Below are 47,353 nucleotides of genomic sequence, written 5' to 3'. Positions count from 1 at the left end.
AGAGAGCGGAGCGTCTCGCTTGCTGCCGGGGCCGTCGATCCAGTGATCGAGAGGCCTCGCCAGCGCCCTGCGAGGAAGGCGTATTCTACTGAAGCGGCGGAGTTTGTCAACTCTCTTCGAGGCCGTCACCGAGGTGACCCTGACATCGAAGCCCAGCGTGGCTGGCTGCCGTAGCGCCCTCAGCGGACCTCCAGTGAGCGGGGCGCATTCTACCGAATCCGTCGTGGGCGTCAAGTGAGAATTTTGCGAAGCGAGTCGAAAAAACTCAAACCATGACAACCACTTACCACCCCAACCACCGCCTGCAACGTTGCCCGTCGCCGGCAGCGGATGCGTACTTTACGGCTTTCCCCTGAGCCCCGCAAGAGGCGGCGGTAAAAAAATTTCAGGGGGAGTGGCGAAAAGCTTATCCACAACCACTCGCGAGCGAGCGGCTGTGGGTAAATCAGGTCAGGTCGACCGATTCCTTGCGTTCACGACTGGCACGGTCGAGCAGAGACAGAATCGAACGATACGGGATGCCGCCATGCAGCGACAGGCCGATCTCGCAGGTACGCGAGTTTGAATACCCTGCATCGCATTCGCCCACCTGCTCGGCCAACCCCTTCAGGGCCGAGGCGTTGAGCTCCGGCGTGACCAGCCCTTTGTCGCCAGCGAAGCCGCAGCAGGTGATCTCGGCCGGCACCACGACTTCACGGGCGCAGGCCCGCGCCAGGGCCACCATGTGCTCTCCCAACCCCATGTGGGTACTCGAGCAGGTCACGTGCACGGCCACGCGCTCGTCAAGAGGAGTCACGTCGAGGCGCGGTAGCAGGTGATCGTGGGCAAAAGCCACCGGCTCCCGCACCGTTAACCGCTCGTCCAGTCGCCCCTGCATATGCAGCACGCAGGGACTGGTGTCACTGAGGATCGGGTAGCGGCCATTCTGGCTCGCTACCAGCAGCTCGCGGTTGAGCTCGCGCGCCTTGTGTGTCGCTTCCTCGAACTGGCCCTTGGATTGAAACGCCATGCCACAGCAAAGATGTCCCGGCATTTCGGGTACGATCACCTCGAAGCCAGCCTTCTCCAGCAGCGAAAAGGTAATCTCCATGATCGAGCGGCTCTCGCTGTCGCCATGCTCCGCGCCAAAGACGCGGGTGGCGCAGGAAGGAAAGTAGACCACCTTATCACGCACGCCATTAGCCGCAGGTTTCCGCTTGAGCACACGAATCGATGCTGCCTTGGGCAGGGTGGGAATCCACTGAGGCACCTTGCCGCCACTGGCCTGGGTGATGGCCCCACTCACCTTGGAAAGCCCTTTCTCGCCCAGAACGGCGCGTCCAACGCCGGCCAGGTTGAGCATGCCTCGCGCCAGCCGCGTGGTACCGGAGAAATGACGTCCCACCCGGCGCGCCATGTCGGCATGCGGCGCCAGTCGCTCGTGGCGCATCTCACGGATCAGCTCGCCGGTGTTGATCCCCACCGGACACTGGGTAGCGCACAGACCATCGACGGCGCAGGTTTCGTCGCCGGCGTAGCAGTAGTCCTCGCGCAGCCGCTCGAGACGTGCAACATCCTCGCTATCGAGGCTTTCTCCCAGCGCCTCGAGCCTGGCCATCTCGCGGGCGGCGACGATGCGCTGCCGCGGCGTCAGGGTGAGATCCCGCGAGGGGCAGACGTGCTCGCAGAAGCCGCACTCAATGCACTTGTCGACGATAGGGTCGGCGGCCGGCAACGGCTTGAGATTCTCCAAGTGTAGGGTCGGATTGCGGCTCAAGATGACGTCGGGATTCAGCAGGTTCTCGGGGTCGCACAGCGCCTTGATCTGCCACATCAGCGCGTAGGCCTCGGGGCCCCACTCCAGCTCGACGTAGGGCGCCATGTTACGTCCAGTGCCATGCTCGGCCTTGAGCGAGCCGCCATATTCGACGCCGACCAGCTGCGCCACCTCATCCATCAACGCCTGGTAACGCTCCACCTCGCCGGGCTTCTCGAAGCCTTGCGGGAAGACGAAGTGCAGATTGCCCTCCAGGGCGTGACCGAACAGGATCGCCTCGGAGTAGCCGTGGCGATGAAAGGCGTCGGTCAGCGCCAGCACGCCCTCGTCGAGGCGTTCAATGGGAAAGGCAACGTCCTCGATGATCACCGTGGTGCCGGTGTCGCGCACTGCTCCCACAGCGGGAAAGAGCCCCTTGCGGATCTTCCAGTAGAGCTCATAAAGACTCTTCTCGTGGGTGAAGGTGACCGGCTCTAGGGTATGAATACCCTCGAAGATGGCCTGCACTGCCTCGAGCCGTGCCTGAAGCTCCGCTTCATCGTTGCCGCGCACATCGATCAGCAGCGCCGCCGCCCCTTCGGGCAGGCGCTTGAGCCCTTCAGGCATGCCCGGCTTGTTTTCCACCGAGCGCAGTGCAGCGCGATCCATCAGCTCCACCGCCGAAACCGGCGCCGACTTGAGCGCGATGGTGGCGCGGCAGGTGGTGGCCATGTCGGGCAGGAAGACCAGCGCCGCTGCCTTGTGCGGCTCATCGATGACGGTGTCGTAGGTGATGGTGCTGATGAAGCCAAGCGTGCCCTCGGAGCCGATCATAAGATGCTTGAGGATCTCGATGCCATCGTCGAAGTCGACCAGGCTGTTGAGCGCGTAGCCGGTGGTGTTCTTGAGCCGATACTTGTGGCGGATCTTCTCTGCCAGCGCCTCATTGGCCCGGGTCTCGGCAGAGAGCCGCTCAAGCCCATCGACGAGTTCGGCATGGCTGCGCCGAAACGCCTCGCGACTGGCCGGGTCGGCGGTGTCCAGGCGCGTACCGTCGGCAAGGATCACGCGCATGTCGCGCACCGTGCGGTAGCTGTTTTGCGCCGTACCGCAACACATGCCCGAAGCGTTATTGGCGGCGATTCCACCCACCATGCAGCTGTTGATGGAGGCCGGGTCGGGACCGATCTTGCGCCCGAAGGGGGTCAGCAGTTGATTGGCCCGGGCGCCGATGACACCGGGCTGCAAGCGGATGGCCCGGCCATTGTCGAGAATCTCGTGCCCGCGCCAGCCCTCGCGCAGTTGGATCAGCACCGAATCGGTCACCGCCTGCCCCGACAGCGAAGTGCCGGCGGCACGGAAGGTGACCGGAAGTCCGCGCTTGCGGCAACCGGCCAGCACCGCCATTAGCTCATCCTCGTCGGCGGGGCGAACCACCAGCTTGGGGATGAGCCTGTAGAAGCTGGCATCGGTACCGTAGGCCAGGGTGCGCAGCGGATCGTCGATCAAACGCTCGGCGGGCATGATCGCGAGCAGCTCCTGCTTGAGTGCCTGCCGGGCATCGGCAATAGGCGCCTTTGTCGCGGGGGTCATGGGTACTCCTCGGCATGGCGCAGCAGCACCACCAGCTCGCGCGGGCCGTGAACGCCATAGGCCAGGGTCTGTTCGATATCGGCGGTCTTGCTCGGCCCGGAGATCAGCAGAGCGTTGGTGGGCATACCATTGGCCCAGCCATGGGACTCGACCACGTCGAAGAAGGTATCTTCGATGGTATCGGCATCGAGCACGGCAATGTGAATTGGCGGCACCAGGCTCAGCAGGCGCGGCTCGTCGGAGGTCGGCCACAGCCATAAGCTGCCGGTCTCGGCGATGGCGCCACGGGTGGAGGTCAGGCCGGCATCGGTGTCGTGGAATTGCTCGTGCCGCCAGGTCTCGATGTCACGGTCGGCGTCGATCAGGACGATGTCGCCTTCGGCCAGGGCAGCGCGCGCCTCCGCGGCCACGGGGTGCTCCCGCCCCAGTGCCAGACGGCGAATACCCTTGGCCTCAAGCACCTCGGCCAATGCAATGGTCCAGTCGTCACGGGGCGTGTGGACCACCTCACCATGGACCGAGGTAATCCAGCGCTCGAAGCGCGTCAGCCGCTCCTGCTGGCTCCAGCCGCGCCCGGTGACCACGGCGAAATTGCTCGGCGGCGCCGTCAGCGGACCGTCGGTGCGCTCACGCAGGCGTTTGAGAATGTTGTCGCGGGCACTCATGAACGCTCCTCCCCATCCTCATCGAACTTGCCTGCCTGATGGCGCTTGACCAGGGCATGCAATGAAACCTTGGCCGGCTTGGGTGCGGTGCGGTATTCCGTCCAGGGACCGAGCTTCGACGGCATCAGCGCCTGCAGCTTGCCAGCGATGGCCGTGCTGCTGCGCCAGCCCCTGGGGTGCGTGGCCAGCCATTGAAAGCCCTTCCACACCGCGACCTCTTTCTTGCTTCGCTTGACGCCGGCACCGGGAACGTTGCCGCGCCCCTCGCCCACCGACTCGCGGCGCAATCGTACCAGCAGGTCGGGAATCGGAATCTTGACAGGACACACCTCGCCGCAAGCACCACACAGGCTCGACGCGGTGGGCAGGTCCTTGGTCGCCTCCAGGCCCATCATGTGCGGCATCAGGATGCTGCCGATGGGGCCGGGATAGGTAGTGCCATAAGTATGCCCGCCGACCCGGGTATAGACCGGACAGTGGTTCATGCAGGCGCCGCAGCGGATGCAGCGCAGGGTATCGAGAAGCTCGTCGTCCTGATAGATGCTTGAGCGACCACTGTCGACCAGCACCAGATGGACCTCATTCGGTCCATCGTGCTCGCCGGGCTTGCGCGGCGAGCTGATCATGTTGAGGTAGGTGGTGACGTGCTGGCCGGTGGCCGAACGGGTCAGCAGCGCGTAGAGCGGCGGCACGTCGCTCAAATGCTCGACCACCTTTTCGATGCCGGTCACGGCGATGTGCACCGGCGGTACGGCAGTGGTCATGCGGCCGTTGCCCTCGTTCTCCACCAGGCACAGGGTGCCGGTCTCGGCCACGGCGAAGTTGACCCCAGAGACACCCACGTCAGCGGCCATGAAGCGCTCGCGCAACTGGGCCCGCGCGGCGGCGGTCATAGTGTCCACGTCACGGGTCCGCTCGGTACCGGTCCTGGTGTGCATGATGTCGGAGATCTCATCGGTATTGAGATGGATCGCCGGCATGATGATATGGGAGGGCGTCTGCTCGTTGAGCTGCACCAGGTATTCGCCGAGATCGGACTCCAGCGCCTCGATGCCCGCCGCTTCCAGATGGGCATTGAGGTGCATCTCCTCGGAGACCATCGACTTGCCCTTGATGACCGCCTTGGCGCCGTGGCGCTCGCAGATTCCACGAATGATGCGGCACGCCTCGTCGCCGTTCTCGGCCCAGTGAACCTGAATTCCATTGGCCTGACAGTTGGCCTCGAGCCTCTCGAGCAAGTCGGGCAACTTGGCCAGCGCGCGGAGGCGGATGTTGGCACCGAGCTCGCGTAGCGTCTCGAGGTCCCAATCGCTGAAGACGTCGCGGCGCTTGGCCATCAGGCCATCCATCGCCTTGCGAAAGTTGGCACGTATCTGGGGATTGCCCAGGGCATCGTGAGCCTGGCGATGGAACTCGCGGGGAGTGAACGTCTGTACCTCGGAAGCGCTCATGAGGTCCTCCGCCACAGGTAACTGGCGATGTGCTCGCCCTCGACCGCCTTACCCTGATGTTCGAAACGACCGGCGATGTTCATTAGACAACCACAGTCCGAGGTGACGAAGCGCTTCGCACCGGTGGCCTCGATGGCCTGGGTCTTGTCCTCGACCATGGCCGCGGAAACTTCTGGGTGGCGCACGGCAAAGGTGCCGCCGAAGCCGCAGCATTCGGCGGCACGGGCCTGCTCCACCAACTCGACCTGCCCCATGCGGGCGAGCAGCGCCGGACCGGTTTCGGCCAAGCCCATCTCGCGCCGGGCACTACATGAGGTATGCATGGCCACCTTTTCCGGCTGCCCGCGATCCTCGAGCCTGAGCTGACAGACGTGAAGCAGGAACTCGGTAAGTTCATAGATTCTGCCCGCCACCTCATTGGCACGCTCCTCGTGCTCGGTACCGGCAAAAAGCTGAGGATAGTGTGTGCGCATCATGCCGCCACAGGACCCCGAGGGCACGACGATTGGCCAGGATCCGGGGAAAAGATCAAGCTGTGCCGCCGCCACCGCCCGCGCCTCGTCGTGATGGCCGGAGGTGTAAGCCGGCTGGCCACAGCAAGTCTGAGCCTGGGGGTACACCACCTCGATCCCCTCGCGTTCCAGCAGACGGATGCCATCCAGGCCCGCTTCAGGGTAAAAGAGGTCGACCAGGCAGGTGCCGTAGAAGTAGATCTTCTCCGGCTTGGCTGGGTACAGCTTGACTGGGGTCATGAGGCTCCCTCACTGTCGGCCCGTGGGCAGTCGCGGTCTCGCTTATTGTCCCGGAAAAATTGGTAAAACCAATTTACCCGAAAAAATGTCGTTGAACCTTAGGGCTCCCTCCGAAAAGTGTCAAACACCGAGGCAGATTTTGACGCTTTTCCAGCATAGACTTTGGTCTATCCATCAAAATATTGGCTGTGTTTCTCTTCGGGAGATCTTCGTTTCTCGATTGCATTGGTTCGCATTTCGGGCCAATATTGGTAAGACCAATTAAGCCGCTTGCGTTTCAGGGAAGTTCTGCATGACCTACCAGAACGTGCGCCAGCCCCGCCTGGCCGATGTCATCACCGAGCGCCTCGAGGCAATGATACTCGAGGGGAGCCTCAAACCCGGACAGCGCCTGCCACCGGAGAGAGAGCTGGCCGAGCGTTTCGGCGTTTCGCGTCCCTCGCTGCGCGAGGCGATACAAAAGCTGGCGACCCGCGGCCTGCTCACCAGCCGTCAGGGCGGCGGTACCTTCGTGACCCGTGAACTCAACAGCGGCTACAGCGATCCGCTGCTGGACATGTTGGCAAGGCACCAGGAATTTCATCTCGACCTACTCGAGTTCCGCGATGCCATGGAGGGTATTTCGGCTTATTATGCCGCGCTTCGCTCCACACCGGCCGACCGGGCCATGCTGATCAAACGCTTCGAGGAGTTGGAGGCTTGTTTCGCCGGCCGCGACCCCGAACTGGAAGCCAAGGCGGATGCCGCTTTCCACCTGGCGATTGCCGAGGCCGCGCACAACGTCCTGTTGCTGCATACCATTCGCGGCATCTTCCACCTTTTGGAAAAGAGTATCGTCGAGAACCTGGCACACCTGTTCGAGAAACCTCAGTCGCGTCCCATATTGATGAAACAGCACCGAGCCCTGCTGGATGCCATTCTCGAGGGCCGCGCCGAAGATGCCCGCGCGCGCGCTCACGAACACCTGGTATTCGTCGAAGAGGGTCTATTGGAAATGGAACGTGCCGAAACTCGTGCCCAGCGTGCGCTGCGCCGCGCCCAAGCATTGCCGGAAATCCAGCTGTAAGGAATGCCCTCCGTGAAAGGCCCGCATCGCCCGCCTCGCCTGTCGCAGCCCCTGCGCTGGCTGCTGCTGCTACTGTTGCCGCTGGGGCTGGTGGCGATCATGTGGCAGGCCGCGCAAGTGGCGCGAGAGCAGGCGTTGCAGGCCCTGGTACGCGAGGCCGAGAACGAGCTGCGCCTTTCCGCCGCTGGCCTCGAGGGTCATCTGACACGCCACGACTACCTGCCGCAGTTGCTGGCCTCGCGCGAGATGGTTCAGCGCTTCCTGCTCAACCAGGGGCAGCAGGACCCGATGCCGCTCAACCTGCTGCTCGATCAGTTCCGCGCTACGGCCGACGTTTCCGACGTCTACTTGCTGGATGCCGACGCCAATACACTGGCGGCCAGCAACTGGCACCGGCCCAACACCTTCATTGGCCAGAATTACGCTTTTCGCAGCTACTACCAGGACGCCATCGAAGGAGGGCGCGGTCGCTTCTATGGCCTGGGAGTGCAGTCCCTTGAGCGCGGCTACTATTTTTCGGCCCCCGTGTGGCTCGATGACACCGCTCCCGATGCTCGCCCCAGCGGTGTCATGGTGATCAAGATTCTGCTGGACGCGGTCGAGGAGAGCTGGGCGGAGCAGGATGCCGCACTGCTGGTCACCGACAAGGACGACATCGTGTTCATGGCCAGTCATCCAGAGCTGCGCATGAGCGCACTGCACCCGCTCTCCGAGGAGGAGCGCCAGACACTGCTGGCCACCCGCCGCTATGCCGACGAACCGCTTTCCCCGTCGGGCATCGAAATCTACGAACAGCGCCCCGACGGCAGTCGCCTGGTCAGGTTCGACCAAGGTCCGCTGACCGAGGGTAATCACCTGGCGCTGAATCGCCATATGGACGCCTATGGCTGGGATATGCATATCCTCAAGCCGCTCGGCTCTGTCTACCAGGCGCAATGGCTGGCCGCCGCGCTGGCCGGTGGCCTGTATAGCGTGGTCGTGCTGGCCGGCGGCGTCGGTTGGCAGCGCCTGCGGCTGCGCCGGGAGCGGGAACTCTTCGCTGAACGTGAGCGCCAGACCCTCGCCAGCGCACGGGATGAACTGGAGCTTAACGTCCAACTGCGCACCCACGACCTGCTGGAGACCAACCGCCTTCTCTCCGATGAGATCGAGGAGCGACGGCGGGCCGAGGAGAACCTGCGCCAGACTCGCGACGAGCTGATCCAGGCGGCCAAGCTAGCCGTACTCGGCCAACTGGCCGCAGGCATCAACCACGAACTCAACCAGCCATTGGCCGCAATTCGCGCCTATGCCGAAAACGCTCGCGCCTTCCTGGAGCGCCAACGCATCGATGCCGTCGACGCCAACCTGACCCAGATAGTGGAACTGACCGAGCGCATGGCCGAGATCAGCGCCCAATTGCGCCAGTTCTCACGCAAGAGCGATAGCGCTTTGACAGCGGTATCAGTGCAGGCATGTTTCGACTACGCACTGCGGCTCTACCAGAATCGACTTCGCGACGTAGAGGTCGAACGTTGCTGGGAGGAAGCAGTGTGGGTGTATGCCGACCTGGTGCGGCTCGAGCAGGTGTTGGTCAACCTGATCGGCAACGCACTGCAGGCCATGGCGGAAACGCAGGCACCCAGACTCGTTCTACGTGTCGAGACCGAATCGGGGGAAGTGCGAATCAGCGTTGCCGATACCGGCCCAGGCATTCCGGAAACGCATCTGTCACGCATCTTCGAGCCCTTCTTCACGACCAAGTCGCCCGGCAGCGGGCTAGGGCTGGGGCTGTCGATCTCGGCACGCATCATCAATGATCTGGGCGGCAGCATCGAGGCCACCAACCTGGCTGGCGCTGGCGCCCGCTTCACCATTACCCTGCCCCAGGAAAAACGTCCTGACGGCTCTCAGCCTTCGCCAACCGAGGAGCAGCGCTCACATGCATGACCCGGCGGCCATCCCGGTACTAATCATCGACGACGAACCCCACCTGCGCATCACCGCCGGCCAGACCCTCGAGCTGGCCGGCTACCAGCCTCAGCCCCACGCCAGTGCCGAGAGCGCCTTGGCAAGCCTCACGCCCGACTTTCCCGGCGTAGTCGTCAGCGATATCCGCATGCCCGGCATGGATGGCATGGCGCTGCTGCGCGAGGTACGCCTGCGCGACCCGGACCTGCCGGTGATCCTGATCACCGGCCACGGCGATATCTCCACCGCGGTGGAAGCCATGCGCGAGGGCGCCTGGGACTTCCTAGAGAAACCCTTTGCCGGCGAGCGCCTGGTGGAAATGGTGCGTCGCGGCGTCGACAAGCGCCGATTGAGCCTGGAAAATCGCCAGCTCAAGGCCGAGCTGGAAGCACAGCAGGCTGCCCCCGGCCCGCGCCTGGTGGGCCGCACCCCGGCCATTCAGCGCCTGGCCTCGATGGTCCAGCGCATCGCCCAGGTGGAAACCGACGTGCTGCTGTTCGGCGAGACCGGTACCGGCAAGGACCTGGTGGCCCGTGCCATTCATGAGCGCAGCCCGCGCGGGGGGCACCCCTTCGTCGCAATCAACTGCGGCGCGGTGCCCGAGAGCATCATCGAATCGGAGCTGTTCGGCCACGAGAAGGGCGCTTTCACCGGCGCCGTGGAACGGCGTATCGGCAAGTTCGAACACGCCAACGGCGGTACCGTGTTCCTCGACGAGATCGAATCGATGCCTTTGGCGCTGCAGGTCAAGCTACTACGCGTTCTGCAGGAGCGCTGCGTCGAACGGCTCGGCGCCAACGAGGCGGTGCCGCTTGACATCCGCGTGATTGCCGCCACCAAGATCGACCTGAAGCTCGCCGCGGAAGCCGGTGAGTTCCGCGAGGACCTTTACTACCGGCTCAACGTCGTCACGCTACCGATCCCCGCCCTGCGCGAGCGGCGCGAGGACATCCCGCTGCTGTTCCAGCATTTCGCCGTGGTGGCTGCCAACCGTAGCGGACTGGAAGCCCCACCCCTGGCCACCGGGGGCATTTCCACACTGATGGCGCACGATTGGCCCGGCAACGTACGCGAGCTGCGCAATCTGGCCGAACGCTACGTGCTGCTGGGCTCGGCCTTCGACTACCGTATCGATGTATTGCTGAAAGGGGTCGAGGCGGGCAGCGCCGAGCTGGCCCTGCCGCAGCAGGTGGAACTGTTCGAGAAGAGCCTGATCAGCCAGTCGCTGGTCAGCCACCGAGGCCGGATCACGGAGGTGTGCGAGCACCTCGGCCTGCCGCGCAAGACACTCTACGACAAACTCAGGAAGTACGGCCTGAGGCCCGAGGACTATCGCCAGAAAATGACGCCCTGAGCCAGCAGGTGCATGAGCGTGTGCCAGGGCGGCATCTACCGAAGCATCGCGGCAACCAGCAGCAGCGCCACCGGAAGGGGAATGGAGCGAAACGTCACTCCGCCGACGCTACGCCCCATTCCGCCAGATACTGATCCTTGAGCTTGACGTAGTTGCCGGCCGTGTAGGGGAAAAAAGCTCGCTCCTTGTCCTTCAAGGGACGCAGCGCCTTGGCCGGATTGCCGGCATAGACGAAGCCGCTCTCGAGACGCTTGCCCGGAGTGACGACAGCCCCGGCAGCAATGATCACTTCATCCCCGACCACGGCGCCATCCATGACGATGGCCCCCATGCCCACCAGGATACGGTTGCCCAGCGTGCAGCCATGCAGGATCGCCTTGTGGCCGATGGTGACGTCATCGCCGATGGTCAGCGGAAAGCCATCGGGGTTGAAGTCGCTAGCGTGGGTGATGTGCAGCACGCTGCCATCCTGCACACTGGTGCGCGCACCGATGCGGATACGGTGCATGTCGCCACGGATCACCGCCATCGGCCATACCGAGCAGTCATCGCCCAGCACCACGTCGCCGAGCACCACACTGGCGGGGTCGACGTAGACTCGTGCCCCCAGGGCGGGGCGCGTGCCCTGCCAGCTACGAATGGGATCGTTCGAACTCATGAAGCCTCCAGGCCGGTCGTCTCAGGGGTTACAGCAAACCTGCAGCCAGTACCAGGGCCGCCAGGGGAATCGAGACCCAGCGTACCACCGCTTGCCATAGACGGAAGCCCGGCTCGCCGACCCCCATGGCCGCCTGAGCGACCTGGCGGGGCATGACCCAGGCGGCGAAGACGGCAATCAGCAGGCCGCCCACCGGCAGGAATATCTCGGTGGGAATAGTGGTGACCAGGTCGAAGGCATTCATGCCGAACAGCGGCCGCCACTCGGCCAGGGCGGAGAAGGAGAGCACCGATAGCAGGCCCACCAGCCACACGGCGATGCCGATCACTGCGGCGGCCTTGCCGCGGCCGAGCCCCATCCCCTGGAGCGTGGCCACCATGGGTTCGGCCAGGTTGATCGAGGAGGTCCAGGTGGCCAGCAACAGCAGCAGGAAGAACACGCTAAGCCACAGCGCCCCCCAGGGCAGCTCGGCAAAGGCGATAGGCAGGGTGACGAACATCAGCCCCGGCCCTTCACCGGGATCCATGCCCTGGGAGAACACCACCGAGAAGATGGCGATCCCGGCCAGCAGCGCCACGCTGACGTCGAGTACCGCCACGGCACCGGCGGCACGCGGCAGGCTTTGCCGCTCGGGCATATAGGCGCCATAGGCCATTAGCGCGCAGGCACCGACCGCCAGGGTGAAGAAGGCGTGCCCCATGGCATGCATGACGACCACGGGAGTGATCGCCGAAAAGTTGGGCCGGAACAGCCAAGTCAGCGCGGGACCGAAGCCATCGGTGGTCGTGGCGTAACCGGCGAGCAGGATCAGCAGCAGGTAAAGCAGCGGCATCAGCAGGTTGTTGAGCCGCTCCAGCCCCTTGGCCACGCCTGCCGCCACCACGGTCATGGTCATGAACAGGAACAGCGTGTGGTTGAAGGTCATGCGACGCGGATCGGCGAGGAAGCCCTCGAAGCCGGCAGCGACCTCGGCCGCACCGAGACCGCTGAAGCCGCCATTGACCGCAGTGACGAAGAACTCGATGGACCAGCCCGAGACCACGGAATAGAACGACAGGATGCAAAAAACGGTAAAGGCACCGAACAAGCCCAACAGCCGCCAATGACGGCTGGCTCCGGCCTGCCCGGCCAGGTATCCCAGGGACTGCATCGGCGAGCGACGACCGGCACGCCCGACCAGTATCTCCGCCATCATTACCGGCAGCCCGAGCAACAGTACGAAAGCGACGTAGAGCACCAGGAAAGCGGCGCCACCATTCTCGCCGGTGATGTAGGGAAAGCGCCAGATATTGCCAAGCCCCACCGCGGCGCCGGTTACCGCCAGGATAAAGGCTCGCCGCGTGCTCCAGCGCTCCAGGGTTGCATTCATGCCCTAACCTCGACTTTAGTGGAGGCGCAAGCCTATCAGGCCGGCCCTCCGCGACCAATCCCCTGGGACGGGATTGAAACCTGCCCATGCTGGCCGCATCTAACGCCTATTCGCTTCTCCCGCCGACTGCAAACCCGAGGTGTGCATGCCCCACAACCCGCTGCTCGAGCCGCATGAACTGCCACCCTTCGCCGAGATCCGTCCGGAGCATGTGGTTCCCGCCATCGATGAACTGCTCGCCGACAGTCGTGCGGGCGTCGAGGCGCTGGTCGAACGAGCACAGCGAGAGGCACCCACCTGGGAGAGTCTCGCCGCTCCGCTCGAAGCCCTCAACGACCGCCTCTCCCGCGCCTGGTCGCCGGTGTCGCACCTCAACGGCACCATGAATTCGCCCGCCCTGCGCGAAGCCTACCAGGCCTGCCTGGGCAAGCTCTCCGACTACAGCACCTGGCTGGGACAGCATGAGCCGTTGTTCCGTGCCTGGCAGGCGCTCAAGGAAGGGCCGGCCTGGGCCGAGCTGGACGAAGCCCAGCGGCGCAGCGTCGACAACACCCTGCGCGACTTCCGTCTCGCCGGCGTCGACCTGCCGGCCGAGAAGAAGCGCCGCTACGGCGAGATCAAGGCGCGCCTGTCGGAGCTCTCCAACACCTTCTCCAATCAGTTGCTCGATGCCACCCAGGCATGGCACAAGGACATCGACGATGCGGACAGGCTGGCTGGGCTGCCGGCAAGCGCACTGGCGACGCTTGCCGCCAACGCCGAGGCAAAAGGCGTGAAGGGTTATCGCATCACCCTGGATTTCCCCAGCTTCTACCCCGTGCTGACCTTCGCCGAGGATCGCGAGCTGCGCCGCGAAGTCTATACCGCCTTCGTCACTCGCGCTTCGGACCAAGGCCCCAACGTCGGCGAATACGACAACGCACCGATCATCGAGGAGACCCTACGCCTGCGTCGCGAGCTGGCCGAGCTGCTCGGCTTCGCCAACTATGCCGACCTGTCGCTTGCCACCAAGATGGCCGAATCCCCGCGCCAGGTCCTCGATTTCCTCGAGGACCTGGCACGCCGTGCAGTGCCCCAGGCACGTGAGGAGTTTGCCGAACTCGAAGCCTATGCCCGCGACAACCTCGACCTTCCCGAACTCGCCCCCTGGGACGTGGGCTATGCCAGCGAGAAGCTGCGCGAGGCTCGCCACGCCATCTCACAGGAACAACTACGTCCCTATTTCCCCGCGCCGCGAGTGGTCGATGGCCTGTTCCGGGTAGTAGAGCGCCTGTATGGCGTTACTTTCGAGGAAGACGGCCAGGCTCCCCGCTACCATTCCGAAGTGCGCTACTTCCGCATTCTCGAGCATGGCGAGCCGATTGCCGGCTTCTACCTCGACCTCTACGCACGCGAGGGCAAGCGTGGCGGCGCCTGGATGGACGAGTGCCGGGTACGCCGCTGCCGCGAGGATGGCGGACTACAGCTACCGGTGGCCTACCTGACCTGTAACTTCACCCGTCCGGTCGGTGATCGCCCGGCACTATTGACCCACGATGAGGTCACCACCCTGTTCCACGAGTTCGGCCATGGGCTGCATCACATGCTGACCCGGCAGACCGTTGCCGAGGTGTCCGGCATCAATGGTGTGGCCTGGGATGCCGTGGAGCTGCCCAGTCAGTTCATGGAGAACTACTGCTGGGAGCGCGAAGGGCTCGACCTGATTGCCGGTCATGTCGACAGCGGCGAGGCCTTGCCGGCCGAATTGCTCGAGCGTCTGCAGGCGGCCAAGAATTTCCAATCCGCCATGGGCCTGGTGCGCCAGTTGGAGTTCTCGCTATTTGACCTGCGCCTGCACCATGAGCTGGCCGCTCCCACGGCGAGCGAGGTGCAGGCGCTGCTCGACGAGGTTCGCCTGGCCGTATCCGTCGTACCGAAGGCCGACTTCAATCGCTTCCAGAACGGCTTCAGCCATATTTTTGCTGGCGGCTATGCTGCAGGCTACTACAGCTACAAGTGGGCCGAGGTGCTCTCCGCCGATGCCTGGAGCGCTTTCGAGGAAGCCGGTATCTTCGATCCCGAGACCGGCCGGCGCTTCCGCACCGAGATTCTCGAGCAAGGTGGCGCCCGTGATGCCGCGGAGCTGTTCCGTGCCTTCCGCGGCCGCGAGCCCAGCGTCGAGCCGCTGTTGCGCCACAGCGGCATTCGCGCCGCCTGACAACACCGGCACGGCGCGCTATCGTAGCCACACCGCCGCCGGAGCTCTCTCCGGCGGTATTCCTTATGGAGGCATCATGGCCATTCAGAAACGCTTCATTGCTGGCGCCGTTTGCCCCCGCTGTGCCGAGATGGACCGCATCCGCGCCTGGGAGCAGAACGGCGTGCGCTATCGCGACTGCGTCAACTGCAACTTCTTCGAACAAGCGCCGATCGAGGAGGAAGCGGCCACCGAGCTGGAGACACGCGTCAACCGCGAGCGCGAAGAGCAGCGTAGAAACACCATCCAGACCGTGAGAATCCTCGACCCCAAGAGCCGCTGAACGTGGCAGGCACGGCCCCCGGTAGTATCGGCCCAGCGCAGACGTCGCCACAGGCCTCAACCGGCTAGCCGAAGAGGGACAAGGTCTGGCGACCGTCGCTCCCATCAAGGAAGTCCACCGCCACTGGCAGCATGAACTGACCACGTGCCTGCACGCCGCGCACATCGCCTCGACCCATGACTTGCGTTGATGGACGACCGATATCAGGCCAGCCGACTAATTGTCATATTGGCTAAACCAGGACTAACGTATTCTTGAGAGGTGTGCGTCTTTCCACACATAAGACTGTAGTAAAGTGCGGAAACTCAGACGCACCACCTCACCCGAAATTCGACTTTAGTCTAACCAAAAACGCACAACAAGCTGATTCTAATTAAAAAAATTCAACACGGTACAACGATTGCTTACTCAATAAGCTAGTCAACGTTATCAGCGCTGCAACAGGCCTTCTTGTCGCGGCGCGCCACTGACGCTGACGCCATAACCACAATCGCAATGGAGAAATGCCATGCGCAACGTCACCAACCTCGCGCTCACCGGCAGCCTGGCCGCCGCCATGCTGATCGCCACTACCACCGCTCACGCCGACCGTGAGGGTTGGCCGTCGAACTTCACCGTCGGCACCGCCAGCCAGGGCGGCACCTTCTATGTGTACGGTTCCGGCTGGGCCAACCTGATCGCCGATGAGCTGGGCGACATCTCCGGCGCTGGCGAAGTCACCGGCGGCCCGACCCAGAACCTGGCCCTGGTGCACAGCGGGGAGTTGGCCTTCGGCCTGACCACCATGGGTCCCGCGACCGACGCGGTGAACGGCGAGAGCCCCCTGGCTCCCGGCGTGCCGATGGACAACGTCTGCGCCCTGTTCCCGATGTACGAGACCCCCTTCTCCATCACCGCGCTGTCCAACTCCGGCATCACCAGCATCTCCGACATCCCGGACGGCGCACGCATCGGCTTCGGTCCGGCGGCTTCCACCTCCGACGTCTACTTCCCCGCCTTCCTGGAGGAGCTGGGCGTCAACTTCGATCGGCGCAACGGCGGCTGGAACGATCTCGCCGGTCAGCTCCAGGACGGCCTGCTCGACGTCATCGCCTTCGCCGCCGGCATCCCGATTCCCGCGGTCAGCCAGCTCGAGGTCCAGACCAACGTGAACATCGTCGAGTTCACCGAGGAAGAGCAAGCCACTATCATCGAGAACTTCCCGGTCTCCGAGTTCTGGATCCCGGCCAGCACCTACACCACCCTGGAGGAGGATGCCCGCGCCGTTTCCATGTGGAACTTCGCCATTTCCCGCTGCGACCTGCCGGAAGACTTCGTTTACGAAGTGACGCGCATCACCATGGAAAACAACGACAAGATGCGCAACATCCACCGTTCCGCCGAGACCAGCATCCCGGAGAACATCGTGCATAACACCGTGCTGCCGTTCCACCCGGGCGCCGCCCGCTGGTACCAGGAAAACGGCTATGAGATCGACGAGGCGCTGATCAAGTAAGCCCTTGCCTCCCAGCCGCGCCCCGCTCCCGGCCCTCGCCGGGGCGGGGCCATCACGTATCCGTCCGCATCACACACCCGAGGGTGAATCCCCCATGAGCAACTCCCCCGCTTCCCATCCCGGAGCGTCCGAGGAGACCGTCGACCAGGCGCCGGAAGTCGTCGCCGAGGGTGTCGACGAGGAAATCGTCGAAGCCAATCGACGGCTCTTCCACGGCTGGCAGTGGTACCTGCTCGCCGCCGTGGCCATCGGTTATTCCTGTTTCCATCTGATCACGCTCAACGTCCTGCCGATGGAGACCTGGTCGTTCCGTATCGTGCACATCGCCGGCGCCCTGGTGCTCGGCTATGCCGTCTACTCGGGCAGCCGCTTCGCCGCCTCGGAGAGTGAGCAAGCGCCTCCCTGGCTTACCTGGGCCAGTTACGCCCTGCTGTTGCCGGTGGGCTACGTGCTGGTCCAGCTGTGGCGCTTCCAGAGCCTGATCGACGGCGGCGCACTGCGCATCGAGCCGCACCTGGAGACCCTGCACTTCGGCTACCCGCTGATCGCCGCCACCGCCGCGGCCATCGTGCTCTCCTGGTTCCACCGCCAGACACGCAGCCGGCTGGTGCCCGCCGACCTGGTGCTGATGCTCAGCGCCCTGGCCGTGGCCGGCTACCTGCTGATCATCTACAACGGCACTCCGGCCCGCATGAGCACCGGTACTCCCATGGCGCCGATCGGCCTGACCTGGTCCGCCATCGCCGGCTCGCTGCTGATTCTCGAGCTGACACGCCGGGTGGCCGGCATGGCGCTGGTCGTCATCTCCGTCGTCTTCCTGCTCTATGTATTCGCCGGCCCCCTGCTGCCGGGCTTCCTCGGTTATCCGGGGCTGTCGATGCACCGCTTCTTCAGCCAGCTCTACACCGATATCGGCCTGCTGGGCCCAACCACCGCCGTCTCTTCCACCTACATCATCCTGTTCATCATCTTCGCCGCCTTCCTGCAGGCCTCGAAGGTGGGTGACTACTTCGTCAACTTCGCCTTCGCTGCCGCCGGCCGCGCCCGGGGCGGCCCGGCCAAGGTCTCCATCTTCGCCTCGGGGCTGATGGGCATGATCAACGGCACCAGCGCCGGCAACGTGGTCTCCACCGGCTCGCTGACCATTCCGTTGATGAAGAAGGTGGGCTATCCGGGGCGCAGCGCCGGAGCCATCGAGGCCGCCGCCTCCACCGGCGGCCAGATCATGCCGCCGATCATGGGCGCCGGGGCCTTCATCATGGCCGAGATCACCGGCATTCCCTATACCGAGATCGCCGTGGCGGCCCTGATTCCGGCGATACTCTATTTTGCCTCGGTCTACTTCATGGTCGACTTCGAAGCGGCCAAGAAGGGCATGCGCGGCATGCGCAAGGACGAGATCCCGAAGTTCAGCCGGCTGGTCCGCCAGGTCTACCTGTTCGCTCCGATCCTGATCCTGATCGGTGCGCTGTTCATGGGCTACTCGGTGATCCGCGCCGGCACCCTCGCCACCGCCGCCGCCGCCGTGGTGAGCTGGATCTCGCCTAACAAGATGGGCCCCACGGCCATCCTCAGGGCACTGCAACTGGCCGGCACCATGTCGATCCAGATCATCGCGGTATGCGCCTGCGCGGGCATCATCGTCGGCGTCATCTCGCTGACCGGCGTCGGTGCGCGCTTCTCCTCGCTGCTGCTCGGTCTGGCCGGCGTCAGCCAGCTCCTGGCGCTGTTCTTCGCCATGTGCATCAGTATCCTGCTGGGCATGGGCATGCCCACCACCGCCGCCTACGCGGTGGCCGCCTCGGTGGTGGCGCCGGGCCTGATCAACATCGGCATCCAGCCCCTGGTGGCGCACTTCTTCGTGTTCTACTTCGCCGTGGTGTCGGCGATCACGCCGCCGGTGGCGCTGGCCTCCTACGCGGCGGCGGGCATCTCCGGCGACAACGCCATGGCCACCTCCGTGGCCTCGTTCAAGGTGGGATTGGCCGCCTTCATCGTACCGTTCATGTTCTTCTACAGCCCGGCCATGCTGATGGAAGGCTCCTGGCCGCAGATCCTGCGCGTGGGCGTGACGGCCACGCTGGGCATCGTACTGCTGGCGGCAGCCGTGCAGGCCTGGTTCTTCGGACCGGTGAAGGCATGGATGCGCCTGGTGATGCTGGTCGGTGCCCTGTGCATGATCTACGGCGGGATCTATACCGATATCGCCGGGCTCGCCATCGGTGGGGCGCTACTCATGCTTCAGCGCAGCACGCATGGCGGGGGCGCCAAGCCCATCGCCTCGAGCTGACACGACGATGCCATCAACACAGGCCCTGCCACCGGCAGGGCCTGTGTCTTTCCGGTCCGCCATTTTCATCAGGACCGGTTGTATCGGAACCGATCAGGGCTCGATCACACCGCAGGCCATGCGCCCGCCGCCGCCTCCGAGTTCCGGCTCGTCGGAATAGGTATCGCCACCCTCGTGGATCATCAGACTGCGATCCTGAATGTCTTCGACACTCAAACGCGGCGCCAGCACCGGCAACGTCGCCTCGCCATCCTCGTTGACGATCAGCACCGGCAGGTCGCCGAGGTGCCCGTCACCGTAGGGGCCTTGGTGAGTGCCGGTATCCTCCGGGTCGTAGTGCCCTCCTGCCTCACCGGCGGCAGTCATCTCGCCGTCCTCGTTCTCGCCAGGCTCACAGTTGGGGTTCTCGTGCACATGGAAGCCGTAGACACCGGGGGGCAACCCGCTCAGTTCGGGGGTAAGCAACAGGCCGTGGTCGGTGTCTTCGAGGGTAATGGTGCCGATGGAGTCCTCGACCCCATCGGTACTCACCAGATTCATCTCAACCTCATGGCCCTCCTGGGCCTGGGCCACCCCGGCGGCGAGCAGCAGGGAGGCTGCGGCGACTCCTGTCAGTTTTGCATGGCGCATCTAGCGTCCTCCTGTTCCTGGTTCCATGGACATGCAGAATCAGGCTAGACCGAGATGCAGAGTCGCGCCAAGGCAACGTCAGGCAAGGTTGTCGAGGATGCGCAGGCAGGGGCCGGCCTGGTTGAGGGTGTAGAAGTGCAGGCCCGGCGCACCGCCATCCAGCAGGCGCTGGCACAACCGCGACACCACCTCGGTGCCAAACTTGGCGATGGCCTCGCTGTCGTCGCCATAGGCTTCGAGCTGCTTACGGATCCAGCGCGGGATCTCGGCACCGCAGGCATCCGAAAAGCGAGCCAGCTTGGTGTAATTGGTGATCGGCATGATGCCGGGGACGATGGGCGCCTCGACGCCGAGTGCGCGAGCACGCTCGACGAAGTGGAAATAGGCGTCGGCCGAGAAGAAGTACTGCGTAATGGCCAGATTGGCTCCAGCCTTCACCTTGCGTGCGAAATTCTCGAGATCGCGCTCGAAGCTGGGTGCCTGAGGATGGGACTCCGGATAGGCGGCCACCGCAATCTCGAAATGGTCGCCGGTCTCGGCGCGAATGAACTCCACCAGTTCGTTGGCATAGCGCAGTTCACCAATGCCCCCCATACCGGAAGGCAGGTCGCCGCGCAGGGCGACGAGGCTGTCGATCCCCTCTTCCCGGTATTGAGCGAGAAGATCGCGCAACTGTGCCTTCTCGCTACCAATGCAGGAGAGATGCGGCGCCGTGGCAATGCCCGCTTCGCTAATGCTTCTTACCGTAGCCAGGGTACGTCCTTGGGTCGAGCCGCCAGCGCCATAGGTCACGGAGAAGAAGCGTGGGTTCCGCTCAGCCAGGGCGTCACGCACCCCGATCAGTTTCTCGCGCCCCGCATCGGTACTGGGGGGGAAGAATTCGAAACTGATGCCCAGCGGGTACGACGTGCTCATGAGAACCTCTCTACTGTGTCAGGTGCCAACGACACCATGCTGTTGCGGTGAAGTGGCAGCCTGTCAATCATTGAATCAAGGTATTCTGCCGCCCTGCCAGACCGCTGACCAATGAAAAGTTTCACGCTGCTACATGAATCTCGGTCATAAAGAACCATCCGGTAAGAACGACCTGGTCTAACCGATGCGCTCGGCCGCGAATGAGCCGATGGCTGCAAAGCGTCAAACTTCGCTAACAAAAATTCGCCTCAGCCACGTTGACCCATGTCGAAGTGACGACGACGCTGACAAGTGTGTCGTCACTGCTCGGCGAGGAGCGATCGGGCAATTCAACCAGACGAGGAGGGTCGCCATGATGCAGGATCTCATTACCGGTACCGCCGTCTTCGATGACGCGGGCAAGCAGGTCGGCAAAGTGGCCGATGCGAGTGACGCCGAGAAGGTCGGTATCATCACCGAGACGGGAAGCCGCTTCTGGGTGCCAAAGCAACTGCTCGCCTACCGCGACCAGCGTTGGATGCTGGAACCCGGCTACACCGAGCTAACCCCCTCCGAGGCCGGGGCACAGCAGGAGGAACGCGAACTGGACGAGACGAATGCCGATACCTTCCCGGCCAGCGATCCCCCCTCCTTCACCATGGGAGACGAGGGCAAAGGTAGCTGATCAAGCCGAGACGAGGAGAGGCACATGGACAGTTCACGCCACGATAGGAAGGATACACAAGCCAAGGATGAGCGCGAGACGCTGCGCGAAGGAGCACGCCGGCTGACCGAACGCGACATCCCCGACGAGCCGACAGGACATAAGGGGGAATGCGACTCTCCCGCCCAGGATGACGTCTATCGCCCCGACGCCAATGTCGACGACCAGAAGCACAGCGCCAAGCGACCCGGCATCGACACCCGGCGCGAAACGACACCGGTGGGGGGCGCCCAGGTGGCACGGGACAAGACCGCGCACAAGGAGAATATCGACGACAAGGCCGAGCAGGCCAGATCGAATCGTCGTAACGGCTGATCACAGCCTCCCTGTCATTCAGGGTCGATAATCGACGACGCTGACAGCCGCGCCGGCAACAGGCATCATATCGGCTTTCGGCGATGGATTGACGAGCGATGATCGACCCTGGCTCTCTGTTGGCCCCTCTTTGGACACTGCTGGCCTTCGTCGGCCTGGGCTGGCTTGCCGCTCGCCGGCTGGCCATCGACCCTCGCCCAATTGCCACGTTACTGATCTATCTGATTGCCCCGGTCACCTTCTTCCGCGGTCTGCTGCTGGGCGGCCCCACTCCCTACTACCTGCTGCTGACCCTGGCGCTGTTCCTGCTGGCGAGTCTGGTCGCCATCGCCATCAGCCCTCTGGCCAAGCGCTTCCTGTCGCCACAGGAGGGCGCGGTGCTGGCATTTTCCTCCGGCACCGGCAACACCGGCTATTTCGGCCTGCCCATCGCCATGATCCTGCTCCCTCCGGAAGGCGTGACGCTGTACCTGTTCTGCCTGCTCGGCGTGACGCTCTACGAGTTCACGGTGGGCTTCTATCTCAGCGCACGCGGCCAGTTCTCGGTGCGCGAGAGTCTGGTAAAAATCTTGCGGCTGCCCTTGATCTACGCCTTTCTGGCCGCGCTGCTGATCAGTGGCCTCGGCATGATGCCACCCACTGCATTGATGGATAGCCTGGCAGTGTTTCCCGCCACTTACACCTTGCTGGGCATGATGATCATCGGTATGACCCTGGGCCGGGTCACGTTCCGCGAGATCGATTTGCGCTTCATGGTCGGCTGTGTAGCGGTGCGCTACGGCCTGTGGCCACTGCTGGCGCTGGCACTCGTGCTGCTGCTCCAGGCCCTGCTGCCGCTGCCCGCCGAGCTGGCCATGGCCCTACTATTGATCGGCGTGGTACCGATGGCCGCCAATGTGGTGGTCGTGGCCATGGAGCTCGGCATCAAACCGGAGAAAGGCGCCCTGGCGGTGCTGGTCACCACCCTGGCCGCCCCGCTGCTGATACCGGCCTACCTGCCGCTGCTGATGCACCTGGCCGGGCTATAAGGATGGACCTTGCAGCCCATGCCGGCGGAGCTAGCCTGAAAGGAGAACGCATCAGGAGGAGCCGAACATGCGCTGCCAGGCAAAGTGGCTGTTAGCCCTCGTCATACTGTTGTTCCTCGTACCGGCTCAGGCCCACCATGGCTGGGTGGGCGGCGAAACCATCGAGATAGAGGGCACCATTACTCATGTACGACTGGGCAACCCCCACGGCGAAGTGCAGCTGGACGTAGACGACGAGACGTGGACCGTGGAGATCGGCCAGCCTTGGCGCAACGAGCGAGCGGGGCTGGCGGAGGGTGATCTCGTCGAAGGCGTGGAGCTACGGGTCTCCGGCGAACATGCCGGGGAACGGCTGCTGAAAGCCGAGCAGTTGTGGATCGGCGAGGAGCACTACGTCCTCTACCCCGGCAGGATCTGACCAAGCGTCGTGGACGCCCTGCTGGCCTGGCTCGCGGACACTGCCCTCGCCGAGTGGGTGCGGCTTTCGCGCTGGGGCTATGCGACGGTCAATGCCCTGCATGTGCTGGGAATTGCTCTGTTGATTGGCGCCATCGCCGCACTCGACCTGCGCCTGCTGGGCTGGCGCAAACGCTTTCCATTATGGGAGCTGGGCCGGCTGCTGCAGCCAGTGGCGGTGGCTGGGCTACTGCTGGCCATGACGACAGGAGGAATGCTGTTTCTCGCCGACCCCAACGGCTACGCGGCCATGCCGCTGTTTCGCCTCAAGCTGGCATTGATCGCGCTGGCCCTTGCCAATGCCCTGCTGCTCAACCTGGGGCCGGGGTTGGCAAACGCCACGCCCCGGCAGTTGCTCGTGGCCGGCACCCTGTCACTGCTGCTGTGGCCGGCCGTGTTGCTGGCAGGCCGCTTCCTCGCTTTCACCAATGGCTGATACGCACCGCGGCGGGCACTCCTTACTGTGTCGCCATGGCAGTGCACTCCTCGGCACAGCGATGGCACGCCTTGGCACACTCCTGACAATGCTCGGCCTCATGCTTGGCACACTCATCGCCACAGGCTTTGCAGATGTCGGCGCATAGGCGACACAGCTGCTTGGCATATTCACTGCCCTGGGCCATGAAGGAGGCCGCCAGCCGGCAGATCTGCGCGCACTGCATATCGAGGCGGACACACTCCGCCATCATCTTGACGTCATCCTCCTGCAGGCAGGAGGTAGCGCAGCGGTCGCAGTATGCGGCACAGACATGGCAGGCTTCGATGCACGACTTGTAGTGACCAAAATCCATCTCGCTCACTCCTGTGGTCGTTCGCTGGGACTCGAAGGCATGCTGTTACAGCGCGCCTCGAGTACCCAAAAGCTAGCCAAGGGCTCCCGTCCTCACAAGCGACGCTACATAACGTCACCTACCGCACGACGAACGCCGCCCACAAGGCGGCGTTCGAGAGGCTGGTCGACGGCGGCAATGTCGTCGTGCGCGGCCCTGTCAGTAGCGGTAGGCGTCCGGCTTGTAGGGGCCTTCGACCGGAACCCCGGTGTACTCCGCCTGCTGTTCGGTCATACGCGTGAGCACCCCACCGAAACCCTCGACCATGTAGCGCGCCACCTCCTCGTCGAGATGGCGCGGCAGCACGGTGACGGCCAGGCCGCCCTGCTTGTCGGCCGGCGGCAAGTCGGCGAAGCGCTGCTGGTAGAGATGTATCTGTGCCAGCACCTGGTTGGCGAAGGAACCGTCCATGACCCGAGATGGGTGTCCGGTGGCATTGCCCAGATTGACCAGGCGCCCTTCGGAGAGCAACAGCAGGTAGTCACTGCTGGTGGGGTCGAAATGCCCAGGCGTGCTGTCGCGGTAGACCTTATGGACCTGTGGCTTGACCTCCTCCCAGTGCCAGTGGCGACGCATGTAGGCGGTGTCGATCTCGTTGTCGAAATGGCCAATGTTGCACACCACCGCACCGGGCTTGAGCGCCCCGAGCATGGCGGCGTCGCAGGCCTGGATGTTGCCGGTACAGGTCACCACCAGATCGATACGCGAGAGCAACGCTCGGTCGACGCTCTGCTGGCCACGGTTGATGCCGTCGACGTAGGGCGAGACCACTTCATAGCCGTCCATGCACGCCTGCATGGCGCAGATCGGATCGATCTCGGCGATCTTGACGATCATGCCTTCCTGGCGCAGCGATGCCGCCGAGCCCTTACCCACGTCACCGTAACCCACCACCAGCGCCTGCTTGCCTGCCAGCAGGTGATCGAGGCCGCGCTTGATAGCGTCGTTGAGCGAATGGCGACAGCCGTACTTGTTGTCGTTCTTGGACTTGGTCACGGCATCGTTGACGTTGATAGCCGGCACCTTGAGCGTTCGATCGCGCAGCATCTCCTGCAGGCGATGCACCCCGGTGGTGGTCTCCTCGGAGATGCCGTGGATGGCGTCGAGCAGCTCGGGACGCTTGTCGTGCAGCAGCGCGGTGAGATCGCCACCGTCGTCGAGCACCATGTTGGGCGTCCAGCCGTCAGGCCCCTCCACGGTCTGCTCGATGCACCACCAGAACTCCTCCTCGGTCTCGCCTTTCCAGGCGAATACCGGGATGCCAGCAGCGGCGATGGCGGCGGCGGCATGGTCCTGGGTCGAGAAGATGTTGCACGAGGACCAGCGCACCGAGGCGCCCAGGTCGATCAGCGTCTCGATCAGCACCGCCGTCTGGATGGTCATGTGAATGCAGCCAGCGATGCGAGCACCGGCCAGCGGCTGCTCATCGCGATACTTGGCGCGGATCTTCATCAGCGCCGGCATCTCGGTCTCGGCGATGCGGATCTCGCGCCGCCCCCAATCGGCCAGGCGGATATCGGCGACCTTGAAATCCTGCGCGGTTGCGGCGGAAACGGCGGGCTGATTCATGCGTCACCTCTCTCGTGCGGAAAAACGGTGATCCTCACTATAGGCTGGGATCACCGAGGGCGACAATCAACCGCCGAAGCCCACCACCCCGTGAACAGCGAGCCACGAGGCCAGACGCTGAATCTCCGGATGAGCGAAGAACTCGGCCATCGCTGCAGCACGACCGGGCCCCACCCCATCCAGCGCTACCCAGTCTTGGTGATCGTATTCGCTCAATGTCGCCCAGTCCGCCGGCAGGGCGGCCTCGATTCCCGGCGGCGCCCCTAGCGCTTGCAGCCAGCGTGAGAAGGGAGCCGCCCGCGCCGCATCGAAGGTAGTCGCCAGGGCGCTAGCGCGAACCTCACCAACTCCATGGGCGCTCCGCAGCGTCCGTTCATCCAGCGCCAGCCAGTCGAGCAGCGTCTCCACCAGATCGGCCTCGATCAGTGCTCGCCAGGTCCCCTGCCCCACTCCAGACAAACCAAGGGCCTCGGGGCCGGAAAGCCACGCCAGACGCTCCAAGAACTGCCCCTCGCAGCCCGGCATCACTTGCAAGCAGCTCAACGCATGGTAGGCCTCGGCATCGGGCGCCTCCACCACTACTCGCTCGGGACTACGCCAGGCCACTCCCTCCAGCCGTGGAATGGTCAGCCCCGCCAGGGCGATGACGACCTGGTCTCCGGGTCGAATATCCAACTCCCGCCACCGGGCCAGAGAGACGGCGCTGACCCGACGGACCGTGCGCCCCTCCAGCGCAACCGGGTGGAGATGGAGCAGCGGCGTAACACGCCCAGTGCGGCCGATTCGAAACTCGACGCCGCGCACCTCGGCCATTGTTTCCCGGGGCGCATGCTTCCAGGCCACCGCCCACGCTGGTGGTTCGGCTTCCCACCTGGCGCCGGCCGGACGCGACGCCTGGCGCAGCACTATGCCGTCGGTAGCAAAAGGCAGCGGACTTCGAAACCAGGCGTCGCGCCATTGCTCAACGCTCGCCAAGTCGGCCACGGGGTGGGTGAAAGCGACCGTATCGGCGAAACCCAGCGCCGCCAAGCCCTCGAGCCGCGCCGGCAGCGCGGCGGGGCCGTCCGGCCATTCCCAGACGAATAACCCCACCTCGGCGGCCTCGGCAACGCTAAGGGCATCGCGGGCCATCAGTCCAATCACTCGGGCTCGGGCCCCGGCGTCCCCTACCTCCGCCTGCACGTGAGCATCCCTGCGCAGGTAGAGTTCCCCCTGCAGTACGGCGTCGTACGCCTCGGGCAGGCGAGCCGGTACTGACGGAAGACGCCTCACCCGTTCGGTCCAATCCTGTCCCGTCATGCCATCGCCACGACTGATGGCACGCTCGAGCTCACCCTGCGCATAGACCAGGGTCACCGCGACGCCATCGACCTTGGGCTGAATCCAGACATCGTCACGGCGTGACATCCAGCGTCCCACCGCCGCCACATCGGGCAGCTTCTCGAGCCCCGTCTGGGCCACAGGATGAGCGGCCTCGCCACGCGGATACTGAGGCACCGGCGCTGCCGGAACTCGCTCGGGATGACAGCGCCGCCAGTTCTCGAGCCGTGCCCTGGCTTGATCGTAGACGTCGTCGCTGACGGCGGACTCACCGCGCCGATAGTAGGCATCATCCCACTCCGCGAGGCGCTCGACCAAAGCCGTCACCGCGCCGGGTGCGGGTACCGCCGGACAGGGCTCGGCCGAGAATGAGGCCAGGGGAGATAACCAGCCAGCCAGGCAGATCAGGCCGACGATGAAACGCTGAACCATGGAGAGCCTCCAAAGGAAAAGGCCTCCCACAATAACAGCAGGCTCCGCACGACACTGTCAGCGAAGCCCGTCAATTCATGTAAGCCAAAGCTTATAAAGGTTGCTACAACCCGGCGGCCTGGCGCAGCGCCGCGGCACGGTCGGTACGCTCCCAGGGGAAGGCGGTGAAGGTCTCGGTGTGCTCCTGGCCGTTGGTATCGGTCCAGCGGTAACTGGCCTCGAAGGGGTCACGGCCGAAGTGGCCGTAGGCCGAAGTGAGCTGGTACATCGGGTGCAGCAGGTCGAGCATGCGAGTAATGGCGAAGGGGCGCAGGTCGAAGTGCTCGCGCACCAGTTCGATGATGCGCGCCTCGTCCACCTTGCCGGTACCGAAGGTATTGATCGACACCGACGTTGGCTCGGCGACACCGATGGCGTAGGAGACCTGAATCTCGCACTTGTCGGCAAGCCCCGCGGCAACGATGTTCTTGGCCACGTAGCGTCCGGCATAGGCCGCGCTGCGGTCGACCTTGGAGGGGTCCTTGCCAGAGAAAGCGCCGCCGCCGTGGCGCGCCATGCCGCCGTAGGTGTCGACGATGATCTTGCGCCCGGTCAGGCCGCAGTCGCCCACCGGGCCGCCGATGACGAACTTGCCGGTGGGGTTGATGTGGAACTTGGTCGACTCGGAAAGCCACTTCGCCGGGATCACCTCTTCGATGATCTCACGCTTGACCATCCGCCTCAGTTCTTCCTGGTCGATCTCCGGCGCGTGTTGGGTAGACAGCACCACCGCCTCGACGCCGCAGGGCTGGCCTGCCTCATCGTAGCGGAAGGTGATCTGGCTCTTGGCATCCGGACGTAGCCACGGCAGCAAGCCGTGCTTGCGCAACTCGGCCTGACGCTCCACCAGGCGATGGGCGTAGTGGATCGGCGCCGGCATGAACGAGTCGGTCTCGTTGGTAGCGTAGCCGAACATCAGCCCCTGGTCGCCCGCGCCCTGGTCCTCCGGCTTGCTGCGATCCACGCCCTGGGCAATGTCCACGCTCTGCTTGCCGATCAGGTTGAGCACGCCGCAGGTCTCGCCGTCGAACCCCACCTCCGAGGAGGTGTAGCCGATATCGATGATCACCTTGCGCACCAGCTCTTCCAGGTCGACCCAGGCCGAAGTGGTGATCTCGCCGGCGACGATGGCCACACCGGTCTTGACCAGCGTCTCGCAGGCCACCCGGGCGTGCTTGTCACGAGCGATGATGGCATCCAGCACCGCATCGGAGATCTGGTCGGCGATCTTGTCCGGATGCCCTTCGGACACGGATTCGGAGGTGAACAGGGAATATTCGCTCATGCGTGTCGACCCTTCTGTGTATCGGCAGGCGTTAGTATCTGCAAGCGCTAGTATCGGCAAGGCGCAGCGGCACCGTCGAACCGGAAATGACGGACCTCGAGCTGCGTACTCACCAGCTTCCTGCCAAGCGGGTACACAGCCCCATGGGGACCAGAGTTTACATGCTGCCACCCGGGGAGGCACCCGTCATTTGATGCACGGCGGCAAGTCGGCGACAATAGGCGGCCGAATTCGACCGCGCCGTACCTTCCTGCGGCGCCCAGCCAGAACGCTACCGGCAGGCCAGGCAGGCCGCCGATGACTTGCCCCATTCTGCCGCAGGCGAGGAGCTTACCCAAATGCCATCCCGTTTCGAACTGGCCAATGCCATTCGCGCCCTGTCCATGGATGCCGTACAGAAGGCGAAGTCCGGCCACCCCGGCGCCCCGATGGGCATGGCCGACATCGCCGAAGTGCTGTGGAACGACTACCTCAAGCACAACCCCAACGACCCGAAATGGCCCGACCGCGACCGCTTCGTGCTGTCCAATGGCCACGGCTCGATGCTGCTCTACTCCCTGCTGCACCTGACCGGCTACGAGCTGGAACTCGAGCAACTGCGCAACTTCCGCCAGCTGCACTCCAAGACTGCCGGCCACCCTGAGTTCGGCTACGCGCCCGGCGTCGAAACCACTACCGGTCCGCTGGGGCAAGGCCTGGCCAACGCCGTGGGCATGGCCATCGCCGAGAAGACCCTGGCCGCGCAGTTCAACCGCCCGGGGCACACCATCGTCGATCACAACACGTATTGCTTTGCCGGTGATGGCTGCATGATGGAAGGCATCTCCCATGAGGTGTGCTCGCTGGCCGGCACCCTCGGGCTGGGCAAGCTCACGGTGTTCTACGACGACAACGGCATTTCCATCGACGGTGAGGTCGAGGGCTGGTTCACCGATGACACCGCCAAGCGCTTCGAGGCCTATGGCTGGCACGTGGTACCCAACGTCGACGGTCACGACCCCGAGCAGATCAAGGCCGCCATCGAGCTGGCACGCAGCCACGAAGAGAAACCGAGCCTGATCATCTGCAAGACCATCATCGGCTTCGGCGCACCCAACAAGCAGGGCAAGGAGGAGTGTCACGGCGCTCCGCTGGGCGACGAGGAAGTGGCCGCCGCGCGCAAGCAGCTCGGCTGGCCCCATGCGCCTTTCCACGTGCCCGAGCCCGTCTATCAGGGTTGGGATGCTCGCGAGCACGGCAAGTCGCAGCAGGACGAGTGGCAGACACGCTTCGATCGCTACCGCGACGAACACCCCGAACTCGCCAAGGAGTTCAGCCGCCGTACCCAGTGCAAGCTGCCGGCGGAGATCACCAGCGAGGCCTTCATCGAGAAGATGCAGCAGCAGGGCGAGACCATCGCCACGCGCAAGGCGTCGCTGCTGTGCCTCAACGAGCTCGGCCCGCAGTTGCCCGAGCTGCTCGGCGGCAGCGCCGACCTGGCGCCCTCCAACCTGACCTTCTGGAGCGGCGCCAAGCCGATCTCACGGGAGAATCCGGGCGGCAACTACCTGCACTATGGTGTGCGCGAGTTCGGCATGGGCGCGATCATGAACGGCATCGTGCTGCACGGCGGCTTCATCCCCTACGGCGCCACCTTCCTGATCTTCATGGAGTACATGCGCAACTCGGTGCGCATGGCGGCACTGATGGGCAAGCGCGCCATCTACGTCTTCACCCACGACTCCATCGGCCTGGGCGAGGATGGCCCGACCCACCAGCCGATCGAGCAGCTGACCAACTTGCGCAGCACGCCCAACTTGAGCACCTGGCGCCCCTGCGACGCGGTCGAGACCGCCGCCGCCTGGGATGCTGCGATCAAGCGCAACTCCGGCCCCACTGCGCTGGTGCTGTCGCGCCAGAACCTGCCGCACCAGCAGCGCGACAAGGCGCAGCTGGCCAATATCCAGCGCGGTGGCTACATCCTCAAGGATAGCCAGGGCACCCCCGAGCTGATCCTGATCGCCACCGGCTCCGAGGTGGCGCTGGCCATGGAAGCTGCGGCCGAACTGGAGAGCCAGGGTCGCGCGGTGCGCGTGGTCTCGATGCCCTCGGCCTACCGCTTCGACGGCCAGGACGCCGAGTATCGCGAAAAGGTGCTGCCGCGTGCGGTCACCAAGCGCATCGCCATCGAAGCCGGCCACGCCGACTACTGGTACAAGTACGTGGGGCTCGACGGCTGTGTGATCGGCATGACCACCTACGGCGAGTCGGCCCCGGCGGGCGACCTGTTCAAGCACTTCGGTTTTACCAAGGAGAACGTGCTCGCGCAGGCCCGGGAGCTGTTGGGCTGACCAGTTGGTTCGCCGCTAACGGCATGAAGATAGGGCACGACCGGGCGGTCGTGCCCTTCTCCTATTGGGCGGGCTTGCCTGATGGCGTTCAGGCCACCGTCACGCTCTTATCCAGATACACGTCCTGGATCGCATGGAGCAGCTCGACGCCCTCGGTCATGGGCTTCTGAAATGCCTTGCGCCCGGAAATCAGGCCCATGCCGCCGGCACGCTTGTTGATCACCGCGGTGCGCACCGCCTCGCCCATGTCGGAGTGACCCTTGGAGCCACCGCCTGAGTTGATCAGTCCGGCACGGCCCATGTAGCAGCAGGCCACCTGGTAGCGAGCCAGGTCGATGGGATGCTCCGAGGCCAGCTCGCTGTAGACCTTGGCGTGTGTGTGGCCGAAGCCGATGTCCTGGTAGCCGCCGTTGGTCTCGGGCAGCTTCTGCTTGACGATGTCGGCCTTGATGGTCGCAGCGAGATGATTGGCCTGGCCGGTGAGGTCGGCCGCCACGTGATAATCCTTGCCCTCGTGCTTGAAGGCTGGGTTGCGCAGGTAGGCCCACAGCACCGTGGCCATGCCGAGCTGGTGCGCCCGCTCGAAAGCCTCGCTGATCTCCATGATCTGGCGGCGGCTCTCGGACGAGCCGAAGTAGATGGTGGCACCCACCGCCACGCAGCCCATGTCGTGGGCCTGCTCCACCTCGGCGAACAGAGTCTGGTCGTACATTGCCGGGTAGCTCAGCGTCTCGTTGTGGTTGAGCTTGAGCATCATCGGAACGCGGTGGGCGTAGCGGCGCGCCACCGAAGAGAGCACGCCCAAGGTGGAGGCCACCCCGTTGCAGCCGCCCTCAATGGCTAGCTCGACGATGTTGGCCGGGTCGAAGTAGCGCGGGTTGGGGGCAAAGGATGCACCCGCGGAGTGCTCGATGCCCTGGTCCACCGGCAGCAGACTGAGGTAGCCGGTGCCAGCCAGGCGGCCATGGTCGAACATCGTCTGCAAGCTGCGCATCACCGCCGGACTGCGGTCGCTGTCGGCCACCACCCGGCCGACGAAATCCGGCCCCGGCAAGTGCAGCTGTTCGCGGGGAAAGCCACGGCAACGGTGATCGAGCAGGTATTCGGCGTCATCACCCAGCAGTTGGGGTATGTCGGTCATGTCTTCCTCTCCATGGTGTCGTGAATCGCTATTCCCAGCGTAGTGAAAACCGTACCGAGCGTGAGAGCGGCTTGCAAATCCGGGGTTGCCTGGCCACCCTGACAGACTGTTCTGTGCCACCGGGCCGGATACGGCCAGCCGGCGTCCGGCGCAGACAAAACGCGCGAGAATGCGCTAGAATCGCCGCTTTCCGCCGGCAGGAGATCCCTCCCACCATGGCCCAGCGAATCGCCATCAACGGTTACGGTCGTATCGGCCAGTGCGTGCTGCGCGCACTGCTGGAGCGCCCGTCGAATCGCGCCGGCGAGCCGGCACTGGAAGTGGTGGCAATCAATGAGCTCTCCGATCTGGACACTATCGCCTACCTGACCCGCTACGACACCACCCACGGCCGTTTCCCAGGCCACGTGGCCACCGCCGAAGGCCGTCTGATCGTCGATGGTCAACCCATCGAGATACTGACCGAGACGGAACCTGGCCACCTGCCCTGGAGCGAGCTCGGCATCGACCTGGTGCTGGAGTGCTCGGGCAGCTTCAAGGACCGCGCCACCGCCGAACGTCACCTGGATGCCGGCGCCGGCCGTCTGCTGTTCTCCCAGCCCGCCGAGAGTGACGTCGACGCCACCATCGTCTGCGGTATCAACGACGGCGACCTGCGCAGCGGACACCGCATCGTCTCGGCGGCATCGTGCACCACCAACTGTCTGGTGCCGGTACTCACCGTGCTCGACGAGGCGCTCGGCATCGAACACGGTGTGACCACCACCATCCACTCGGCAATGAACGACCAGCCGGTGATCGATGCCTACCACCAGACCGACCTGCGCCTGACGCGCTCTGCGATGCACTCCATCGTGCCTGTCGACACCAGTCTGGCGCGCGGCATCAACCGCCTGATGCCGCACCTGGCCGGGCGCTTCGAGTGCCTGCACGTGCGGGTGCCGACGATCAACGTCTCGGCCATGGACATGGCGATCTGCGTACGCCGCGACACCTCGATTACCGAGGTCAACGCACTGCTGCGCGAGGCCTGCGAGGGCCCGCTGGCGGGCCTGCTCGGCTACACCGAGGAACCCATGGCCTCGGTCGACTTCAACCACGACCCCCGCTCGGGTATCGTTGACGCCACTCAGACCCGGGTGGCGGGAGATCGCCTGATCAAGCTGCTGTGCTGGTTCGACAACGAATGGGGCTTCGCCAACCGCATGCTCGATGTCGCCCAGCGCCTGGCGGCCCTGCCAGCGGTCTCCCGCTGACGCCCGGCAACGCTTTCCCCTAGTAAGGAAGACGCCTGATGAACGTGCTCAAGATGACCGACCTCGACCTACGCGGCAAGCGTGTGCTGATCCGCGAGGACCTGAACGTACCCGTCAAGCACGGCAAGGTGAGCAGCGACGCCCGCCTGCGGGCCAGCCTGCCGACCATCCAGGCCGCCATGGAGGCCGGCGCCAAGGTGATGCTGATGAGCCACCTGGGGCGCCCGACCGAAGGCGAACCGGCCGCGGAGTTCTCGCTGGCCCCGGTGGCCGGGCGCCTCGGCGAACTGCTCGGTCGCCCGGTGCGGCTGGTCGAGGAATACCTCGATACTGCCCAGGACCTCGCCGACGGCGAAGTGGTGCTGCTGGAGAACGTGCGTTTCAATCCGGGCGAGAAGAAGGATGACGAAGCGCTGGCCAGGCAGTACGCCGCGCTGTGCGACATCTACGTGATGGACGCCTTCGGCACCGCCCACCGCGCCCAGGCCTCTACTCGCGGCGTGGCACGCTTCGCCCCACAGGCCTGCGCCGGCCCGCTGCTGGCCGCCGAACTCGACGCCTTGGAAAAGGCCCTGGCCACGCCCAAGCGGCCGATGGTCGCCATCGTCGGCGGCTCCAAGGTCTCGACCAAGCTCGAGGTGCTCAACGCGCTGTCCGACAAGTGCGACCAACTGATCGTCGGCGGCGGCATCGCCAATACCTTCATCGCCGCGGCGGGCCACAACGTCGGCAAGTCGCTGTATGAGGCCGACCTCGTCGAGCAGGCCAAGGCGCTGATGGCCAAGGTCGAGATCCCGCTGCCCACCGACGTGGTGGTGGCCACCGAGTTCTCCGAGTCGGCCGAGGCTGTGGTCAAGCCGGTCGACCAGGTGAACGATAACGAAATGATCCTCGACATCGGTCCCGACACCGCCGGGCGGCTCGCCGGTCTGCTCAAGGACGCCGGCACCATCCTGTGGAACGGCCCGGTAGGCGTGTTCGAGATCGACCAGTTCGGCCACGGCACCGAGGCACTGTCGCGCGCCATCGCCGAGAGCAACGGTTTCTCCATCGCCGGTGGCGGCGATACCCTGGCTGCCATCGACAAGTACGACATTGCGGAGCAGGTCTCCTACATCTCCACTGGCGGCGGCGCCTTCCTCGAGTACGTCGAGGGCAAGGTGTTGCCCGCCGTGAAGGCCCTGGAGGACGCCGCCGCACGCTGACCCGACCCGCTGCCGCCCAGCCATGCCGGGCGGCGCCCTATCGTCCCCCAGACAGATCGAAAGAGAACAGGTGAGTTCATGGCACTGATCAGCATGCGCCAGATGCTGGACCACGCCGCCGAGCGCGGCTACGGCATTCCGGCATTCAACGTCAACAACCTCGAGCAGATGCGCGCCATCATGGAAGCGGCCGACGCAACCGATTCACCGGTCATCGTCCAGGCCTCTGCCGGTGCGCGGAAGTACGCTGGCGCGCCCTTCCTTCGCCATCTCATCCTGGCCGCAGTGGAGGAGTTTCCCCACATTCCGGTGGTCATGCACCAGGATCACGGCACCTCGCCGGCGGTGTGCCAGCGCTCGATCCAGCTCGGCTTCTCCTCGGTGATGATGGACGGCTCGCTGGGCGAGGACGGCAAGACCCCGATGGACTACGACTACAACGTCGACGTCACCCGTCGCACCGTCGAGATGGCCCACGCCTGCGGCGTCTCGGTGGAGGGGGAACTGGGCTGCCTGGGCAGCCTGGAGACCGGCATGGCCGGTGAAGAGGACGGCATCGGTGCCGAAGGCGTGCTCTCCCACGACCAGTTGCTGACCGATCCGGAAGAAGCCGCCGAGTTCGTCAAAGCGACCCAGGTCGATGCCTTGGCCATCGCCATCGGCACCAGCCACGGCGCCTACAAGTTCACCAAGCCGCCCACCGGCGACACGCTGTCGATCCAGCGTATCAAGGAGATCCACGCACGCATCCCCGACACCCACCTGGTGATGCACGGCTCCTCTTCGGTGCCCCAGGAGTGGCTCGCCGTCATCAACGAGTTCGGCGGCGAAATTCCCGAAACCTACGGCGTGCCGGTCGAGGAAATCGTCGAGGGCATCAAGCATGGTGTGCGCAAGGTCAACATCGACACCGACCTGCGCCTGGCATCCACCGGTGCGGTGCGCCGCTTCCTGGCCAAGAACCCCAGCGAGTTCGATCCGCGCAAGTACCTCAAGGAAACCGTGACCGCGATGCGCGACGTCTGCATCGCCCGCTACGAAGCCTTCGGCACCGCCGGCAACGCCAGCCGTATCAAGCCGATCAGCCTCGAGGCAATGTACGAGCGCTACGCCCGCGGCGAGCTGGACCCCAAGGTGAAGTAAGCCTTGGATGCAGGTTCGATGAATAAACGGGGCGGCCACTTGGCCGCCCCGTTGCACTACGACCGTTTCGCTCGACCGTTATTGCCGGCCCCCCTCCCCCCGCGCCTCTTTTTAGCGTTTGCCCATTTTCTCGCCGAGCATTTCTGCAGTACTTGCCCTACCTGTCGTTCAGATCTAGGATGGGAACGTTCCCATCAAGAGATATTTCATGCCTGCTCGACCTAGCCGGCACGCTACCATTCTCGAAGTGGCGCGCGAAGCCGGCGTCTCCAAGACCAGTGTGTCGCGCTACTTCGGCGGCGAGCGTGAGCGGCTCTCTCCAGCACTGCGCCAGCGCATCGGCGAGGCCGCACGCCGGCTCGGCTATCGCCCCAACCAGATCGCCCGCGGTCTCAAGGGTGGCCGCTCGCGGCTGCTCGGCATGCTGGTGGCCGATATCCGCAACCCCTATTCGATTGCGGTGATGCATGGCGTCGAGCAGGCCTGCCACGAGCACGGCTATTCCCTGCTGGTGGCCAATACCGACAACGACTCCGTGCAGGAGCGCACCCACCTGTCGTTGCTCGCCTCCTATCGGGTCGAGGGACTGATGATCAATGCCGCAGGCCGCCCCACCCACGAGCTTCAGGCCATGGTCGAGCAGGGCCTGCCGCTGGTCCTGCTCGACCGCTGGCTGGAATCGTTCGGGGCGGACGGGGTCGGGCTCGACAACACGCTCGCCATCGACATGGCGGTCGATCACCTGAGCGAGCGGGGCTATCGCCACCTGCTCTTTCTCAGCGAGCCGGTCGGGCTGGCCAGTCCTCGCCAACAGCGCTGGCAGCGTTTCGAGCAGCGCCTGTCCGAAGAGCCGGCCCTCCACGGCGAACGCCATGACCCGGCGCTCGACGACACCGCAGTGAGTGCGATCATCGCGGCGTTCCTCGCCCGAGCCGGCCGGCCCGCCGCCGTGCTGTGCGCCAACGGCAACGTGACCCTGGCAGCGACCCGCGCTCTCCAGGCGCTGGGCATACGCCTGGGTGAGGTCGGCCTGCTGGGTATCGACGAGCTCGACTGGTGCAGCCTCGTGCCACCCGGTATCACCACCCTGGCCCAGCCCACCGAGGCCATCGGCCGTGCCGCTGTCCAGCAGTTGCTGGCGCGGCTCGATGGCAGCGGGCCGACACCGCCGCCACGCCACGTCCTGTTCCCGCCGACACTGATCGAGCGTGGCTCGACCCGCTTTGCGGCTTGCGACATCGACAATGCCAACATCTGACCGACAACACAGGAAGACGCCATGAACGACGCGACACTGCCCCCGGAAATCCTCGCCTTCGGCGAAGCCATGGCGCTATTCGTGGCCGAACATCCCGGCGCGATGGAGGAAGTGGAATGCTTTAGCCGCGGCATCGCCGGAGCCGACACCAACGTCGCCATCGGCCTGGCCCGGCTCGGCTTCCGGGTCGGCTGGCTCAGCCGCGTCGGCAACGATGGCTTCGGCCGCTATATCCACACAACGCTCGAAGCCGAGGGGCTCGACTGCCGCTATCTGACCACGGATCCCGACCACGCCACGGGCCTGGTCTTCAAGGAGCGCGCCGAGGGCGGCGCCGATCCTCGGGTGGAGTACTTCCGCCGTGGCAGTGCGGCCAGCCACCTATCGCCTGAAGATGCCGCCCAGGTGGACTTCGCCGCCGCCCGTCATTTGCACGCCACCGGCATCCCCCCGGCGCTCTCCGACAGCTGCCGCGAGCTGACCCTGGACATGTTCGAGAACGCCCGGACGCAGGGCGCGAGTATTTCCTTCGACCCCAACCTGCGCCCTAGCCTGTGGCCCAGCGAGAGCGCAATGCGCGAAGCGCTGAACGTGCTGGCGGCAAAGGCCGACTGGGTGCTGCCGGGTCTGGCCGAGGGTCGCCTGCTGACCGGACTCGACACACCCCGCGACATCGCCGCCTTCTATCTCGAACGTGGCGCCAAAGCCGTGTTCCTCAAGCTCGGTCCCGAGGGGGCCTACTACCGTGGCATGCTGGAAGGCCACGAGGCAGAAGCCACGCTCGCAGGATTCCCGGTCGAGCGTGTGGTGGATACCGTGGGCGCCGGAGACGGCTTCGCCGTGGGCGTGATCAGCGCCCTGCTCGATGGCCGCTCGCCGCAGGCCGCCGCCCGTCGCGGCAATCTGATCGGCGCCCAGGCCGTACAGGTGCAGAGCGACATGGAAGGCCTACCGAGCCGCACGCACCTGACCGAGCTCGAGCGTCATCTGCCAGACTTGGCGTGATGGCCAGACCCAACGACGGCCTGACTCAACAACGGAGCGAGACAATGACAAAACGCATCGTCGCCTACAGCCGCCTCAAGCCAAAGCATCTCGATCAGCTCGGGCAACGTTTTCATGTCGACTATTTCGAAGCCCTGAAGGACACCAACGATCCTGACTTTCGCGAAGCGCTGAGCGAGGCCCATGGCATCGTCGGTTCTAGCCTGCTCATTACGCCCGAGCTGCTCGATGCAGCCCCGCAGTTGGAGGCCATTGCCAGCATTTCGGTGGGTTACGACAACTACCCTGTCGAGGAACTGACTCGCCGCGGCATCCTGCTGTGCAACACCCCCGACGTACTCACCGAGACCACCGCCGATACCGGCTTCCTGCTGATCATGGCCACGGCCAGGCGCGCCATCGAGCTGGCCGAATTCGTCAAGCGCGGCGATTGGCGTCAGAGCATCGGCGAGGCCCACTTCGGCAGCGACGTACACGGCAAGACACTGGGTATGATCGGCTTCGGCCGCATCGGTGCCGCTATAGCCCGCCGCGGTGCGCTAGGCTTCGGCATGCAGGTGCTCTATTCGAATGCCTCGCCCAAGCCAGAACTGGAACGGGAGCTAGGTGCCACTCGCTGCGAGTTGGAAGCGCTGCTGGCACAGAGCGACTTCGTCTGCGTGACCGTGCCGCTCTCGGCAGAGACGACCCACCTGATCGGCAGACGCGAGTTCGGCCTGATGAAGCCCTCGGCGATCTTCGTCAACGTCTCCCGCGGCAAGGTAGTCGACGAGGCGGCACTGGTCGGCGCGCTGGAAAGCGGCGAGATCCGTGCTGCCGGGCTCGACGTCTTCGAGCAGGAACCGCTGTCGCCGGAATCGCCGCTGCCGTACATGGCCAACGTGGTGGCCCTGCCCCATATCGGTTCGGCGACCCACGAGACCCGTGAGGCCATGACCCAGCGTGCGGTGGACAACATTACACTCGCTCTCGAAGGCAAGCGTCCCATCAGTCTGGTCAATGAGGAGGCCTTCCTCCAGCGCACCACTTCACCTTAAGCATTATCGACATCTCACTCTCACCGCGAGGAACCTACATGCCATCACCGCTCTGCCTGCTCTTCGACTCCGACGGCACCCTGGTCGACAGCGAGATCCTGCTCGCCGAGGTCATGGCCGAGGTCCTGCCCCGCCATGGCCTGCCCTTCGCGGCCGCGCAGTACATGGAGGAGTTCCGTGGCGTTCGCTTCCTGACCATTGTGCTCGAGCTGGAGCATCGCCATCGTGCGCTGGGCGACACACAGCGCCAGGCCATGGAGGACGAGATGCGTGCGCTGATGGAAGCACGCATGCGCAAGCAACTGATGCCGATCGCCGGCATGGCCGACGCCCTGGCGGCACTGCGCAGCCATCCTCGCGCGGTGGTTTCCAACGGCCCGGAGCGCAAGATCCGCTGCGCCATGGAGTGCGTGGGTTTCAGCCATCACTTCAGTCATCTGTTCAGTGCCTACAGCCTGGGCGTCTGGAAGCCGGACCCTGCGCTTTACCTCATGGCGGCCGAAGCCATGGGCCACCCACCGGAGCGCTGCGTGGTAATCGACGACGCCGCCGTGGGCGTAGCGGCCGGCATGGCGGCCGGCATGCAGGTGATCCATCTCAACCGCTTCCCCGATCAAGAGGCGACGCCTGCCGGAGCCATAGCCATTCACCACGCCAGCGAGCTGCCGGCCGCCATTGAGCGCCTGTCACGACAGACCCAGACTGCGCCTTTCACGCCGCAGCGCAGCATTAAGTGACCTAAACATAAAGAGATCCAAACGTCGTAGCAGCGCCAACTCCCGGCGTTCGTCCCGCCACCGCTGACTTGCATCCTTGCCGAGACGCTACCTACAGTGAAAAAGCACCTTGCCAAGGAGAGGTCGAAATGAAGCCAAGCGCGCTCGCGTGCAGCCTGCTGGTAGCGGCCTTCGCCGTCGCATCGGCACTCGCCGCGCCGGAAACCGCCGAGACCGAGAGCGACTACGCCACCCAAGTGGAAGGCATGAGTCCCGAGGAGTCAGAGCAACAGCTGGAACCTACCAACGAACCCACCGATCAGGCTCGCGTCGAGACCCGGGAGAAGGCCTTCGGCCGCTACCTGACCAACCAGGATGGCAAGAGCCTCTACGTATTCATGCAGGACGAGCAGGGTAGTGACCACAGCACCTGCGACGAAAGCTGCGCCATCGCCTGGCCGCCTTATACCACCGAGGAAGCACCGGCCGCCGGTGAGCAGGTCGATGGCGACCGCCTGGGCATGATCGAGCGAGAGGACGGCACCCTGCAGGTCACCTACGACGGCTGGCCGCTCTACTTCTTTGCTCGCGACGTCTATCCTGGTGACGCCCTGGGCCAGGGTCTCGATCACATGGGCGGCCCCTGGTACCTAATCTCGCCCGAAGGAGAAATTAACGAGGACGCCCCGGCGGAACAGGCCGAGCCGGCGGAGTTATGAGCCATCCGGGCAAGGGCCACGGCGGGCGTCCGGGCGGCTGACCACCATTACTTCGCCTGCTAAACTCTGCGATTCCGCTTACGCCCGGAGTTTGCATGCCTGCCGCCGCCAAGTCGCTGCCCACGCCTCGTCAGTGGATCTCCCTTGCCGCCACCATCGCGGTCACGCTGTTTCTGCTGCTGACGCCAGGCGCATCGCTGCTGGCTCGGGCAGGGGCCGTCATCGGCTTGTGCATCGGCCTGTGGGCCACCGGCTGGCTACCGCAATGGCTCACGGCGCTGGTGTTCTTCACGCTGTGCACGGTGGCGGGTGTGGCACCGGCCGATATCGTCTTCGCCGGCTTCGGCTCGGCAGCAACCTGGCTGGTCTTCTCGGGTCTGATCATCGGAGCGGCGATACAGTACACCGGGCTCGGCACCAGCCTGGCCCAGGGTGTCGGCCCGTGGCTGGAAGGTTCCTACCGCCGCGCGTTGATCGGGGTGATCCTGCTGGGCCTGGCGATGGCCTTCTTCATGCCCTCCGGCATGGGGCGTATCCTGCTGATGGTACCGATCCTCACGACCCTGGCCGACCATCTAGGCTACGAGCCCGGCGAGCGAGGGCGTACCGGGCTGATTCTCGGCGGCATGATGGGTACCTTCCTGCCCACCTATGCCATTCTGCCGGCCAACGTGCCCAATAACGTGCTGATGGGGGCTGCCGAAGCAGTGCTGGGCACGCCACCCAATTATAGCGATTACCTGCTGCTGCACTTTCCCGTGCTGGGGTTGCTCAAGACTCTGCTGCTCATCGCCGTCATGTTGTGGCTCTATCCGGCACATTCACCGCGTCAGACAACCACCACTCTGGACGCACCTTCCCGGCTCTCCCGCCCCGAGCTCGGCCTGGCTGGCCTGCTGTCGGTGGCGGTCCTGCTATGGATGAGCGACGCCTGGCACGGCATATCGCCGGCCTGGATCGGCATGCTGGTGGCGCTGGTGTGTCTGTTTCCGGGCAGTCGCTTGATGGGCCAGAACCCATTGCAGTCCATCAGCTTCGATTCGTTTCTCTATGTGGCCGGTATCGTCAGCCTCGGTGCCCTGGCCTTTCACAGCGGCCTGGGCGAGCGCGTGGCAGGTAGCCTGCTCAGTGTGCTACCACTGCACGAGGCCACGGACGCCGCAGCCTTCGGCATGCTTTCCGGGCTCGCCATGCTGCTCGGCACGTTGGTCACGCTGCCCGGCATCCCTGCCATCCTCACACCCATGGCACCCGGGCTTGCCAACATCACCGGCTGGACCCCAGAAGCGGTCTACATGACCCAGGTGGTCGGTTTTTCCACCGTGCTGCTGCCCTACCAGGCGCCACCGTTGATCGTCGGGATTCTGGCTGCGCGGATCTCGCTACGCGAGACGACCAGGCTCTGTCTGGCCACAGCCTTGCTCAGCGTACTGCTGCTGTGGCCGCTGAACTATCTCTGGTGGGAATGGCTCGGCTGGCTGTGAAAGGAAAAAAGATCGCCCCCGGCCAGCCGGGGGCGATCGAGCGGAAGGCTAGAAGGCCTTGGCCATTACCAATCCTGATCGGCGTCACCTTCCTCTTCCCACTCTTCCTCTTCATTCTCTTCTTCCCACTCGTCAGTGGTTTCCCACTCTTCCTCTTCGTTCTCCTCTTCCCACTCGTCGGTTTCCCACTCTTCCTCTTCGTTCTCGTACTCGATGGTGTCAAAGTCGGCGCCGCCTTGAGCATTGCCGTTAGCGTCCGGAGACGTTTCTTCCGGATAGACGTCTTGATCCTCTTCCTCGGCAGTGAAATCGGCCAGGGCCAACGGGCTGGCGGTCAGACCAAAAGTGATGCCGACGACACCGAGCTTCTTGAGGAATTCCTTGGACATCATGTCGTACCTCCAATGAAGTGTGCACTTCTTGCTGGATGTATTTACCGAAATCGCAGGTCAGATTCCGACATGATTGGTAGAGCGAAATGCAGGCCAACCCAGCGCAAATTTTCATTAAATCATATATAAAACAGCAACTTGTATTCATACGGCTTTGAAAAATCACTCTTGGGAAGCGCCTGGAAAGTGGTGAAAAATGTCACATGAGCACAATATGACCGTGCCACTCGTCTGAGCCTGGGCAGCACTGCCTATCAACGAAACCCGCCCCCGGCAAGGCCGGGGGCGGGTCGAGGCGGTTGATCCTATCAACCTCAGGTCACGTCGCCATCTTCCCTGACAACGACTGCCCATCCTTGGGCGTCAGAATTTACCAATCCTGGTCGTCATCCTGATCCTCTTCCCACTCTTCCTCTTCGTTCTCTTCTTCCCACTCATCGTCGGCATCGAAGCCGGTGTCGCCTTCAGCACCAGCACCCACATCGGCATCAGCATCAGTGCCTAAGCCGCTATCGCCCGTTTCAGCGCCAGCGTCGATACCGGTGTCGGCTCCAGCGCCAGCGCCTGCACCAGCGTCCTCACCTGGGACAGTCTCCTGAGGCACGGCACCCTGCTCATCCTCTTCGTCATGGAAATCGGCAAATGCCAGTGGGCTAGCAGCCAGGCCGAAAGTAATACCGACAACGCCGAGTTTCTTGAGAAATTCCTTGGACATCATGTTCGCACCTCCAAAGGTGTTGAACGTGAGTTTCCTTGTGAAGCCGAGGCTTCGCTCATCATGCGGTGAGCTAGCGGAAAGGTTGGCGCTACCTGCTCACCGACATCTCTTACTCCTCCTGAGAGGTGCAGGCGCCGGGCCAACATGACCAAGCCTTACTTAAAAATCACATAAAAACAGTTACTTATTTTATATATCAACCTGCCAGAAGAAGAACCAATGGCCATGCCTGGCGTGGTGACATCTGGCACATGGGACGGTTCTAGGCAGACTCACCGGCTAACCAGGAAAGGCTTGTGCTCACGTTGCAGTAGACAACGCAATGTTACCTGTGACTTGAACACCTCGCGCTTACGCGCAATACTTAGGAAACAGCGTTCGCAAAACCATGCGGGCCTAAACTTCACGGCCCGCATGCCGATACAAGAGGTAAGTACTACTCGACAGTCCTGGACTGCGAAGGAATCTAGGTATGATCCGCCCCTTATGCCTGCTTTTCGATTGTGATGGCACGCTGGTCGACAGCGAGCCTCTGCTGGCCGCCGAAATGGCAGTCAGCCTGACCCGGCTGGGGCTTCCCTTCCAGGCCAGCGATTATGTCGGTGAATTCCGCGGCAGTCGCTTCCGCAGCATCGTGGCAACGCTCGAGGAGCGCTACGGCAGCGTCGATCCACTGCATCTGGCTGAAACCGAAATCGAGATGCGCAGCAATCTGAATCGTCGACTCGAAACCGAGCTCTTGGCGATAACGGGGGCGCGCGAGGCGCTCCTGGCGCTGGTCGACTACCCATGCGGCGTGGTATCCAACGGTCCCGAGAACAAGATTCGCACCTCTCTCAAGGCCATCGGTTTCGCCGACTTCTTTGGCACGCACCTCTATAGCGGTTACACCGCCAACTACTGGAAGCCCGACCCACGCCTCTACCTGCATGCCGCCAGCATGATGGGCTTCGACGCCGAAGACTGCATCGCCATCGACGATGCCCTGGTAGGCGTCAAGGCCGCTCTGGATGCCGGCATGACGGTGGTGCACCTGAACCGCTACCCCGACGCCGAAGAGACACCCGAAGGGGCGATCATGATCAGCAGCATGTACCAACTGCCCACGGTGATCGAGAATCTGGCGCACACTAGGGCCATGGACAGTCGGCAGGTTGCGCACGCTCGCTAGCCCTGACTTGTCCGAAAAACTGGCCTGGCCCCTCCATATCGGCCCGTTGGCCTGATGCGTTATCATTTGGCCCTACCCTCGCCTGCGATGCCAGGAGCTTTTTCGATGGCCTCACTGCATGACCAACTGCGCGGCCTGGTCTATTCCACCGAACATGGCGACATCTGCCCGAGTTGCCGCCAGCCACAAGACGACTGCCGCTGCGCCGAACTGGCCGAACAGGAGCGTATCGCAGCGCTCGACGGTATCGTGCGCATACGCCGTGAAACCAGCGGGCGCAAGGGCAAGGGAGTGACAACGATCAGCGGCCTCCCCTTGTCCAAGGCAGAACTCAGGACGCTGGCCAAGTCGCTCAAGAAGCGCTGCGGCACGGGAGGCTCGGTCAGTGACGATGGGGTGATCGAAATCCAGGGAGATCATCGCGAACCGCTCAAGGCCGAACTCGAGCGCCAGGGCTACACCGTCAAGCTCGCGGGCGGTTGACTCGCGGGCGCAGGATAAGGGAGGAGACATGGCTTTTCGTCTGTCCACTACAGGCAGGATGCGCTTCACGATCAGTATGCTGGCTCTCCTGGCGCTGGCCGGGTGTGCCAGCGCCCCCGACTTCACCGAACTCACCGCTCAGGTCGAGCCCCCGGCGGGGCTGGAGCCTGCCGCGGACGCCGAATTGCAGGTGCAACTGCGGGATGCCGAGGGCACTCTGGCAGCAACCCATGCCACACCGCGCGGCAGCGGCCCCTGGCCCGTCGTGCTGCGCTTCGATCGTCGCACTCTCGAGGCGGCCCGCTCACCGCAGTTGGCGGCCGAGCTGCGCCAAGGCGGCAGCTTGACTCATGTCACCGCGGAGCCTGTCGCCGTATCGGGTACCGACGCCAGCCCCGTCAGCCTGCCGCTAGCCCCGCGCCCGTAAACCCAGCGGGATAGTCGGAAATGCCGCTGTCGGTGCTGGCCCCGGCACCGGTGAGCACGGCCAGGCGCGGATGCACTCGATGAAATTCCGCAGACACTCGACCGCTTCTGTCACGGCAGGCTGTCGTGTATCGTTCATCGTCTATCCATCATGCTGCGGTGCATTCTCAGGCACGGACGTGGCCCTTTGCGCCTCAGGTTGTCTAGAATGTAATGCTTCTGTGACTCTCACCGGCAAGGACGATGCCCATGGCCTGGCTGGAATACCTACTGCCCCTCATTTTCCTGTTCCCGCTTGGGGCCATGGCCGTCATCGTCATTGCCTTGCGTAACCTACATGACGCCCGGGTACGCTCGCCGTTCAATGCCCGCCCCCTGCGCGAACCGGGCCAGGCCCTGCGTAACCGTCTCGACGGTGCCTTTGCCACGCTGTTCCTCAACGGCGCGCTGGGCCCCATCGTCACCCTGGCCCCGCTGGTCTACGGCATGGGCCGCATGCTCTTCGCCAGCCGCCAGAACTGGATCGAATGGGCGCTCTATGGCGCGTTGAGCACGGTTCTGGTACTGATCTATTGTTTCCTGCTGATTCGCGACTTCCAGCATATTCGGCGCATCAAGCTGGGGCTGGCCTGCGAGCTGGCCGTAGGCCAGGAGCTGGAGCGTCTGGTCAGCCCCGAGGCCCACCCCTATTTCGTGTTCCACGACGTTCCCACCGACAGCGACATCATCGATCATGTGGCCATCACACCGCACGGCGTGTTCGTGGTTGAGACACGCGCCCGCACCCGGCCGCTCACTGCGGACGGACGTGAGATCAACGTGGTGACCGTCGAGCCCGAACGCTTGCGCTTTCCCGGCTGGAGCGAGCATCGCCCGCTGATCAAGACGCTGCGCGCCTCGCACTGGCTCGCCGCCTGGCTCGAGCGACACTGCGGCCAGCCGGTGCCGGTGATGGGCGTGCTCGCGCTGCCGGGCTGGGACATCACCTGTGCCGGAACGCCCGATGGGCTGATGGTCGTCAGCGGCGAGTCGCTTGCCGACAAGTTGCAAGCACGTCATCTGGGCACACTCGACGACGCCCTGCACGACAAAGTCATCGAGGCCCTGGTCGAGCGCGCCGCGGAACTGGACCGCAACCCGACGCTCTACGAGCCCTCGATCTGAGCTTGCCGTCGTCGCCTTTCGATCGAAGCTCCCATCCCGTCAGTCCCCCCTTAGGCGCCCGCCCATCTCCTGGGCCAGGTCGACGGCGTAGTGATCGGTCATGCCGCCGATGAAGTCGAGCATGCGCCGATAGCTGGCGTAGAGCGACCAGGAGGGGCGCGGCGTGTTCTCGCCGATCAGCGCCAGCACACGCTGATGCTTGAACGTCGAATGCCCGGTGAAGTGCAGCTCATGGGCGGCGCCGATGAAGGCCTCGAGCAGGATGCCCAGGGTGGTATAGGCGCCGATTTCGAGCTTGGCCTTGCGTTCGTTCTGGAAGATACGCTCACGGGCCAGTTGCTTGGCTGCCGCCACGCCCCAGCCCAGATCCGGATGGCAGAGCTCGAGCAGGTCGCTGGTGAGCGTGCCATTGAGCAGCGCCGTCTCGTGCTCGACGAACACGGCGCCCACGTCGTTGACGGCTCGCTCCATGGCGGCACCGCGTAGTGCGGCGATACGTCGCCGCTGGGAGACCCCGTCGCGGGCCATGCGCGAATAGTCCGGCGGCGCATCGCCGGCGATCTGCAGCAGCACGTCGGCGACCTCGTCAAAGCGCAGAATGCCCATCTCCAGGCCATCCTCGAGATCCAGCAACGCGTAGCAGATGTCGTCGGCGGCCTCCACCAGCCACGCCAGAGGATGCCGGCACCAACGTCCCTCCCCGCGCGGCAGCAGGCCCAGGCAGCGGGTCACGTCCTCGAGCAGCGCCTTTTCCGACTGGTAGCAGCCGAACTTGCCGGCGCTGCCGCCGTGCTCCACCGTCCAGGGATACTTCAGCAGGGTGCCCAGGGTCGCCGCGGTCAGGCGCATGCCGCCGCGAAACTGGTTGTATTCGATCTGGGTGACGATGCGAAACCCCTGGGCATTACCCTCGTAGGTCAGCAGGTCGGCCCGCTCATGCTCGGTCAAGCCTTCGAGCAGGCCGCTGCCTTCCGCTTCGGCGCGCTTGAACCAGTCGCGGATGGCATACTCGCCGGCATGGCCGAAGGGCGGGTTGCCAATGTCGTGCCCCAGGCACGCGGCCTGAACGATCACGCCGAGGTCGGCGGGTGTGATCCATTGCGGCAACCGCTCGCGCAGCAGTTCGCCCACGATCATGCCCAGGCTGCGCCCCACGCAGCCCACCTCCAGCGAGTGGGTCAGGCGCGTGTGGATATGGTCGTTGTCGGTCAAGGGATGGACCTGGGTCTTGCGCCCCAGCCGCCGGAACGAGCCGGAGAAGACGATACGATCATGATCCTTGTGGA

General features: G+C 64.3%; 42 protein-coding genes (1 of these 42 cut by a window edge). 26 read left to right on the top strand and 16 right to left on the bottom strand.

All coding sequences use genetic code 11. The features are described from left to right. Positions 1-445: 445 nt before the first annotated feature. Genes HOP51_RS16885 through HOP51_RS16870 form a run of 4 tightly spaced genes read right to left on the bottom strand, consistent with a single transcriptional unit; the run spans position 446 to position 6,196 of the window. A complete protein-coding gene (locus HOP51_RS16885; protein WP_234275084.1) occupies positions 446-3,328 on the bottom strand; it encodes an FAD-binding and (Fe-S)-binding domain-containing protein in 2,883 nt (960 codons plus the stop codon). Then, the gene (locus HOP51_RS16880) at positions 3,325-3,993 is read right to left on the bottom strand and encodes a LutC/YkgG family protein (protein WP_234275083.1); all 669 of its coding nucleotides are present in this window, start codon (positions 3,991-3,993) and stop codon (positions 3,325-3,327) included. Before HOP51_RS16880 ends, HOP51_RS16885 begins: the two co-directional genes overlap by 4 nt. Next, the gene (locus HOP51_RS16875; RefSeq protein ID WP_234275082.1) at positions 3,990-5,444 is read right to left on the bottom strand and encodes a LutB/LldF family L-lactate oxidation iron-sulfur protein; all 1,455 of its coding nucleotides are present in this window, start codon (positions 5,442-5,444) and stop codon (positions 3,990-3,992) included. Before HOP51_RS16875 ends, HOP51_RS16880 begins: the two co-directional genes overlap by 4 nt. Further along, positions 5,441-6,196 (bottom strand): (Fe-S)-binding protein, encoded by a 756-nt coding sequence (locus HOP51_RS16870; protein WP_234275081.1) that lies wholly within the window; start codon positions 6,194-6,196, stop codon positions 5,441-5,443. The genes HOP51_RS16875 and HOP51_RS16870 overlap by 4 nt, the downstream gene beginning before the upstream one ends. Positions 6,197-6,488: 292 nt before the next feature. Between HOP51_RS16870 and HOP51_RS16865 the strand changes: the two genes are divergently transcribed. Genes HOP51_RS16865 through HOP51_RS16855 form a run of 3 tightly spaced genes read left to right on the top strand, consistent with a single transcriptional unit; the run spans position 6,489 to position 10,566 of the window. Then, positions 6,489-7,262, top strand: a complete 774-nt coding sequence (locus HOP51_RS16865; RefSeq protein ID WP_234275080.1) for a GntR family transcriptional regulator — start codon at positions 6,489-6,491, stop codon at positions 7,260-7,262. 12 nt (positions 7,263-7,274) lie between these two features. Then, entirely contained in the window at positions 7,275-9,191 is a 1,917-nt protein-coding gene (locus tag HOP51_RS16860) for a sensor histidine kinase (protein WP_234275079.1), read from the top strand. Continuing rightward, on the top strand, positions 9,184-10,566 hold the full coding sequence (locus tag HOP51_RS16855; RefSeq protein ID WP_234275078.1) for a sigma-54-dependent transcriptional regulator: 1,383 nt from the start codon (positions 9,184-9,186) through the stop codon (positions 10,564-10,566). The genes HOP51_RS16860 and HOP51_RS16855 overlap by 8 nt, the downstream gene beginning before the upstream one ends. 94 nt (positions 10,567-10,660) lie before the next feature. On the opposite strand, the gene HOP51_RS16850 is transcribed toward HOP51_RS16855, so the two are convergent. Further along, positions 10,661-11,224 (bottom strand): gamma carbonic anhydrase family protein, encoded by a 564-nt coding sequence (locus HOP51_RS16850; RefSeq protein WP_234275077.1) that lies wholly within the window; start codon positions 11,222-11,224, stop codon positions 10,661-10,663. A gap of 28 nt (positions 11,225-11,252) precedes the next feature. Further along, positions 11,253-12,593: a sodium-dependent transporter gene (locus tag HOP51_RS16845; protein ID WP_234275076.1), complete on the bottom strand. Its 1,341-nt coding sequence runs from the start codon at positions 12,591-12,593 to the stop codon at positions 11,253-11,255. A 145-nt stretch (positions 12,594-12,738) separates the two neighbouring features. On the opposite strand from HOP51_RS16845, the gene prlC reads away from it, so the two are divergent. The 4 genes from prlC (at position 12,739) to HOP51_RS16825 (ending at position 18,897) form a co-directional block, all read left to right on the top strand. Continuing rightward, complete coding sequence (prlC, locus tag HOP51_RS16840; protein ID WP_234275075.1) at positions 12,739-14,790, top strand: oligopeptidase A; 2,052 nt, start codon at positions 12,739-12,741, stop codon at positions 14,788-14,790. 76 nt (positions 14,791-14,866) lie between these two features. Beyond that, positions 14,867-15,112 carry a YheV family putative zinc ribbon protein gene (locus HOP51_RS16835; protein ID WP_234275074.1) on the top strand — a complete coding sequence of 82 codons (246 nt, stop codon included), beginning with the start codon at positions 14,867-14,869 and terminating at the stop codon, positions 15,110-15,112. A gap of 508 nt (positions 15,113-15,620) precedes the next feature. Beyond that, positions 15,621-16,607 carry a TAXI family TRAP transporter solute-binding subunit gene (locus tag HOP51_RS16830; RefSeq protein ID WP_234275073.1) on the top strand — a complete coding sequence of 329 codons (987 nt, stop codon included), beginning with the start codon at positions 15,621-15,623 and terminating at the stop codon, positions 16,605-16,607. A 94-nt stretch (positions 16,608-16,701) separates the two neighbouring features. Continuing rightward, complete coding sequence (locus HOP51_RS16825) at positions 16,702-18,897, top strand: TRAP transporter permease (protein WP_234275072.1); 2,196 nt, start codon at positions 16,702-16,704, stop codon at positions 18,895-18,897. Positions 18,898-18,990: 93 nt separating this feature from the next. Here HOP51_RS16825 and sodC read toward each other — a convergent pair whose 3' ends face one another. Further along, positions 18,991-19,527: a superoxide dismutase [Cu-Zn] SodC gene (gene sodC, locus HOP51_RS16820; RefSeq protein ID WP_234275071.1), complete on the bottom strand. Its 537-nt coding sequence runs from the start codon at positions 19,525-19,527 to the stop codon at positions 18,991-18,993. 78 nt (positions 19,528-19,605) lie between these two features. Then, on the bottom strand, positions 19,606-20,442 hold the full coding sequence (metF, locus tag HOP51_RS16815) for a methylenetetrahydrofolate reductase [NAD(P)H] (RefSeq protein WP_234275070.1): 837 nt from the start codon (positions 20,440-20,442) through the stop codon (positions 19,606-19,608). A 352-nt stretch (positions 20,443-20,794) separates the two neighbouring features. Between metF and HOP51_RS16810 the strand changes: the two genes are divergently transcribed. The 5 genes from HOP51_RS16810 to HOP51_RS16790 all read left to right on the top strand — a co-directional run bounded on the left by HOP51_RS16810 (position 20,795) and on the right by HOP51_RS16790 (position 23,380). Then, a complete protein-coding gene (locus tag HOP51_RS16810) occupies positions 20,795-21,106 on the top strand; it encodes a hypothetical protein (protein ID WP_234275069.1) in 312 nt (103 codons plus the stop codon). A gap of 24 nt (positions 21,107-21,130) precedes the next feature. After that, positions 21,131-21,460 (top strand): hypothetical protein, encoded by a 330-nt coding sequence (locus HOP51_RS16805; RefSeq protein WP_234275068.1) that lies wholly within the window; start codon positions 21,131-21,133, stop codon positions 21,458-21,460. A gap of 98 nt (positions 21,461-21,558) precedes the next feature. Then, positions 21,559-22,488 (top strand): AEC family transporter, encoded by a 930-nt coding sequence (locus HOP51_RS16800; RefSeq protein WP_234275067.1) that lies wholly within the window; start codon positions 21,559-21,561, stop codon positions 22,486-22,488. Positions 22,489-22,555: 67 nt separating this feature from the next. Continuing rightward, positions 22,556-22,906: a DUF6152 family protein gene (locus tag HOP51_RS16795; protein WP_234275066.1), complete on the top strand. Its 351-nt coding sequence runs from the start codon at positions 22,556-22,558 to the stop codon at positions 22,904-22,906. A gap of 9 nt (positions 22,907-22,915) precedes the next feature. Next, the gene (locus HOP51_RS16790; RefSeq protein ID WP_234275065.1) at positions 22,916-23,380 is read left to right on the top strand and encodes a hypothetical protein; all 465 of its coding nucleotides are present in this window, start codon (positions 22,916-22,918) and stop codon (positions 23,378-23,380) included. Positions 23,381-23,402: 22 nt separating this feature from the next. On the opposite strand, the gene HOP51_RS16785 is transcribed toward HOP51_RS16790, so the two are convergent. The 4 genes from HOP51_RS16785 to metK all read right to left on the bottom strand — a co-directional run bounded on the left by HOP51_RS16785 (position 23,403) and on the right by metK (position 28,419). Further along, complete coding sequence (locus tag HOP51_RS16785) at positions 23,403-23,735, bottom strand: four-helix bundle copper-binding protein (protein WP_159548643.1); 333 nt, start codon at positions 23,733-23,735, stop codon at positions 23,403-23,405. Positions 23,736-23,933: 198 nt separating this feature from the next. After that, entirely contained in the window at positions 23,934-25,343 is a 1,410-nt protein-coding gene (ahcY, locus tag HOP51_RS16780; RefSeq protein WP_234275064.1) for an adenosylhomocysteinase, read from the bottom strand. A gap of 66 nt (positions 25,344-25,409) precedes the next feature. Continuing rightward, the gene (ligB, locus tag HOP51_RS16775; RefSeq protein WP_234275063.1) at positions 25,410-27,095 is read right to left on the bottom strand and encodes an NAD-dependent DNA ligase LigB; all 1,686 of its coding nucleotides are present in this window, start codon (positions 27,093-27,095) and stop codon (positions 25,410-25,412) included. A 103-nt stretch (positions 27,096-27,198) separates the two neighbouring features. Beyond that, positions 27,199-28,419 (bottom strand): methionine adenosyltransferase, encoded by a 1,221-nt coding sequence (gene metK / locus HOP51_RS16770; protein WP_234275062.1) that lies wholly within the window; start codon positions 28,417-28,419, stop codon positions 27,199-27,201. A 338-nt stretch (positions 28,420-28,757) separates the two neighbouring features. On the opposite strand from metK, the gene tkt reads away from it, so the two are divergent. Beyond that, positions 28,758-30,749, top strand: a complete 1,992-nt coding sequence (gene tkt / locus HOP51_RS16765; RefSeq protein WP_234275061.1) for a transketolase — start codon at positions 28,758-28,760, stop codon at positions 30,747-30,749. 88 nt (positions 30,750-30,837) lie between these two features. On the opposite strand, the gene HOP51_RS16760 is transcribed toward tkt, so the two are convergent. Next, positions 30,838-31,890 (bottom strand): class I fructose-bisphosphate aldolase, encoded by a 1,053-nt coding sequence (locus HOP51_RS16760; protein ID WP_234275060.1) that lies wholly within the window; start codon positions 31,888-31,890, stop codon positions 30,838-30,840. Positions 31,891-32,105: 215 nt separating this feature from the next. Between HOP51_RS16760 and HOP51_RS16755 the strand changes: the two genes are divergently transcribed. The 9 genes from HOP51_RS16755 to HOP51_RS16715 all read left to right on the top strand — a co-directional run bounded on the left by HOP51_RS16755 (position 32,106) and on the right by HOP51_RS16715 (position 41,713). Beyond that, positions 32,106-33,146: a type I glyceraldehyde-3-phosphate dehydrogenase gene (locus HOP51_RS16755; RefSeq protein WP_234275059.1), complete on the top strand. Its 1,041-nt coding sequence runs from the start codon at positions 32,106-32,108 to the stop codon at positions 33,144-33,146. A 38-nt stretch (positions 33,147-33,184) separates the two neighbouring features. Beyond that, complete coding sequence (locus HOP51_RS16750) at positions 33,185-34,351, top strand: phosphoglycerate kinase (protein ID WP_234275058.1); 1,167 nt, start codon at positions 33,185-33,187, stop codon at positions 34,349-34,351. A 78-nt stretch (positions 34,352-34,429) separates the two neighbouring features. After that, on the top strand, positions 34,430-35,494 hold the full coding sequence (gene fba / locus HOP51_RS16745) for a class II fructose-bisphosphate aldolase (protein ID WP_159548618.1): 1,065 nt from the start codon (positions 34,430-34,432) through the stop codon (positions 35,492-35,494). 208 nt (positions 35,495-35,702) lie between these two features. Next, a complete protein-coding gene (locus HOP51_RS16740) occupies positions 35,703-36,752 on the top strand; it encodes a LacI family DNA-binding transcriptional regulator (RefSeq protein WP_234275057.1) in 1,050 nt (349 codons plus the stop codon). 21 nt (positions 36,753-36,773) lie between these two features. Next, positions 36,774-37,757: a sugar kinase gene (locus tag HOP51_RS16735; RefSeq protein ID WP_234275056.1), complete on the top strand. Its 984-nt coding sequence runs from the start codon at positions 36,774-36,776 to the stop codon at positions 37,755-37,757. A 44-nt stretch (positions 37,758-37,801) separates the two neighbouring features. Further along, positions 37,802-38,794 carry a 2-hydroxyacid dehydrogenase gene (locus HOP51_RS16730; protein ID WP_234275055.1) on the top strand — a complete coding sequence of 331 codons (993 nt, stop codon included), beginning with the start codon at positions 37,802-37,804 and terminating at the stop codon, positions 38,792-38,794. Positions 38,795-38,832: 38 nt separating this feature from the next. After that, entirely contained in the window at positions 38,833-39,531 is a 699-nt protein-coding gene (locus tag HOP51_RS16725) for an HAD family hydrolase (protein WP_234275054.1), read from the top strand. A 128-nt stretch (positions 39,532-39,659) separates the two neighbouring features. Next, entirely contained in the window at positions 39,660-40,229 is a 570-nt protein-coding gene (locus HOP51_RS16720) for a COG4315 family predicted lipoprotein (RefSeq protein WP_234275053.1), read from the top strand. 95 nt (positions 40,230-40,324) lie between these two features. Further along, complete coding sequence (locus HOP51_RS16715; RefSeq protein WP_234275052.1) at positions 40,325-41,713, top strand: SLC13 family permease; 1,389 nt, start codon at positions 40,325-40,327, stop codon at positions 41,711-41,713. Positions 41,714-41,778: 65 nt separating this feature from the next. Here HOP51_RS16715 and HOP51_RS16710 read toward each other — a convergent pair whose 3' ends face one another. Continuing rightward, on the bottom strand, positions 41,779-42,105 hold the full coding sequence (locus tag HOP51_RS16710) for a hypothetical protein (protein WP_234275051.1): 327 nt from the start codon (positions 42,103-42,105) through the stop codon (positions 41,779-41,781). A gap of 370 nt (positions 42,106-42,475) precedes the next feature. Continuing rightward, the gene (locus tag HOP51_RS16705; protein WP_234275050.1) at positions 42,476-42,823 is read right to left on the bottom strand and encodes a hypothetical protein; all 348 of its coding nucleotides are present in this window, start codon (positions 42,821-42,823) and stop codon (positions 42,476-42,478) included. Positions 42,824-43,295: 472 nt separating this feature from the next. On the opposite strand from HOP51_RS16705, the gene HOP51_RS16700 reads away from it, so the two are divergent. The 4 genes from HOP51_RS16700 (at position 43,296) to HOP51_RS16685 (ending at position 46,067) form a co-directional block, all read left to right on the top strand. Beyond that, positions 43,296-43,994, top strand: coding sequence for an HAD family hydrolase (locus HOP51_RS16700; RefSeq protein ID WP_234275049.1), 699 nt, complete (start codon positions 43,296-43,298; stop codon positions 43,992-43,994). 105 nt (positions 43,995-44,099) lie between these two features. Beyond that, positions 44,100-44,477, top strand: coding sequence for a translation initiation factor Sui1 (locus HOP51_RS16695; RefSeq protein WP_234275048.1), 378 nt, complete (start codon positions 44,100-44,102; stop codon positions 44,475-44,477). Positions 44,478-44,505: 28 nt separating this feature from the next. Further along, positions 44,506-44,904: a YbaY family lipoprotein gene (locus HOP51_RS16690; protein WP_234275047.1), complete on the top strand. Its 399-nt coding sequence runs from the start codon at positions 44,506-44,508 to the stop codon at positions 44,902-44,904. Between the two features lie 248 nt (positions 44,905-45,152). Next, positions 45,153-46,067 (top strand): nuclease-related domain-containing protein, encoded by a 915-nt coding sequence (locus tag HOP51_RS16685; RefSeq protein WP_234275046.1) that lies wholly within the window; start codon positions 45,153-45,155, stop codon positions 46,065-46,067. Between the two features lie 39 nt (positions 46,068-46,106). Here HOP51_RS16685 and HOP51_RS16680 read toward each other — a convergent pair whose 3' ends face one another. Continuing rightward, on the bottom strand, positions 46,107-47,353 hold the 3' portion of the coding sequence (locus HOP51_RS16680) for a deoxyguanosinetriphosphate triphosphohydrolase (RefSeq protein ID WP_234275045.1). It continues 91 nt past the right edge of the window; only the last 1,247 of its 1,338 coding nucleotides appear in the window; the start codon falls outside the window, past its right edge; its stop codon occupies positions 46,107-46,109.

The sequence above is a fragment of the Billgrantia zhangzhouensis genome (assembly GCF_021404465.1).
In the GTDB taxonomy this organism is placed as follows: domain Bacteria; phylum Pseudomonadota; class Gammaproteobacteria; order Pseudomonadales; family Halomonadaceae; genus Halomonas; species Halomonas zhangzhouensis.
The sequence above is the reverse complement of the archived record's forward strand: the minus strand, read 5'-3'. Positions and strand labels throughout refer to the sequence as shown.

Coding starts and splice junctions, on each gene's coding strand:
- HOP51_RS16760 (WP_234275060.1), bottom strand. CDS start 31,890: ATGACCGACATACCCCAACTGCTGGGTGATGACGCCGAATACCTGCTC.
- HOP51_RS16805 (WP_234275068.1), top strand. CDS start 21,131: ATGGACAGTTCACGCCACGATAGGAAGGATACACAAGCCAAGGATGAG.
- metF (WP_234275070.1), bottom strand. CDS start 20,442: ATGAGCACGTCGTACCCGCTGGGCATCAGTTTCGAATTCTTCCCCCCC.
- HOP51_RS16810 (WP_234275069.1), top strand. CDS start 20,795: ATGATGCAGGATCTCATTACCGGTACCGCCGTCTTCGATGACGCGGGC.
- HOP51_RS16730 (WP_234275055.1), top strand. CDS start 37,802: ATGACAAAACGCATCGTCGCCTACAGCCGCCTCAAGCCAAAGCATCTC.
- HOP51_RS16725 (WP_234275054.1), top strand. CDS start 38,833: ATGCCATCACCGCTCTGCCTGCTCTTCGACTCCGACGGCACCCTGGTC.
- ligB (WP_234275063.1), bottom strand. CDS start 27,095: ATGGTTCAGCGTTTCATCGTCGGCCTGATCTGCCTGGCTGGCTGGTTA.
- HOP51_RS16735 (WP_234275056.1), top strand. CDS start 36,774: ATGAACGACGCGACACTGCCCCCGGAAATCCTCGCCTTCGGCGAAGCC.
- HOP51_RS16695 (WP_234275048.1), top strand. CDS start 44,100: ATGGCCTCACTGCATGACCAACTGCGCGGCCTGGTCTATTCCACCGAA.
- metK (WP_234275062.1), bottom strand. CDS start 28,419: ATGAGCGAATATTCCCTGTTCACCTCCGAATCCGTGTCCGAAGGGCAT.
- HOP51_RS16795 (WP_234275066.1), top strand. CDS start 22,556: ATGCGCTGCCAGGCAAAGTGGCTGTTAGCCCTCGTCATACTGTTGTTC.
- HOP51_RS16885 (WP_234275084.1), bottom strand. CDS start 3,328: ATGACCCCCGCGACAAAGGCGCCTATTGCCGATGCCCGGCAGGCACTC.
- HOP51_RS16800 (WP_234275067.1), top strand. CDS start 21,559: ATGATCGACCCTGGCTCTCTGTTGGCCCCTCTTTGGACACTGCTGGCC.
- HOP51_RS16880 (WP_234275083.1), bottom strand. CDS start 3,993: ATGAGTGCCCGCGACAACATTCTCAAACGCCTGCGTGAGCGCACCGAC.
- HOP51_RS16865 (WP_234275080.1), top strand. CDS start 6,489: ATGACCTACCAGAACGTGCGCCAGCCCCGCCTGGCCGATGTCATCACC.
- HOP51_RS16710 (WP_234275051.1), bottom strand. CDS start 42,105: ATGATGTCCAAGGAATTCCTCAAGAAGCTCGGTGTCGTCGGCATCACT.
- HOP51_RS16700 (WP_234275049.1), top strand. CDS start 43,296: ATGATCCGCCCCTTATGCCTGCTTTTCGATTGTGATGGCACGCTGGTC.
- HOP51_RS16750 (WP_234275058.1), top strand. CDS start 33,185: ATGAACGTGCTCAAGATGACCGACCTCGACCTACGCGGCAAGCGTGTG.
- HOP51_RS16870 (WP_234275081.1), bottom strand. CDS start 6,196: ATGACCCCAGTCAAGCTGTACCCAGCCAAGCCGGAGAAGATCTACTTC.
- HOP51_RS16715 (WP_234275052.1), top strand. CDS start 40,325: ATGCCTGCCGCCGCCAAGTCGCTGCCCACGCCTCGTCAGTGGATCTCC.
- fba (WP_159548618.1), top strand. CDS start 34,430: ATGGCACTGATCAGCATGCGCCAGATGCTGGACCACGCCGCCGAGCGC.
- HOP51_RS16835 (WP_234275074.1), top strand. CDS start 14,867: ATGGCCATTCAGAAACGCTTCATTGCTGGCGCCGTTTGCCCCCGCTGT.
- HOP51_RS16755 (WP_234275059.1), top strand. CDS start 32,106: ATGGCCCAGCGAATCGCCATCAACGGTTACGGTCGTATCGGCCAGTGC.
- prlC (WP_234275075.1), top strand. CDS start 12,739: ATGCCCCACAACCCGCTGCTCGAGCCGCATGAACTGCCACCCTTCGCC.
- HOP51_RS16785 (WP_159548643.1), bottom strand. CDS start 23,735: ATGGATTTTGGTCACTACAAGTCGTGCATCGAAGCCTGCCATGTCTGT.
- ahcY (WP_234275064.1), bottom strand. CDS start 25,343: ATGAATCAGCCCGCCGTTTCCGCCGCAACCGCGCAGGATTTCAAGGTC.
- sodC (WP_234275071.1), bottom strand. CDS start 19,527: ATGCGCCATGCAAAACTGACAGGAGTCGCCGCAGCCTCCCTGCTGCTC.
- tkt (WP_234275061.1), top strand. CDS start 28,758: ATGCCATCCCGTTTCGAACTGGCCAATGCCATTCGCGCCCTGTCCATG.
- HOP51_RS16720 (WP_234275053.1), top strand. CDS start 39,660: ATGAAGCCAAGCGCGCTCGCGTGCAGCCTGCTGGTAGCGGCCTTCGCC.
- HOP51_RS16845 (WP_234275076.1), bottom strand. CDS start 12,593: ATGAATGCAACCCTGGAGCGCTGGAGCACGCGGCGAGCCTTTATCCTG.
- HOP51_RS16855 (WP_234275078.1), top strand. CDS start 9,184: ATGCATGACCCGGCGGCCATCCCGGTACTAATCATCGACGACGAACCC.
- HOP51_RS16875 (WP_234275082.1), bottom strand. CDS start 5,444: ATGAGCGCTTCCGAGGTACAGACGTTCACTCCCCGCGAGTTCCATCGC.
- HOP51_RS16825 (WP_234275072.1), top strand. CDS start 16,702: ATGAGCAACTCCCCCGCTTCCCATCCCGGAGCGTCCGAGGAGACCGTC.
- HOP51_RS16685 (WP_234275046.1), top strand. CDS start 45,153: ATGGCCTGGCTGGAATACCTACTGCCCCTCATTTTCCTGTTCCCGCTT.
- HOP51_RS16705 (WP_234275050.1), bottom strand. CDS start 42,823: ATGATGTCCAAGGAATTTCTCAAGAAACTCGGCGTTGTCGGTATTACT.
- HOP51_RS16690 (WP_234275047.1), top strand. CDS start 44,506: ATGGCTTTTCGTCTGTCCACTACAGGCAGGATGCGCTTCACGATCAGT.
- HOP51_RS16830 (WP_234275073.1), top strand. CDS start 15,621: ATGCGCAACGTCACCAACCTCGCGCTCACCGGCAGCCTGGCCGCCGCC.
- HOP51_RS16850 (WP_234275077.1), bottom strand. CDS start 11,224: ATGAGTTCGAACGATCCCATTCGTAGCTGGCAGGGCACGCGCCCCGCC.
- HOP51_RS16740 (WP_234275057.1), top strand. CDS start 35,703: ATGCCTGCTCGACCTAGCCGGCACGCTACCATTCTCGAAGTGGCGCGC.